Below are 57671 nucleotides of genomic sequence, written 5' to 3' on the forward strand. Positions count from 1 at the left end.
GCGGTACACCTTGATCTGTCCGCGCCAGTCGGCGGTCGACAGGTAGGTGGAGATGGCGAGCTGCGACGCGTTGGACGGGCAGAGGATCGCCGACTCCGAGGCGAGGACGAGCTTCTCCCGGACCGCGAGCGGCGCGACGCGATGGTGTCCGCACTCGCCGAGCACCTGCCCGAGGCGTCCTGGAACGTGCCCGACGGCGGCTTCTACACCTGGGTCCGCCTTCCCGAGGGCCTCGACGCGAAGGACATGCTGCCCCGCGCCGTGACCGCACGCGTCGCCTACGTCCCCGGGACCGCGTTCTACTTCGACGGATCCGGCGCCGACCACATGCGTCTGTCGTTCTGCTACCCGACGCCCGAGCGCATCCGCGAGGGCGTCCGACGGCTCGCGGGTGTCGTCGCCGGGGAGCGCGAGCTCGTCGAGCTGTTCGGCACCGGTGCGGGCAGTGCGGCCGACGCCGTCCAGGCGCCCGGTCCCGACGTCGCGTGACCCCCGCCTGACCGACGCCTTCGTCCGCGTGCCTCTCCACTGCCCGTCATCGACGGGTCGCTACCGCCGGCGGTCGGCATGGCGCGCGCCGGCACGGCTTGTCGGCGATGCCCACCTCTCCCTTCCCCCACGTCCGCGTCCTCGGAGGAGCCTCCCGTGACCATCCCGTCCGCCCCGCGCGTCGCCGTCCTCGCCGGCGGACTCTCCCACGAGCGCGACGTCTCGCTGCGCTCCGGGCGGCGCGTCGCCGAGGCGTTGCGGTCCGCGGGCATCGAGGTCTCGATCCACGACGTCGACTCCGACCTCGTCCCCGCGCTCACCGACCTGCGACCGGACCTCGTGTGGCCGCTGCTGCACGGTGCGTCGGGCGAGGACGGATCGGTCCGTGACGTCGTCCAGCTGCTGGGGCTGCGACTGCTCGGCACCGGTCCGCGCGCGAGCCGCGTCGCGTGGAGCAAGCCGATCGCGAAGACGATCGTCGCGGGAGCCGGTCTCGCCACCCCCGAGTTCGTCACGCTGCCGCAGTCGCTCTTCCGTGAGCTCGGTGCCGGTCGCGTCCTCGACACCGTGGTCTCGCGTCTCGGGCTGCCGCTCGTCGTGAAGCCGTCGCGCGGCGGGTCCGCACTCGGCGTCAACCTCGTGTCCGCGGGCGACGACCTCCCGCGCGCGATGGTCGACTGCTTCGCGTACAGCGACACGGCCCTGATCGAGCGTGCCGTCCTCGGGACGGAGGTCGCGGTGAGCGTGGTCGACACCGGCAGCGGTCCGGTAGCCCTGCCGCCGGTGGAGATCGTCACCGAGGGTCCGTACGACTACGACGCCCGGTACAACCCCGGGCGTGTCGAGTACTTCACCCCGGCGCGGCTCTCCCCCGACCTCGCCGCCGCGGTCGGCGAGGCCGCCGTGACCGCGCACCGGGCGCTCGGGCTCACGCGCCTGTCGCGGACCGACCTCATCGTCGACGACTCCGGCACCCCGTGGTTCCTCGAGGTCAACGTCGCGCCCGGCATGACCGAGACGTCACTCCTCCCGCAGGCAGCAGAGGGCGCAGGCCACAATCTCGGAGACTTGTACAGGTCGCTCGTGCTTGCTTCTCTGGAATGACGAGACGGGCGTCGACCCGCAGGTCAGCGCCCGTCTCATGGTGGTTCCGGCGGCTTGCGGCCGGCGTTCAGCTCTTGAGCAGCCCGGGGTCCTCCGGTGCGAGGCTCTCCAGGATGCGGTTGAGGTCCTGCACGGACGCGAACTCGACGGTCAGCCGCCCGCGCGTCTTGCCGAGCGACACCTTCACTCGGGTCTCGAACCGGTCCGAGAGCCGCGACGCGAGGTCGTCGAGCGCCGCGTTGCGGTCGCCCGCGCGCGGCGCGGCCCGGCGTGCAGGCTGCGCACCGTCGACGCCCAGCGACACGATCTCCTCCACGGCACGGACCGACAGCCCTTCGGCCACGATCCGCTGCGCAAGCCGCTCGATCGCCGCGCCGTCGCTCAGCCCGAGCAGCGCACGCGCGTGTCCCGCGGACAGGACACCGGCCGCGACACGGCGCTGCACGAGCGGCGGCAGCTTGAGGAGCCGGAGCGTGTTCGAGATCTGTGGCCGCGATCGGTGGATGCGCGTCGCCAGCTCCTCGTGCGTGCAACCGAAGTCGTCGAGCAGCTGCTGGTAGGCGGCCGCCTCCTCGAGCGGGTTCAGCTGGGCCCGGTGGAGGTTCTCGAGCAGTGCGTCACGCAGCAGGTCCGAGTCCTCGGTGTCGCGCACGATCGCCGGGATCGTGTCGAGGCCCGCGGCCTGGGTGGCACGCCAGCGACGTTCGCCCATGATGAGCTCGTAGCCGTCGCCGACCGCGCGGACCACGACCGGCTGCAGCACGCCGATCTCGCGGATCGAGCCGACGAGCTCCTCGAGCGCTTCCTCGTCGAACACGGTGCGCGGCTGTCGCGGGTTGGGTCGGATCGACGCCACCGCCAGCTCGGCGAACCGCGCGCCCGGGACGGGCAGCAGCCCGTCGGGGTCGGTGGACGCCCCCGCACCGGTCGCCTCCGACGACGCGCCGTCGAGCGCCGTGCCCACGGGGCCGTCCGTCGCCGAACCGTCGGTCACGGGCGCCTGCGTTCCCGTGGTCGCCTGCGGCCCGACGCCGTCGACGTGCGGCAGGGTCGTCGCGGCGCTAGGGGCAACGGACGAGCCGTTGGTGCCCGCGACGCCCGCCTCTGTGTCCGGCGTCTGCGTCGCGACGTCGCTCTCAGCGACCTGGGTGGCGACGGCGGACGCAGCGGCGTCGGTCGCAGCCAACTCCGTCGCGGCCGGGGAGGCGGCGGCCCCGTTCGAGGCACCCGACCCGTCAGTCCCGTTGTCGCGCTTGGCGTCCGGGAAGAACACGTCGACGGGACGCTCGCCCGAGGATCGCTGGCCGTCGAGGCCCGTCGGGATCAGGGCACCGAGGCCCCGGCCCAACCCGCGTCGCTTCTCGCTCACTGGTCCTCCTGGTGTGCGGCCATCACCGGCTCGCCGTAGGTCTGCTGGTGCACGGCGGAGTCTGCCTCCGCCGTGCTCTCGTGCTGGTCTGCGTGCGGTCGCGCCTCGGTGGCGTGCGACACCGCGTCCGCGGCCACCGCCGCCGACGCCACACCGTCCGTCCCGTCCGCGGTCCCGTCGGAGGTCGCTGCTCCTCGCTCGGCGATCTCACGCGCCGCCTCGAGATAGGCCAGCGCACCCGACGACCCGGCGTCGTACGTCATGACCGTCTGCCCGTAGCTCGGCGCCTCGGAGATCCGCACCGACCGCGGGACCGTCGTCCGCAACGTGCGGTCGGGGAAGTGCGTGCGCACCTCCTCGGCCACCTGCTGGGCGAGATTCGTCCGCGCGTCGTACATGGTCAGCAGGATCGTCGACACGTGGAGGTCCGGGTTGAGGTGCGCCTGGATCAGCTGGATCGACTTCAACAGCTGGCTCAGACCCTCGAGCGCGTAGTACTCGCACTGGATCGGGATGAGCACCTCGCGCGCGACGACGAACGCGTTGACGGTGAGAAGTCCCAGGCTCGGCGGGCAGTCGACGAACACGTAGTCGATCGGCTCCAAGCCCTGCGCCGCACGCCACTCGAGGTAGCGGTCGAGCGCGTTCCGCAGCCGGGTCTCGCGCGCGACCATCGACACGAGCTCGATCTCCGCGCCCGACAGGTCGATCGTCGCGGGCAGGCACCACAGGTTCGGGACGTCAGGGCTCTCCTGCACCGCCTCCTCGATCGGCGCACCGTCGACGAGGACCTCATAGATCGACGGAGTCCCCGCCCGGTGGTCGATGCCGAGCGCGGTCGAGGCGTTGCCCTGCGGGTCGTTGTCCAGCACGAGCACGTTGAGCCCGGCCTGTGCCAGCGCCGCCGCGAGATTCACGGTCGTCGTCGTCTTGCCGACGCCGCCCTTCTGGTTCGCCACGGTGATGACGCGCGTCGCGGCGGGCCGCGGGAAGCGGCGCCCACGCAGCTCGATCCTCCGGCGTGCGTCGAGCTGCAGCTCCGCCATGAGCGGCGTCTCCTCGTCCGCCTGAGGCAGGCTGTTCACGAGAGCGGCTCGGCGGTGCTCATCGGGGTCCGTGTGGAGAGGTCCGGCGTCGCCGCCGAACGGCTGCGGCGAGTGGTCTGGGTTCACGGGCAGTTCGTCGTCCTCATCGGGCGCCTCGGCGCGGTCGTCGAGACCGCGCGGAGCGCCGGTCTCGGCTGCCCCGTCGGCTCGATCGTCGCTCGCCGGTCCGGGCGCCACAACAGGCGAGGCAGGGGCGAGCCCGACGTCGGACGTCGCTGCGGACTCGGCCGCAGCGGGTTCTTCGGGACTGCTGACAGATTCTCCCTCATCCGTCAGGCCACCCGAGACCGCCGAGAGAGTGCCGTCGTCCGTCCGGGCCGTTGCGTCCGTGGTCGGCAGCTCCGGATCGGTGTCACGGAAGATCCGCACCTCCCCCGTCGCCGTTTCACGTGAAACGGCGACGTCTGCGTCCACGTCTACAGCGGGCCACACATCAGAGGCGTGCTGGGTCCCGCCGTCCTGCGACATCGATCCGCCAGCGTCCGGGCTGACCGGCCACGCACCGGCACCAGCCGGGACGACCTCCGCGTCATCCACGTCGGAGGGGGTGCTCGACGCGGTGGTCGAGCCGTCCGGGCCCTCTGTCGACGGCTTGCTCAGTGCGGCCCCTTCGACCGGACCGTCTCCGTCGGCGTGAACTACTGCCTCCGCCGTCAGCGCATCACCCGGCTCCGTTTCACGTGAAACGCGGCCATCGTCGTTCGCCATCTCCACCATGGGCGTGTGCGGCGCGTCCGTGACGTGCGAGGCCCCGTACGCGTCGTGCGGCGCGTCGTTGCCCTCGGAGTGCACCCCTGCGGCTGGCGAGGACCAGGCGGTGACGTCCTCCGCGCCCGATGCTTCACCCGCCCCAGGTGCGTGCGGCGGCACGAATCGCGAATCCTGAGTGCTGGCGGACGACGACGCAGCCATCTGATCGACGGCGGCGACCGACGTCGGCGCCGCTGGCGATACGACAGCCCCGTCAGGGGCGGCCGGTAGCCACGTGGGCGTGTCCTCCGTCGACGTTGGCGACGCAGCGGAGAGCGGTGCGCTCGGCGGCATCAGGCCTGGCTCTGCTGCGACAGGCTCCGCCTTGCGCTTCTTCCTACCGAACATTCGCCACCTCCCGTACGACGCGGACGACTCGCGTGGGCTCGACTCCGTCGATCGTCGACGCCACCACAACTTCGGCAACGCCGGCCCCCCACTTCTTCCCGACGTGCTTGGCGTCCTGCACTTCCTGCTCTGCCTTCTCTCCCTTGAGGGCGACCAGAACTCCGCCGGCGCGGAGCATCGGGAGCGCCATGCGGTAGAGCTTGTCCAGCGACGCCACCGCACGTGCCGTGACGGCGTCGGCCATCAGGTGGCCGTGCACGTCCTGCGCTCGGTTCCGCTCCACCACGACGTTGTCGAGGTGCAGCCGCTGGGCGACTTCCGCCAGCCAGTCCGTGCGGCGCTCCATCGGCTCGAGCAGGACGACCTCGCACTCCGGTCGCATCGCCGCCACGACGATGCCCGGGAGGCCCGCACCGCTCCCCAGGTCGACGATCCGGCCCGAGGTCGGGAGGAACGGCACGACGGCGGCCGAGTTCAGCAGGTGCCGCGACCACAGCCGCGACACCTCGCGGGGGCCGACAAGACCTCGCAGCACACCTTCGTCGACGAGCATCGAGTGGAAGCCGGCCACGGCGGGCCACGCCTCCCCGAAGAACCTGGCCACAGCGGGGTCACCCGTGAGCGGGTCTTCCACGCTCGTCACCTCGGGGACATCGCCCGTCACTACGTCCCCCGTTTCACGTGAAACCAAGCCTTGGCTCCATCTACAGCCGCCTCGTGCGCCCGCCCGGAAACTGCCTTCGCGTCGTCTAGGGGGCGGGCGACGCCCCACCGTATCGCGCGGCTCGCCGCCTCCCGAGGCCATCCACAGGCGGGTCGTCGGCGGTTCCCCGACATCCCGGCGACACGCCGACAGCCACCGCGACAAGAACGATGGCGCGCCGACCACCACCACCGCGAGCAGCCGCCGCCCAAAGGTCCCAGCCGACGACCTGACCACCTCCACTCTGCGCATCCCTCACGCGCCAGCTCCCCGCAACACGTCGACGCCCACCGCGAACGGCCCCTCACGCGGGACGTCACGCGACGACCCGACCATGTCCACCCGGCACAACCGGACCACCCGCAAGCTCCCCGCCAACACGTCAACGCCCACCACTCCGAGCTGCCGCTCACGCACGGCGTCACGCGACGACCCGACCATGACCACCCGGCACAACCGGACCACCCGCAAGCTCCCCGCCAACACGTCAACGCCCACCACTGCGAGCGGCGGCGTACCCGCGACGTCATGGCCGACGGCCAGACATCCACCGCTACTCACAGCTCGCGCGCGAGGTCCGGAGTCACGTCGACGGCCACCACTCGGGCGCGTGCTCGCACTCACCGAGACACCAGCCTTGGCTGGCACGACGGACCGGCCAGCGCGCTCGCGTCGCGGATAACGGCGCCCACGAGCGTGGAAGCCAGCCGATGTCGCGCCGTCTGTCCCTCGACCGCACCTCGCGGCGCCACCATCCGGAGACCCGCGCTACGGCACGAGCGGCGTCCACCGTTTGATCGGCCCGTGTGCGCGTGCCGCCCTCGCGGTCGGCACGCGATACGCAGCCTGACCGCCGTCCCCTGAGGTGACGTCGGAAGCAGGCCAAGGCACCGCGCTGAGGTGCGGCGGCCACGATCGACCCTTTCTCGTACAGACCGGAGGGCGCGGACGGAGGGCTCGCCCGACCTCTTCGCACCCGCCGGCCAAGCCCGGTCTGTTGTCAGGCTCGTGAACGACTCCCGGTGCCACCCCTTAGAACGCTCGCTCGTTCGCCGGACACCAGACGCGTCGCTCAAGGTCAGTGGCCTGCCTGTCGCTGTCGTCGAGAACAGACGCCGCCCGCGGCGACGCCTGCGGTCCGTCCCGGCAGCTCTACTTGTCCCACGTCGCGGACTCGACCGCCGAAGATCGAGCCGATCGTCGCGTCGCGAAGCGTCGCCCGCACCGGGACACGCGCCGCCCGTGCGCTCGTCCGCTCGGCCAAGATCCATCTCGCTCTACTGGAGAGTGCGACATGGGTCTACAAGCACCCGCACCCGAACCCGGACGGGCGGCAACTAGGTGGCCGCTCGGCACGTGCTCCACCTGGGAGCGAACGGCATCACCCTGGCGACACAGCCGAAGGCGGGCGATCGGTCAACGACTGGCCGAGCGAGCGCAGATTGCGCTGACCACGCGGAGGGCATGCCGTGACATCGCGCCGAACCGACACGCGTCCACGCCTAGCTGGGTCCCGCGCCCCCGGCTCCGGCGGTTTCGAGCATCGCCCGCTGGTTGTCTGGGACGCTACCTGGCGCGTCTCGGTTCGGTCGCTCCTCCTAGTGGCCGGCGAGCCCTGGTGATCCGGCCGGCCGAGGTCGCTGGTTGTTGGCGATCGCGACACCACGCCTACGCGCGTGCGCCATCCTCCACGCGCCTCGTCGTAGTGTCACCGCGAACGATGATTCGCTCGTCTGGCCATGACGGTGGTCGCCGCGTCCGGCGCGTTGACGCACACCCCCATCGCCGTATGGGTCCAGATTCTCGCTCTCCGGCCACAACGGTCCTCGCCGGGTTGTGTTTCACGTGGAACGACAGCATGAGGCACGGTCCACCAACCTCGTTGCGGACTCCGCGCCACGAGTCCGCGTTCGCGACCGGCCGAGCCCCATCTGCGAGGTGGGTCCCCCTCGCTCGCCTACGGCCCGACCCGACCGCCCTCCCTGTCTCACGCGCGAGGCTCATCTTTCCCCCGCCAGTGTGTTTCACGTGAAACAACGGTCCGCCGCACCCGCCGCGTGCGGGTGCGCGGCCGGGAGCGCACAGCGGATTCGCAGTTGCAGCACCATCCCGGAGGCTACGTGCGCGCCGAGGAACTGCCCCTGGTCTCCCCTTGGGGGCGCGGCTGGGCTCTCGCACCCCCGGTTCACGTGACAGTCAGGCGCGCCGCGCACCTTCTGCGACCACAAGTGAACGCCGCAGCGACGACACGCGCATGGGGAGCGGCTGAACTACACGTCTTGCAGGCAAGGTGCCGCTCGCCTTCTCTCGCCTCAGTGAGCCGCAGGCCCCCACGCAGGGCTCCGCTGTCTCGGCCCGCCGTTTCACGTGAAACGGCGCCTGGCGCCAACACTCTCGGCTTGCTGATGGTTCTTTGCGGCGGGGGCTCGCCAGTGCACGGTCGAGACGCCCGCACTCGACTGGTCCCAGCCACCCTCTCCAGTGCCAGCCGATCCACCAGGCTCCATCACGACAGGCCCGGGTACTGAGCCCAAGCCCACTCGGTCACACGAATCGCCTCGCACCGGAATCACTTCAAGACACACGGAGGGGAATGCACAGCAGGGCCGCGCTAGAGACCGCCGGTCCGGGCGGACAGATCCCGCCAGTCGCCGCTTGGCGACTCCCGGCCGCGACCCGCCGACCGGCCTCAGATCAGGCGTCGTGTGCCGGACGACTCCCCCGTGGCGTGACGAGATGGGGCGTGGCAGACAGCTGTCGTCACCCCCGGCTGCGAGAGCGGAGCGAGGCGGCGCCAGCGGCCAGTCAGCCGCACGAGGTCCGGCGGGTCTAGGCACCTTCCTGCCTCCCCGCCTCAGGCCCACCCACCGCCCCGCAACAATCCAAGCCCTTCCCCGGAGAAGGGCGATGACCTCCCGCGTGACGCGCCGCCGTCGCACGCGCACGCTCGTGGCATCGACCGCGCGCGCCCACCCCCGCCGTTTCACGTGAAACCACGGCGTCCGTGCCCTCTGCGTCACCACATCACCGGACCCGAAGCCAGGTCGCCGGCGAACGCCCCGCGAATCCGCCAGCGAGTGCAGGTATCGCCGCGGTCGCCATACGGCCTGCTGGAACGACGTTCGACGACCGCCCTTCCTCGCACCCTCCCGAGGCAGCGTCGAGCGTCGAAGTGTCCCTTCGCTATCGGCGAGAGCAGTGAGCGACCTTGCCAAGTCGCGAGCACAGCCGCGAAGGTCGCTTGATGGACCCTCTAGTGCTCCTGGCACACGGGTACGCGTGTGCACGTGGAGGGCGAGGGCACGGAGGGGGAAGGGCACGCTCCCTCCCACCCGACGCGGGCGCCCGGCCCTGTCGACTGGTAGCTCCTCCAGCTCACCCTCGCGACCTGAGAGGACCACGGTCAGCACATCGCCGCGGCCGCAGCGTGGATCTAGCCGTCCGGGCCGACCCTGCGTCGTCTTCCATCTACTCCGAGTTGCACGCGCGCGCGCCGCCGTGCCGGCAGGGCCCGCAGACGGACGCGTGCTGACGCTCGCACCCGCGCGACGCCTGGGTTGGCGAGACGCGAACTGGCCGACGGGTACGCCCCAGCGTCGTATGACCTAAGGGCGAACCCTCGGTGGCCTGGGACGACATGCCGCGCTGGTCGCGGCCGGCGCCGACGCGTGGGCGCTCGCCCCGACGCGCCCAGTAGGACTTCCGAGGGTCTGGGCGGGAGGCGCGGAGAGGTGCGTCGAAGCGCTGCCTCGACGCGACAGGGGAACCGCTCCTCGTCTGTAGATCACGACGTGTGGTACACCGAACCACATGTTGTTCTGGCCGTGCCGCCGCGGTGCAGGAGCAGTCGAGCAACCGCTGAGCGGATGGCGCGCCTGACGTGCTGGCTACGCCTGGCCGGTCCTCGTCCCGCCGAGTGCCCGACCTCGCACAACTCGCATGGTCGCCTCGCTACCCTCGCTCGCCCCGCATGCCACCTCTGCCCCGCATGCCTCGCCCCCCGCACGCCTGGACGCCTCGCACGCGCGGGCCGTCACAGAGAAGTGATCCGTCGAGATGACAGGAGCTTGGTCCGCGCCGGTCGCAAGTCCCGGAGGGTGAAGTCTCGATAGCGAGGCGACCCCTCCTGGCCGGGAGCCAGCTCGTCGGAGTCTGGACGCGACGCCGCCGCCTCGCGCCGTCGACGGGCGCAGCCGTGACGAGCAGAATCACGCCACCCGGTGGCCTGGTCCACATCACGTTCGATCCAGGGCTCCTCGCGACAGCACGTTCGCGGCGGTGGGGCCCGGCGCTGTGTGCCGAGCCAGTGGGTCTCTGAACCCACCCGCACCCGAACTGCGGGCGCGATTCCGGGCCGCTTCGCACATCGTCGAGCACAACCTTCGCGCCTTGTGCAGGTTCGCCGAGCAGCGATGAGAGCGATCCGCTCGAACGCCGCACGAGGGCGCTCTTCGGCCATCTGAGGCCCCGTATGCCCTGTTTTCACGGCACTGCCCTCGAGCGTCGCCCATCTCCGAGGGTGACGCCACGAGTACGCTCGACTTCGAACTCGACGCGCGGCGTTCCCTTCTGTTCGTCCAGACGACGTCCTCCCGAGGAAAGTGCGTCGATCGGCACGCGGTCTGACAAACCGAGGGCCGCCGACCTCTCCCGCATGGATGCACACTGCCGTCGAGTCCGACCGACCGGGTGCAAGTCCACGGTGGCTCACCCCAGCGCCGTTTCACGTGAAACGCCGCAGGGCCGCTGGAGTCGACCGGCACCACCAGGTCTACCCGCCCTCGTCCTTGACATCGGCTCGACCTCGGCCGTGAGGCGGCGCCGCCCCCCACGCAGGTCACGGGCGCGCCATGCACGGACGGTGCGCTCCAGCGGAACGCCACCACCACCTACGTCCGTATACCGCGCGACGCGGGTCCACCCTGCTGCTGGCGGACCACCGGAGTCCCATCGCGAAGAAGCGCGATGTTTCACGTGAAACTCATCCGACGAATAACAGCACTGGCGATGCACGTCGCTGCGTAGCGGGACTTGGCCGAAGGTGGGCACGTGGGATGCGAATACGCGCCACTGCGCGATCTCGACGGCTGACGCCCATGTTCGACATCGGGCTCTGAGGGTGCTGCGCGGGGGACGTCGGGTCGACGAATTGTGGACGCCGGACCCGTCGGGGGCCCAGACGCCGCGAGGTAGATGGCGCTACTCATCCGGGCAGAGCTCGGGGAGGGAGCCTCACTCGCGTGTACTTCCCGCCGCCCGGTTCGGCGTCTCCCTCCTCCGGACCACGCTGGGGCCTACCCGCTGATCTTCTCCGGTCCACGCCTCTACCGCGCCACTCGTCTGCTCGGGACCGCTTCACGACTCGGCGCCGCTCGCCGCGAGCACACATCGCCACCTCGGCGCCGCTACCCGCCGGCACACACCGTCACCTCGGCGCCGCTCCCGCCGGCACACACCGCGATCTCGGCGCTGCACTGCTCTGGTCAAGGTCGCCCGCGCGCCACTGCGCGGCGTCCATCGCATTCGGCAGGCTCGGCACTGCTGACACGGCTCGCATTCGTCCACGGCGTCGCCGGAACCCCTGCGCGGTTCAGGAAGCGCCGTGGACTCGCGCCTCAGACGACGAGAGGGCGGGACGACCGATGTCGTCCCGCCCTCTCATGGGCATCCGCTGGCTCAGGCCGGGCGGATCACCACGTGGCGATCGGGCTCCACGCCCTCCGAGTCGCTGGACAGACCCGCCGCGGCGACGGCGTCGTGGACGACCTTGCGTTCGAACGGGTTCATCGCCGTGAGCGACACCGGTGCGCCGGACTGCTTCACGCGTCCGATGGCGTCCTCGGCAACGGCGACGAGCTCGGCACGACGGGCCGCTCGGAAGCCGGCGACGTCGAGCATCAGGCGGCTCCGCTCGCCGGTCCGCGTCTGCACAGCCAGCCGCGTGAGCTCCTGCAGGGCGTCGAGCACCTCACCGTCGCGCCCGGCGAGCCGCCGCAGCGACCGGTCCTCGGGGTCCTCGGAGACGATCTCGACGGCCGCGCGGCCGTGGTCGATGTCGATGTCGATGTCGCCGTCGAGGTCGGCGATGTCGAGCAGCTCCTCGAGGTAGTCCGCGGCGATCTCGCCCTCTTCCTCGAGGCGCTTGGTGCTGGTGGACTCGACCGCTTCGTCGGGCGAGCTCGGGCTCATGAGGTCTCTCCGATCGTCGACAGGGATGTCGGCTGGGGTGGGTACGGGGTCTACGACCGCGTCGGGCTGTCGGGACCGGCACCGTCGCCGCCCGCACCGCCCTGCGCGTCGCGAGAGGACTGCGTGCGAGGAGCGCCACTGCCTCCGGCCTTGGCGCCGCCAGCCTTGGCCGGGCCGGTCTTGCCGGCGGCGGGCTTCGACCCACCAGCCTTGGCGGGGCCGGCCTTGGGGGAGCCGCCCTTCGGCGTGCCACCCTTCGGCGTCCCACCCTTCGGCGCCGCACCCTTGGTGCTCGGGCCGGCCGACGGCGCGGACGTGCCGCCACCCGGGGAGGAGGCCGGCGACGACGGAGACGTCGCCGGGTCCTCGGCCGCGGCCGCAGGGCCCTGGGCACCCGTGACGCCCTTGGCGCGGTCCTTGCGCTTGGGCTGCTGGCGCTGCCCGCGGGGTTTCTCCTCGATCACCGCGGTCGCCGACGTCGGCTCCTCGAGCGTGACGCCGCGGGCGGCGGCGCGCCGGGCCTTGCGCTCCTTCATGAGGCGCTCGGCCTCCGAGCCCGGGGCCGGCATGCGGCGGATCGTGTAGAACTGCTGGCCCATCGACCAGAGGTTCGTGGTGGTCCAGTAGATGAGGACACCGATCGGGAAGTTCACGCCGGAGAACGCGAAGATCAGCGGCAGGACGTAGAGGAGCACCTTCTGCTGCTGCGCCATGGGGCCCTGCAGGGCTGCGGGCGGCATGTTCTTCATGGTCAGCTGGCGCTGCGTGAGGAACGTGGTCGCGGACATCGCGATGATGAGGACGACCGTCACGACGCGGATGTGCCAGTTGTCGCCGGCGGTCATGAACGTGCCGGACAGGGGGGCGCCGAAGATGGTCGCGGCCTCGGCCTGGGCGGCGAGCGCGGGCGTCATCGGGCCGATGGGGTCGTAGGTGCCCTCGGCGATGCGCGGCAGCTCGATGAGCACCCGGAACAGGGCGAAGAAGATGGGCGACTGGAGCAGGATCGGCAGGCAGGACGCGAACGGGTTCGTGCCGTGCTTGCGGTAGAGCTCCATCGTCTCGCGGCTCATCGCCTCGCGGGACGCGGGGTCCGTCTTCCCCTTGTACTTCTTCTGGATCGCCTGCATCTCGGGTGCGAGCAGCTGCATGCCGCGCGACGCCTTGATCTGCTTGAAGAACAGCGGGATCAGCAGGATCCGGATCACGATCACGAGACCGACGATCGACAGGCCCCATGCAGCGCCGCTCTCGGGGTCGAGCCCGAGGGTCGTGAACAGGGCGTGGAACTGGACCATGATCCAGGCCACGACGGTCATGATCGGACTGAGCAGTCCGTCGAACCACGACATCCGGGGGCTCCTCGGAGGGGATCAGTGCGTGGACGGAGCCACGTCAGGGTGACGGTGAAGACGGTGGTGGTGGTGCGGAGGGCGCGCCGGTGGAACGTCGTCGACGCCGCCGGGGTTCCACGGGTGGCACCGCAGCAGCCGGCGCACGGCGAGCCACGAGCCGCGGAGCAGCCCGTGCCGCGTGACGGCGATGACGGCGTACTGCGAGCACGACGGGTAGAAGCGGCAGGTGGGCGGCGTCATCGGGGAGATGAACCGCTGGTAGCCGCGCAGCAGGAGCAGCACGAGCTGCGCCGGCAGACGCACGACACCACGCACCACGGATCGCGAGGTCATGGGGCGGTCACGCCTCGTTCGTGCGACGAGCGACCCGCCGCGTCGCGGTCGCGAGAGCGGAGTCGAGGTCCGCTCCCAGGCGCGCGTAGTCGGCGGTCGCCGCGGGAGGCAGGGCCCGGACGACGAGGCCCGCGTCGGCGGGCAACCCGTCGAGGCGTGCTCGGACGAGCTCACGGAGCCGGCGCTTGACGAGGTTGCGCCGCACGGCGGTGCCCACGGCCTTGGACACGACAAGACCGACCACGGGACCGTCGGGTCCTGGGTCGGTCTTGGTCGTCAGGTGCACCACGAGGGTGTCCCGGCCGCTGCGCGCACCACGGCGCACCGCCTGCTCGAAGTCGGCAGCGCGGCGCATCCGGTGCGCGGCGGGCAGCACCGGCGCTGGCGTCAGGCCGAGAGCTCCGCGCGACCCTTGCGGCGACGGGCCGCGAGGATCGCGCGACCCGCGCGGGTGCGCATGCGCAGACGGAAGCCATGCGTCTTGGCGCGGCGCCGGTTGTTCGGCTGGAACGTGCGCTTGCTCACGAGAGTCTCCACTACATCCGGGTTGGGCCCCGCGCGTGAGCGCGTGACCTGGGTCTGTCTGCCGAGCTCGACTGCTCCAAGGACACGCACGCGGCGTGTGGCGTCAGGGCGCGCCAGCAGGAGCCATCAGGAAGGCTGGACAACGGTACGCCGCGTCGTCGCGGCCGGTCAAATGGGCGGGAGCGCCACGTCTGCCTGCCGGAACCCTACCTGGACAGCCGGTGAGGTCACCCACCAGGACGCCTCCCCCGGCGCGTCGTCGGGGGCTAGCATCGTTCGTCGTCGCCGTGCCTGTGGACGCTGTGGACCCTCCCGTGTGGAGACGTCCGCCGCGACGGTCGCGGCCGGCGCACCACGGCCCGGCGTCGTGCCGTCAGGACGGGTGCGAGGCGACCGCGCACAGGTGTGGACAAGTATGTGGACAACGGGGGCCGTGCGAGACTCGACCACTCCACGATCGATCAGCTGAGGTAGGACGTTGTCACAGGACGAAGAGCTCGCCCGGGTCTGGGGCCACGTCGTCGCGACCCTCGAGGCGAGCCCCGACATCACGCCCCGGCAGATCGCGTTCGTCCGGCTCGCCCGGCCTCTGGGCCTGCTGGACGGCACGTTGCTGCTGGCCGTCGGCAACGACCTCACCAAGGACTACCTCGAGACGCGGGTGCGCTCGGAGGTCACCGACGCGCTGTCGGACGCGCTGGACCGCGAGGCCCGGTTCGCGATCACGGTCGACCCGGATCTCGCGAGCGACACGACCCCGGCGCTGCGCGTCGTCCCGCCCGCTCCCCCGGCGCCGCTCGACCGCGCGGACGGGGTCCCGCACCGCGAGGACGGCGACGGGGACGTCACCGACCGCAGCGAGCGTCCGGACCTGTCCGTCGTGCACGGTGCCGGCGACGACGGTGCCGCGCGCGCCGCCATCGACGACCGTCCGCTGCCGTCGGGGCGCAAGCAGGCGTCGGAGCCGGCGCGCCTCAACCCGAAGTACCAGTTCGAGACGTTCGTCATCGGCTCGTCCAACCGGTTCGCGCACGCCGCGGCGGTCGCGGTGGCCGAGGCGCCGGCCAAGGCGTACAACCCGCTGTTCATCTACGGCGACTCGGGTCTGGGCAAGACGCACCTGCTGCACGCGATCGGGCACTACGCGTACAACCTGTACCCGAGCGTCCGCGTGCGGTACGTGAACTCGGAGGAGTTCACGAACGACTTCATCAACTCGATCTCCGAGGGCAAGGCGGGCGCGTTCCAGCGCCGCTACCGCGAGGTCGACGTGCTCCTCATCGACGACATCCAGTTCCTGCAGGGCAAGGAACAGACGATGGAGGAGTTCTTCCACACGTTCAACACGCTGCACAACGCGAACAAGCAGGTCGTGATCACGTCCGACCTGCCGCCGAAGCAGCTGAACGGCTTCGAGGACCGCATGCGGTCGCGGTTCGAGTGGGGCCTCATCACCGACGTCCAGCCGCCGGACCTGGAGACGCGCATCGCGATCCTCCGCAAGAAGGCCGGCAGCGAGCGGCTGCAGGCGCCGCCGGACGTGCTCGAGTACATCGCGAGCAAGATCTCGACGAACATCCGCGAGCTCGAGGGTGCGCTGATCCGCGTGACCGCGTTCGCGAACCTCAACCGGCAGCAGGTCGACCTGTCGCTCGCGGAGATCGTGCTCAAGGACCTCATCACCGACGAGCAGACCGCGGAGATCACCGCGACGCAGGTCATCGGGCAGACGGCCGCGTACTTCGGGCTGTCGATCGACGACCTGTGCGGGTCGAGCCGGTCCCGCGTCCTGGTGACGGCCCGGCAGATCGCGATGTACCTCTGCCGCGAGCTGACCGACCTGTCGCTGCCGAAGATCGGTCAGGCGTTCGGCGGACGCGACCACACGACGGTCATGCACGCGAACCGCAAGATTCGCGAGCTCATGGCCGAGCGTCGGTCGATCTACAACCAGGTGACGGAGCTGACGAACCGCATCAAGCAGCAGAGCCGGGGCTGATCCGTCCCTCCTGCCCGGTTCGTGGGGAATCCGTCCTCACGGTTGTCCACAGTTTCCACAGGGGGCTGGGGATGTTTGTGACGCCGTTCACCCGATCGGCGCATCCACCCGAGTGTCGCGCCCATTCAGCGCGCTGACCTGCACAGACGCCCGCCCCGGCATGCCGTGCGCCCGTCCGATGGAGTCAGCGCGATGAGACAAGTCTCATCGTCGAATCGATGCGACCACCTTGACCGGAACCCTCACGTTCCGGATGAAACATGCATGGGACGAATGTTCACACCTGTGCACACACCTGTGGACGACGGTGGACGACACGCGTGATCGTTGTGGAAGACGAAGGCCCCGTCCGTGGACGCCGCAAGGGCGTCTCGGCGACGTCCACGGGTGTCCACCGACGCCCCGGTGCCGCGCCCACAGCACGTCCACACGGGTCCGACGGGGTGACCTGCGCAGACGCCGGAGATCCACACCATGCACATGACCGATGACGACGACGAGACTTCTCTCTGCTGATGATCCACACACCGCCGGAACGCGACGGCGGTGCCCTGCGGCCCGGCCGCGGCCACGGCCGCTCGGCCGACCACAGCCCAGGACGGCAGTCGGCCGTCCACACGCTCTCGGCACCTGTACCGAGCGTCCGACCTCTCGCGTAGTGTTCGCGTGATGCCACGGACGGGCGGTGTCGTGCGTGCGACCAGCGCGCACACGACGGCCCACCGGCGTCGACGCACGAGCGCCTCACGCCGGCACCCGCGCGCCGTCGCCCTGGGCAGCACTCGAACGACGAAGAGGTGACACATGAGGTTCCGGGTCGACCGTGACGTCCTCGCCGACGCGGTCACGTGGACGGCTCGCAGCCTGCCCACCCGGCCGCCGGTGCCCGTGCTCGCGGGCGTCCGCATCGAGGCCGACACGACGGGCACGATCCAGCTCTCGAGCTTCGACTACGAGGTCTCGGCCCGGTCCCAGATCCCGGCGGACGTCTCCGAGCCGGGCACGGTGCTCGTCTCCGGCCGGCTGCTGGCCGAGATCTCGCGTGCGCTGCCGGACAAGCCCGTGGACGTCGTGCTCGACGGCACGAAGGTCGTCGTCACCTGCGGCGCGAGCCGCTTCACGCTCCTGACGATGCCGGTCGAGGACTACCCCAGCCTGCCGTCGATGCCGGCGACCGCGGGGACCGTCGACGGCGACGAGCTCACGCACGCGGTCGCGCAGGTGTCGGTCGCCGCGAGCCGCGACGACACCCTCCCGCTCCTGACGGGCGTGCGCGTCGAGATCGAGGGCGAGAAGGTCACGCTGCTCGCGACGGACCGCTACCGCCTCGCGCTGCGCGAGCTCACCTGGAAGCCGTCCTCCCCCGACATCTCGACCGTCGCGCTCGTGCGGGCCCGCACGCTGTCCGACGCCGCGAAGTCGCTCGGCAGCGCCGGCTCCGTCACGGTCGCGCTCTCGACCGGTGCCGGCGTGGACCTCATCGGCTTCGAGGCCGGCGGCCGCCAGACGACGAGCCTGCTGGTCGACGGCGACTACCCGGCCGTCCGCCGACTGTTCCCCGACGAGACCCCGATCCACGCGATCGTCTCGACGCACGCGCTCGCCGAGGCCGCCAAGCGCGTGGCCCTGGTGGCCGAGCGCAACACCCCGATCCGGCTCGCGTTCTCGCAGGGTCAGGTCGTGCTCGACGCGGGCCAGGGCGACGACGCGCAGGCGTCCGAGGCCCTCGAGGCCACGCTCGTCGGTGACGACATCACGGTCGCGTTCAACCCGCAGTTCCTGCTCGACGGGCTCGGGGCGCTCGACACCACGTTCGTCCGGCTGTCGTTCACGCACCCGAACAAGCCCGTCGAGTTCACGGGTCAGGAGTCGCTCGACGGCGACGACCAGCAGGAGTACCGCTACCTGCTGGTCCCGATCCGGTTCGCGAGCTGACGCGTCGCGTCATCGTCTCCGGCTCCGCGTGCTCCGGTCGAGCGACGCGCGAGGGACGGCGACGTGAGCGCGCGGCGCGCGGGGTCGGGCAGCCGCCGCTGACTGCGGTGACCGCGGCAGTCTGCGGTGCAGGACAGGCGGGAGGAGCCGCGACCGTCGGCTGAGGAGTCGCGGCGGCCGCGGGAGCGCACGGCGTGGCGGTGCGGCAGAGTGACCGGTGGACGCCGGTCGGCGGGATCCGGGACACCGGGAGAGGCGAAGGTCATGCACATCGGTCTGGTCGGGCTGGGCAAGATGGGCGCGAACATGCGGGAACGCATCCGCGCCGCGGGCATCGAGGTCACGGGGTACGACCGCAACCCCGACGTGAGCGACGTGCCGTCGCTCGAGGCGCTCGCCGAGGCGCTGCCCGCGGGTGAGCGCGTCGTGTGGGTCATGGTCCCGTCGGGCGCCATCACCGACGCGGTGATCCGTGACCTGTCGGGGCTCCTGGGCAGCGGTGACGTCGTCATCGACGGCGGGAACTCGTACTACCAGGACGACCAGCCGCACGCGGACCTGCTCGCCGAGAAGGGCATCGGATTCCTAGACGTCGGCGTCTCGGGCGGCGTCTGGGGCCTGAAGAACGGGTACGGCCTCATGGTCGGCGGTGACGCGGACCTCGTCGCACGGGTGCTCCCGGTGTTCGACGCGCTGCGCCCCGAGGGCCCCCGCGAGGAGGGGTTCGTGCACGCGGGCGCCATCGGTGCGGGGCACTTCGCGAAGATGGTGCACAACGGCATCGAGTACGGGCTCATGCAGGCGTACGCCGAGGGGTACGAGCTGCTCGCCGCGAAGGACCTGGTCACGGACGTGCACGGCACGGTCAAGGCCTGGCGCCGCGGGACGGTCGTGCGGTCCTGGCTGCTCGACCTGCTCGTCGAGGCGCTCGAGGCCGACCCGTCGTTCGGCGAGATCGACGACTGGGTCGAGGACTCGGGCGAGGGCCGCTGGACGGTCGACGAGGCCATCGACCTGGCCGTCCCGGCTCCGGTGATCTCGGCGGCGCTCTTCGCGCGGTTCGCGTCCCGGCAGGAGGAGTCGCCGGCGATGAAGGCCGTCGCCGCGCTCCGGCAGCAGTTCGGCGGCCACGCGGTCAAGCCCGCGGGCACGACGGGTCCGATCAGCGACACGACGCCCGTCCCCGACGCCGCCGTCCCGCCCCAGGCCTGACGACGGTGCGGAGGCCGGGACGCGTCGGCCGACCGGCGCCGCAGCGCCCGACCGACGGATCCTGACCAGCCCCAGCACGAAGAGACCCGATGTACGTCGCCCACCTGTCGCTCACCGACTTCCGCTCCTACGCGCAGGTCGAGCTGCCCCTCGAGCCGGGGATCACCGCGCTCGTGGGGCCGAACGGACAGGGCAAGACGAACCTCGTCGAGGCGATCGGGTACGTCGCGACGCTCGGCAGCCACCGGGTGCCGTCCGACGCGGCTCTGGTCCGGGCGGGCGCGGGCCGCGCGGTGGTGCGCACGCGCGTCGTGCGTGAGCTCGAGCCGGGGCACCCGCGCGCGACGCTCGTCGAGGTCGAGGTCACGCCGGGCAAGGCGAACCGGGCTCGGGTCAACGGCGGGTCGCCGGGCCGGGCGCGCGACATCCTCGGGATCCTCCGCACGGTGCTGTTCGCGCCGGAGGACCTGTCGCTGGTGAAGGGCGACCCGGACGGGCGTCGCCGTTTCCTCGACGACCTGCTCGTGCAGCTCGTCCCCCGGTTCGCCGGCACGGTGCAGGACTACGAGCGGGTGCTGCGGCAGCGGTCGGCACTGCTCAAGACGGCGGGCGCCGCGATGCGGGGCGGCCGCGGCACGGCCGACCTGCGGACGCTCGACGTGTGGGACGCGAAGCTGGCGCAGACGGGTGCGGAGCTCGTGGTCGCTCGGCGCGCGCTCGTCGCGGCTCTCGCCCCGCACGTGGCGGCGTCGTACGCGCAGGTCAGTGCGGGTCAGGGTGAGGCGGTCATCACGTACCGCGCGAGCCTCGACGCGGCGCTCGCCGATGACGGACGGGGCCGGGGTGGCGACGACGGGGCGCCCGCGTCGGGCGGGAGCGCAGCGTCGACCTCGGACGTCCCGGCGACGGCGCGTCTGGTCGAGGCGCAGCTCCTCGAGGCGATGGGCCGGCTCCGCCCGAAGGAGGTCGAGCGGGGGGTGTGCCTGGTCGGGCCGCACCGCGACGACCTCGTCCTGACGCTCGGCGGCCTGCCCGCGAAGGGGTACGCGAGCCACGGGGAGTCGTGGTCGTACGCACTGGCGCTGCGGCTGGCGTCGTACGCGCTGCTCACCGACGGCGTCCCGGCCCCCGCGGCCGCACGCGTGGCGCCGGCGCACGAGGCCGGCAGCGCTGCCGCCCCGACGGGCGGCGCTGCGGCAGCGACCGGCAGCGGCCCGGTCGCGACCGGCAGCGGTTCCGCCGCGACGGGCAGCGGTGACGGCGTCGAGCGTCCGCGGATCGCGCAAGCATCGGAGGCCGACGGGGCGGCGGCGGGCGACACACCGGACGGCGGCGCACCGCCCCGCGCCGTGGCCGAGCCCGCGGCGACGGACTGGCTCGGCCGTGGCGCGGACTGGGGACCGGACGGCGAGCCCGTCCTCATCCTCGACGACGTGTTCGCGGAGCTCGACGCGCGCCGTCGCGACCGGCTCGCGGAGCTGGTCGCGACGGCCCGCCAGGTGCTGGTGACCGCGGCGGTCGCGGAGGACGTCCCCGAACCGCTCGCGGGAGCCCGCGTGGACGTGATGGGCGGGGAGGTCGCCCGTGTCCTCTGACCGCGAGCAGGACCCGGCCGGCGACGCCCTGCTGCCCCCGGTGCGGCGGCCTGCAGCGGACGGCGTCCCGCTGCGCCAGGTGGTGGACCTGGTCCCGGAGCGTCAGGTCGCGGCTGCGGCGCTGAACCGCGCGCGCGAGGCGGCGCGCGCGAAGGGCATCCGGCCGGGCGACGCACCGCGCCGCCGGCCGCTGGTCGACGTCAACCCGGGCACGGCGGGACCGGGCGCGCGGGACCCGCAGGCGGTGGGCGACACGCTCGGTGCGCTCGTGGGGCAGTTCGGCTGGGGATCGGGCCTGGTGTCGGGGACGGTGCAGCACCGGTGGGCGGAGCTCGTCGGCCCGCAGGTCGCGGAGCACTGCGCGTACGTGTCGCTGGAAGCGGGCGTGCTGACGGTGCAGGCGAGCTCGACGAGCTGGGCGACCAACCTGACGTGGGCGGTGCCGACGATGCTGCGGCGGTTCGCCGAGGAGCTCGGCGAGGGTGTGGTCGCGGAGATCACGGTGCTCGGCCCGTCGGGTCCGGGCTTCGGGCGCGGCAAGCGTCGGGTCGCGGGTCGGGGCCCGCGGGACACGTTCGGCTGACGTGGGAGCGGGCAGGCGCGTGGGCGCGAACCGACGGTGCGCGCGAACGGACGGTGGGCGTCACGACGGTCGGGCGCCCGGCCGACGTGCGTGACGGGAGGGCCGGCGCGGGCGTCGTCACGGAACCCGCCACAACTTCCCTCCTCCGCCGACGTCGACACGAGGGGTAACGGGCCGGGGTCCAGGTAGACTGTGAACGTCAATTCTGGCGCGCTTGCGCCGGTACCAGAGCCGAGAACTCCAGTCTCCTGGGGTGATCCGCCCTCCGAGGTCCGTGGCGGGGCGCTCTGTCGCGTGTGAGAGCTTGAGGAGTACACCCGCCCGTGGCCGACGAGAGCACGACCCCGCCGAACAACGCGTCCACCGCCGGCGGGTACGACGCCAGCGCGATCACGGTCCTCGAGGGACTCGAGGCGGTCCGCAAGCGGCCCGGCATGTACATCGGCTCGACGGGCGCGCGCGGCCTGCACCACCTGGTCTACGAGGTGGTCGACAACTCGGTCGACGAGGCGCTCGCGGGGTACTGCGACGCGATCGAGGTGACGCTGCTGGCGGACGGCGGCGTGCGCGTCGACGACAACGGCCGCGGCATCCCGGTCGAGCTGCACCCGACGGAGGGCAAGCCGACGCTCGAGGTCGTCATGACGATCCTGCACGCGGGCGGCAAGTTCGGCGGCAGCGGCTACGCGGTGTCGGGCGGTCTGCACGGCGTCGGCATCTCGGTCGTCAACGCGCTGAGCAGCCGGGTGCACTCGGTCGTGAAGCGCGACGGCTACGCGTGGGAGATGGACTTCGAGGACGGCGGCAGGCCGACGGGTCCGATCCGCCAGGGCGAGCCGACGACGGAGACGGGCACGAGCCAGACGTTCTGGGCCGACTCCACGATCTTCGAGACGGTCGACTACGACTTCGAGACGCTGCGCTCGCGCTTCCAGCAGACGGCATTCCTCAACAAGGGCCTGAAGATCACGCTCACCGACGAGCGGCCGCAGCACACGGGCACCGAGGACGAGGTCACGGACGCGGAGCCGGTGCAGGACGAGGACCAGCCCGTCGACACGCCGCAGCACCGGACCGTCACGTACAAGTACGACGGCGGCCTGGTCGACTACGTGGCGCACCTCAACGCGGCGAAGAAGGTCGAGCTCGTCCACCCGGACGTCATCGAGATCACGTCGGAGGACACCGAGCGGCGCATCTCGGTCGACATCGCGCTGCAGTGGACGAGCGCGTACTCGGAGTCGGTGCACACGTTCGCGAACACGATCTCGACGACCGAGGGCGGCACGCACGAGGAGGGCTTCCGGGCGGCGATGACGTCGCTGATCAACCGGTACGCCCGCGAGAAGAACATCATCAAGGAGAAGGACGAGAACCTCACGGGTGACGACATCCGCGAGGGCCTGACGGCCGTCATCTCCGTCAAGCTCGGCGAGCCGCAGTTCGAGGGCCAGACGAAGACGAAGCTCGGCAACACCGAGGCGAAGACGTTCGTGCAGAAGGTGGTGAACGAGCGGCTGGGCGACTGGTTGGACTCGCACCCGACCGAGGCGCGCGACGTCATCCGCAAGTCGATCCAGGCGGCCGCGGCGCGCATGGCGGCCCGCAAGGCGCGCGAGGCGACGCGACGCAAGGGCCTGCTGGAGTCGGGCGGCATGCCGGGCAAGCTCAAGGACTGCCAGAGCAACCGGCCGGAGGAGTGCGAGGTCTTCATCGTCGAGGGCGACAGCGCCGGCGGCTCGGCCGTGCGCGGTCGCAACCCGCGGACGCAGGCGATCCTCCCGATCCGCGGCAAGATCCTCAACGTCGAGCGCGCGCGCCTCGACCGGGCGCTGGGCAACCAGGAGGTCCAGGCGCTCATCACGGCGTTCGGGACGGGCATCGGCGAGGACTTCGACCTGGCCAAGCTGCGGTACCACAAGATCGTCCTGATGGCCGACGCGGACGTCGACGGGCAGCACATCCGGACCCTGCTGCTGACGCTGCTGTTCCGCTACATGCCGGAGCTCATCACGCAGGGTCACGTGTACCTCGCGCAGCCGCCGCTGTACCGGATCAAGTGGTCGAACGCGGACCACGACTACGTGTACTCGGACCGTGAGCGCGACGCGTTCATCAAGGACGGCCAGGCCGCCGGCAAGCGGCTGCCGAAGGAGAACGCGGTCCAGCGGTACAAGGGTCTGGGTGAGATGGACTACCAGGAGCTCTGGGAGACCACGATGTCGCCCGAGCACCGCACGCTGCTGCAGGTCTCGCTCGACGAGGCCGCGGCGGCGGACGAGATCTTCTCGGTCCTCATGGGTGAGGACGTCGAGTCCCGCCGCTCGTTCATCCAGCGGAACGCGAAGGACGTGCGCTTCCTCGACATCTGACGGAGCCGGGCGCGCCGGCCGCCACCCGGCGTCGCGCGCCCGCCCCCACGTCCTCCCCCGCCGCACGACAGAAGGAACCCCGTGACCGAGACCCCGGACCAGATCGAGCACGGCCGCATCGAGCAGGTCGACCTGCAGCTCGAGATGCAGCGGTCGTACCTCGACTACGCGATGTCCGTCATCGTGGGCCGCGCGCTGCCCGACGTGCGCGACGGCCTCAAGCCGGTCCACCGTCGCGTGCTGTACGCGATGTACGACGGCGGCTACCGCCCGGACCGGCAGTTCTCGAAGTGCAGCCGCGTCGTCGGCGACGTCATGGGCAAGTACCACCCGCACGGCGACTCGGCGATCTACGACGCGCTGGTCCGTCTGGTGCAGGACTGGTCGCTGCGGTACCCGCTGGTCGCGGGCCAGGGAAACTTCGGCTCCCCGGGTGACGACCCGGCCGCGGCCCCGCGGTACACCGAGTGCAAGATGGCCCCCCTCTCGATGGAGATGGTGCGGGACATCGACGAGGACACCGTCGACTTCGGCGACAACTACGACGGCCGCACCCAGGAGCCGCTGGTCCTGCCCAGCCGCTTCCCGAACCTGCTGGTCAACGGCTCGGCGGGCATCGCGGTCGGCATGGCGACGAACATCCCGCCGCACAACCTGCGCGAGGTCGCCGACGGCGTCCAGTGGTACCTCGACCACCCGGACGCGTCGAAGGAGGAGCTGCTCGCGGCGCTCCTGCAGCGGATCAAGGGCCCGGACTTCCCGACGGGCGCGACGATCCTCGGCCACCGCGGCATCGACGAGGCGTACCGGACGGGCCGCGGCTCGATCACGATGCGCGCGGTCGTGAACGTCGAGGAGATCCAGGGCCGCATCTGCCTGGTCGTGACCGAGCTGCCGTACCAGGTGAACCCCGACACGCTCGCGAAGAAGATCGCGGACCTCGTCAAGGAGAACCGGGTCTCGGGGATCGCGGACATCCGCGACGAGACGTCGGGCCGCACCGGCCAACGCCTGGTGATCGTGCTCAAGCGCGACGCGGTCGCCAAGGTCGTGCTCAACAACCTCTACAAGCACACGCAGCTGCAGGACACGTTCGGCGCCAACATGCTCGCGCTCGTCGACGGCGTCCCGCGCACGCTCAGCATCGACGCGTTCGTGCGGCACTGGACGACGCACCAGCTCGAGGTCATCCAGCGGCGCACCCGGTACCGGCTGCGGAAGGCCGAGGAGGCCATCCACCTCTACCGCGGCTACCTCAAGGCGCTCGACGCGCTCGACGAGGTCATCGCGCTCATCCGCCGCTCCCCCGACGCCGACCAGGCACGTGCCGGCCTGATCGAGCTGCTCGACATCGACGAGCAGCAGGCGCAGGCCATCCTCAACCTCCAGCTGCGCCGCCTCGCCGCGCTGCAGCGCCAGGAGATCATGGACGAGCACGCCAAGCTCGAGGCGCAGATCGTCGAGTACAACGCGATCCTCGACTCCGAGCAGCGTCAGCGCGACATCGTGAGCACCGAGCTCCAGGCGATCGTCGACAAGTACGGCGACGAGCGGCGCACGACGATCCTCCCGTTCGACGGCGAGGTGTCCGTCGAGGACCTCATCGCCGAGGAGGAGATGGTCGTCACCATCACCCGCGGCGGCTACGCCAAGCGCACGCGCTCGGACAGCTACCGGGCGCAGCGTCGTGGCGGCAAGGGCGTGCGCGGTGCGCAGCTGCGCGAGGACGACATCGTCGACCACTTCTTCGTCACGACGACGCACCACTGGCTGCTGTTCTTCACGAACCTCGGCCGCGTCTACCGCGCGAAGGCGTACGAGCTGCCCGAGGGCGGCCGCGACGCGAAGGGCCAGCACGTCGCGAACCTGCTGGCGTTCCAGCCGGGCGAGACGATCGCGCAGGTCCTGGACGTGCGGAACTACGAGCAGGCGGAGCACCTCGTGCTCGCGACGCAGCGCGGCCTCGTGAAGAAGACGCGTCTGACGGAGTACGACTCGAACCGCTCGGGCGGTGTCATCGCCATCAACCTGCGCGAGGACGAGGAGGGCCGGCCCGACGAGCTCGTCGCCGCGCGCCTCGTCAACTCCGACCAGGACCTCATCCTCGTGTCCCGCAAGGGGCAGTCGGTGCGCTTCACCGCGTCGGACGAGGCGCTGCGACCGATGGGCCGCGCGACGTCCGGCGTCACCGGCATGAAGTTCCGCGGCGACGACGAGCTGCTCGCGATGGACGTCGTCCGCGAGGACGCGTTCCTGTTCACGGTCACCGAGGGCGGCATCGCGAAGCGCACCGCGCTCACCGTCGAGAACTACCGGCAGCAGGGCCGCGGTGGCCTCGGCATCAAGGTCGCGAACCTGCCCGAGGCGAACGGCGACCTGGTCGGCGCGCTCGTGACCGACACGGACGACGAGGTGCTCGTCATCATGGAGCGCGGCAAGATCGTCCGCTCCGCGACGGCCGAGGTGAACGCGACCGGTCGCACGACCCAGGGCGTCATCTTCGCGAAGCCGGACCCGGGCGACCGGATCATCGCCGTCGCCCGCAACACTGAGCGACACCTCGGTGAGGATGCCGGTACCGTGGGCGGCGAGAACGGCCAGGGATCCGACGAACCGGACGCCTCGGGGGCCCCCGGTGCGGACGACGCGACCGGTGAGCAGGCCGTCGCCGACCAGTCCTCGGAGGACGCATGACCGACTCGACTCCGCCCTCGATCCCGCCGCGCCTGCGGCCGACGACCCCGACCACGGCACGTCCGGGGTCGTCGACGGGTGCGAAGTCGACCGCGAAGTCGCCGACGGCGGCACGCAACGGCAACGGCCGCGCCGAGTCGGCGTCGTCGGCGTCGAAGCCCGCCCGGCCCGCACCGGCCGACGAGAAGCCGAGCAGCGAGCCCGACGGCGTGTCGATCCCCAAGCGTGACGAGCCGCCGTACCGTGCGTCGACAGGGGTCCCTCCCCGCACGTCCGCGTCGACGGCCGCCTCCACGTCCGCGTCCGACGAGGGCGAGCAGCCCTCGCCCCTCATGGTGGCGGTCGACACCGCGACCGTGTGGTTCAAGAAGGCGGCCGGCGCGACCAGCGCCGCGTTCGCCTCGGTCACCCGACCCCGTACCGAGGACCCGACCATGAGCAGCTCGGCACCGGCTCCCGCCGCCGCCACGTCACCGACGGCGGCCCGCACGTCGACCCGCCCCTCCGCGACCGGTGCGACCTCCCAGGTCCGCCCGGCGACCGGGCGCATCCCGACGGTCGGCGGCCCGCGGCGCGTGCGCCTCGCGGTCTCGCGGATCGACCCGTGGTCGGTCATGAAGCTGTCGTTCCTGCTGTCCGTCGCGATCGGCATCATGATCGTCGTCGCGGCGGCCGTGATCTGGCTGACGCTGGACGGTCTGCACGTCTTCACCGAGGCGAACAACCTCGTCAAGCAGATCACCGGCGAGGAGAGCTCGATCAACATCCTCCAGTACGTCGAGTTCCGGCGGGTGGTCTCGGGTGCGACGCTCATCGCCGTCATCGACGTCTTCCTGCTGACCGCGCTCTCGACGATCGGGGCGTTCCTCTACAACATCGTGGCGGCGCTCGTCGGCGGCGTGCACGTGACCATGACCGACGAGTGACCTCGATCGGCCGGCCTGCCGCCCGCGCGGGGGCCGGTTTGGGCGGGACACCTCGGCTGGGGTAGTCTCGTCCGGCGCGCAGCGCACGTGTTCGCACGTGCGGAAGCGACACGGGCCTATAGCTCAGACGGTTAGAGCGCTTCCCTGATAAGGAAGAGGTCACAGGTTCAAGTCCTGTTAGGCCCACTCCCGACCCGTGGGGGATCCGATGAAGAAGCTCCTGCTCGTGGTGGCGGTCGCCGCCGTCGGTTACGTCCTCTGGCAGAAGTACCAGCAGGACCAGGACGAGCGGGACCTCTGGTCCGAGGTCACCGACACCTTCGAGTGACGGCCTCCCCCCACGTGATCGCCGCCCTCCGGGCGGCACCGGGGGCCATGGCGCAATTGGTAGCGCACCTGCTTTGCAAGCAGGGGGTTAGGGGTTCGAGTCCCCTTGGCTCCACCACGAACGAAGGGCCGCTGGCGCGCGTCTGCGGTCTTCGTCTGTCCGACCACAGGCCGGCCGATCGAGCCAGTCTGATGCCCATCCATTCTGCTGAGCCACGCGGAGCAGACCCGGACTGGCTCAGTCGTGCGGCCAGTCGTGACGAGCGACCGAAAGCCCAGCGGCTCGCGCCTTGCGTGCGTTCAGCTCGTACTTCAACTTGCGAGTGGCGCCCCGCGACTGTCGACCTTGGGAGAAGTCCTTGATGAGACCGCTCGCGTATGCAGCGTCCAGCGCCTCGATGTTGGCGAACCAGAACGCCTCGACGTGGAGAGGTTCGAACGCCGCCTTGCGCATGGTCGACCGCCCGGTGTTGCTCGGCGCTGGCTCCCTACCCTTGAACGTGCGGTGCCACTGGTAGAACGCACGGTCCTCGTCCATGACCGCGCGTCCACCCAGCATCAGGAAGCCCAAGCCCTGGTCCTCGATGCATGCTCGCATCGCCAGCTGGTCGTTCAGCGGAGCGCCCGGCAGACCTGGCTTGGACTTGCCGCTGACGGGCAGGATCTGCGACTCAGTGTGGGCCTTCAGGTCCCACACGTATCGGAGCGAGTAGTCGAATGATGTGTTCTCGTAGCGGCTCCGCGGCGGGTTCGTGATCGGGGTGAACGCGGCGTTGAGGATCTCAACACCACGGTGCTCGAAGTAGAAGCCCTGCCACTCGTTCTCGTTGGGGCCCTTGGTGATGCCCTGGCGCTTCATCCATTGGACGCACTGTCTCGCGTCCCACACCACACGACTGGATCCGTCTGCCTGGCGCGTCGGCCGCCAGCCGGTGAGCAGGGCGGCAGCGAGCGCTGCGCCTTCTTGTTCCGGAGTTCCGAACAGCGCCGCGCGGGCGACGCCCAGCTTCCCCAACCGGCGTTCCGCACCGGCGAGCAGCACGTTGAGCCCACTGAGCGTGATCGTGCCCTGCGTCGAGACGCAAGAGTCGGCCCACGGAGCGCCGAACTCGCGCGCGAGCGCCGCCGCCGTACCGTGCTTCGTCGTGATCGGGATGTGGAGTCCCATTCCGTTCACGAGGTTGATGAGCACACGCTTGTGCTCCTTGCCGCCCGGGCCGAGGTACTCGGGGCCGGAATCCGTCAGCAGAGAGATCCGGTTGACGGCCTCGATCTTCGAGCGCGCTGGATTGAACGCTGCCCACTCAGGACCACTGAGCAGGTCTGGGCGCATGGCCTCTAGCTGCCGCAGGGAGCCGTCGTGGTAGGCGTCCGTGGCACCCTCGAGGAGCGCATTGAGTCCGCCGAGCGTGAGCTTGTGCTTCTCGAGATAGAGGGCGGGTACCCACGGCACCCCCAGCACCTCAGCGATGGCAGCGCCCATGACGTCGCTCGTGGCACCGGTGTCGACGTCGACACCCAGCGCGTCCCTCAGCGCCACCACCGCTCGCTTCTCACCGCGCGTGCCCGCGTCGGCGGCACCGGTCAGCGAGTAGATCCGTGTGATCGCCTCACCCGCCGTCTCAGCCGGAAGGAAGAAGGGCCGGTCGACGGGCCCTCGTGACGGACGCTCTGCCATGGGCAGGCACCCTAGCGACCCGACGTACCGGCCAGCCGTCGACCCACCGACGGCTCGCCTCCTGACCTGCGGAACGACGGTGTGCTCGCCGGTTGACGACAGACGAGAGCCGTGGCTGGTGGGGCGGTCCTCGGCCTGGCGGCGCACTGGCCGCGCGATGTCAGACGGGCAAGCTAAGCTGTCCGAGTTTGGGCCGCGCGCCGGGTTGCGCGCCGGGTGCCTGAGCTGTCAAGCTTCGAGGATGGAGATCGGATGAGCACGGCGAGCGCGGCGTTCAGGTACATCGACCTGTTCGCCGGCATCGGGGGCTTCGCTGCGGCGCTGGAGGCCTTCGGGGGCGAGTGCGTCTACTCCGTCGAGATCGACGCCGCCGCCTCTAGGGTCTACCAGCGCAACTGGGGCCACTCTCCGCTCGGAGACATCACGAAAGACGCGAATGACGTCACGATGAACGTCCCTCCGCACGACGTCCTGGCCGCAGGCTTCCCCTGCCAGCCGTTCTCGAAGTCGGGTGCGCAGCGTGGCATGGAGGAGACGCGGGGCACGCTCTACTGGAACATCCTCAAGATCGTCCAGGCGCACCACCCGACGATCGTCATGCTGGAGAACGTCCGGAACCTGGCCGGCCCACGGCACAAGCACGAGTGGGACGTGATCATCGAGACGCTCCGTGCTGAGGGCTATCGCGTGTCGGAGACGCCCGCAGTCTTCTCGCCGCACCTTCTGCCGTTGGAGCGGGGCGGACGTCCTCAGGTTCGTGAGCGCGTGTTCATCACGGCGACCTACGACCCGGACGGCCTACTCGACGGCGTGGTCGCGAGGCCGCCGCTGGAGCATGTCTCTCTGCGCGGAGGCGAGGAGTGGGATCTGGCTGCGGACCTGCCGCTCGACGGCGGCGTCGTGCCGGGCACAGCCCTCACGCCCGACGAGGTGGAGTGGATCGACGCCTGGGACGACTTCGTGACGACCATGTGGCCCGTCGTCCGTGCCGCGCACACCGACACGCAACGGGAGGCGGCCCTGCCCGGGTTCCCGATCTGGGTCGACCGCTGGGTGAAGTCCGAGGACCTCGAGGCGTGGGCGGCGGGTGCAGCACGCGTGCCCTACCGACACCAGGGCGACCTCCCCGACCGGTGGGAGGACGTCCCGGCCTGGAAGCAGGCCTTCCTGGTCAAGAACGCCTGGTTCTACACGCGCTACAAGGCGCAGCTCGACCGGTGGCTCGAGCGCCACGACGTCGCATCGTTCCCCGCGTCACGGCGGAAGCTCGAGTGGCAGGCTCAGCAGACAGAGACGCTGTGGGACTGCGTGCTGCAGCTCCGACCGTCTGGCATCCGCGCGAAGCGCCCGACGCATCTTCCGGCTCTCGTGGCGATCACCCAGACCTCGATCATCGGCCGTCTCCGACGCCGACTGTCGACGAAGGAGGCCGCGCGGCTCCAGGGGTTCCCGGACAACTTCGACTTCGGGGCCCAGACGGACGCGGCGACCTACAAGCAGTTGGGCAACGGCGTGAACATCGGGGCGGTGTGGAACATGCTGCGGGCGCACGTCGAGCGCGACCGCGCGATTCTTCAGACGACCCGGCAGGGCCGCGAGCTGCTCAGGGCCATCGCCGAGGAGGCCCCGTCGAGCCCCGACGAGCGTCTCGAGCGCGTCGTCGCGGCGGGTCAGCGACGCTACGCCGACTCGATGCTCGAGGCAGTCGCCGTCTGACGGCAGCCCAGGTGGAGCGCTCGCCCGCGGTTCCGCAGCATGTGCCCGCACACCCGGGCGCATCGTCGCCTGACGTGTCACGGCGGATGAGCACCGCCAAGCGGCGTGACACCGCGGCTGAGCTCGCGTTGAGGCGCGAGCTGCACCGGCGCGGGCTGCGGTACCGGGTCGCGTACCCGGTACCGGGCCAGCGACGGCGGACGATCGACGTGGCGTTCACACGGGCGAGGGTCGCGGTCCTGGTCGACGGCTGCTTCTGGCACGGTTGCCCGGAGCATGGGACGAAGCCGCGGGCGAACAGCCAGTGGTGGACCGCCAAGCTCGCCGCCAACTATGCCCGCGACAGGGACACCGATCGCCTTCTGGAGGAGCACGGCTGGACGGTCGTGCGGGTCTGGGAGCACGAGGTTTCCTGCTCCGCGGCCGATCGTGTCGAGGCAGCGGTTCGACGGGCCGCCTCTTCCTCGTCTCTGGTGAACGAGGACTGACGGCGCCGATCGCATCCGGCTTTCAGGGTGTGGCCGGCTACCGACCCTCGAGGAGGGACTTGAGGAGGGCGAGGTCGGTGCGGACCAGGGACTCGTCGCGGTCGAGCTCGGCGTCGGTCATGCCGGGGGTCGGACGGAGGGTGAAGACCACGTCGCACGCGTCGTCGCCGTCGGGGATGGCGCGCAGCGGGACGTGGACGGTGTCGCCCGACGGTGTCAGGACCTCGTGGTCGAGCACCCCGAACGGGTTCGCCGGCGCGAACCGCACCCGGACGCGGCCCTCGGCGGTCTCGACGTACCACTCGCCGTCCTCGTGCACGACGTCGGAGCCGAGGCCCGGCGCCCAGCGCGGCAGGTTGGCGGGGTCGGAGGCGAACGCGTAGACCGCGGGCATCGGGCGGTCGATGTGCACGCTGAGGTGGCGCGTCCTCGTCGTCATGCGGCGATGGTGCCACGAGGCGGTGACACCGGCCGGTGGGCGGAATGGCGAGCCGTGAGAGGACGGGCACAGCCGCGCTCGGGGAGCGGACCGGCGCCGTGACGCAGGCGCGGGTCAGGTGCTGAACGGCTCGGCGTAGCGGGCGACCTCCTGGTGCCAGGCGTCGCCGTCGGGGCCGTCGAACGTCCGGTCGACGACGCGCGCGACCTGCACACGGACGCGGACGGCCACGTCGTCGCCGTAGCGGCCGCGATGGGCGTCGAACCAGCCGAGGTAGGCGACGAGCGCCTCGGGGTCGTGCGTGTCGGCGAGGGCGCCGAGCAGGCGGGTCGCGACGTCGACGGTCTCCGCGTCGGTGAGCGGGCGCGCGTGCAGGAGCGCGACGATGCCCCGGACGGCGCCGCCTGGGAGACCCGGCAGTCGGAGGAATCGCTCGATGAGGCCCGCGACGTCGTCGGTCGTGCGCAGGAGCAGCTCGAAGCCCGCGACGACGGCGACGGGCGAGGTCGCCGTGACGAGGTCGCGGAGCACGGTGGCCTCGTCGGCGCGCGCGTCGACCCACCCGCGGATCGTGGCGATCGCGGCAGGCAGGTCGTCGTCGGGGAGCAGCAGCCCGCGCACCACGACCGGGTCGGTGGCGACGACGAGCACCGCGTCGTCGGCGCCGGGGAGCGCCTGGTCGGCGTAGGGGATCTCACGCAGCGAGTCGGGGGGGAACCGCGGGGCGCCGGGCGGCTCGCGGCGGTCGGGCGGTCGGGCGGTGACGAGCCCGACGGTGAGCGGGCCGTCGGGGGCCGTGCCGAACACCGGCTGGTCGGGGACGACCTCGACGTCCAGCGCGAAGCCGTCGCCGCGGAAGGGCGTCGCGCCGGCGGGCACGGGTCGCTCGTCGGTCAGACGGGCCGTGCCGGTGAAGGCCGCGGACGCCGACTCGACGGCGTCGAGCCAGGAACGCGCGGCCGGGGTGCGTCGTGGTCCCGCGGACCGCCTGCTCATGCGTCCACCTCCCGGTCGCGCGACCTCACCAGTTCGACTGGACGTTGGTCGCGACGTCGTTGGCGACGGGGTCGTTGTGCAGCGGCCACTGCCCGCCGGTGCTGTCGCCCGTCCCGGTCACCCTCGCACCGGACGTGGCGGACGGCGTGACGACACTCGCGGCGGGCGACGCGGAGTTGAACGCGACGGTCGTGCCGTAGTCCACGAGCCAGTCGGCGTAGTTGAGCATGATCGCGGTCGTCGACGACGTGTCCTTGACGGCGAGCCAGCTGCGGAACCGGTCGCGACCGTCGGTCCGCACCAGGTGCTGCGTGGCCGTGCCGGACCCGACGGTCCACGGCTGGTTGGTGGAGGGAGTGTCCTGCATCGACGTGTTCTGGGTGCTGGGGTCGGTCGCGCTGAAGGAGAACACCGTCTCCGGTCCGTACCAGGGACGGAAGCCCGCGTCGCCGTCGCGCACGGGCAGCGTGCTGCACGTGTCGGACACCTTGGTGCGCTCGCCGAAGATCGTCGGGGCGATGCGCGCGAGCAGACCCGGGGTGTGGCCGGTGGGCTCGTAGTAGAAGTTCCGCGACGACTCGTACACCGTCTGCAGGAAGCCGATCTCGTACCGCCCGACGCGCGCGGCCGGGCCGGACGCCCGTACCGTGCCGCTCGCCGTGTAGGTCGCGGAGGAGAGGTCGAGGTCGGTGCCGGTCTTGGTGACCGCCAGGGGCCGGGCGACGGCGGCGCTGAACGCGCTCGAGTCGAACGTCACGGCGCCCATCACGGACGCGGCGCCGCCGCGCGCGGTGGCGCCGAACACCGACGCGACGTTCGCGACGGCGCTGTCGGTCGTGCTGAACCGCTGCGGTGCGGCCGCACGAGCGCCGCCGCGTCGGTCGGTCCGGCGCTCGTCCTGACCGCGGCCGGCACGGTGGTCGTCGTCGCGCTGCGGGTCGCCGGTGCGCTCGAGCGGCGGCCGGGACCGGTCGAGCAGCCCGGCAACCGCGCGGTTGCCTGCGGTGCGCTGCAGGACCGTCACGGTGCGACGCGTGGGGCGGTGCCCCGCTGTGACGACCGCGGCGGTCGTGGTGTCGGGGACCGCCGCGGGCCGGGGCGGGGTGCGGGCGGCGAGGCCGTGGGCGGGCGCGTCGCCGCGGTCGTGGTCGAGCGGGCCGCCTTGCGGGCGGTGGGCGCGGCTCTGCGTCATGACCGGCCTCCCCTGGTCGCTCCGCGCGTCGACGCCCGGAGGATGCGTCCAGCGTGCCGACGGCGCCGCTGCCCTCGCAACGGGGTGTCGGCCGCCGATTCGGGCACCCGTCGCTGCCCGAAAGGGCAGGGTCAGTCGTCAGCGGCGGTCGCGGGAAGGAGCTCGGCGCGCAGGGCCTCGACGCCGGTGAGCGTGACGGGCGGCCGCATCGCCTCGGGTCGGGCCTCCCACTGCTCACGCGTCATGACGAACCGACGGTTCAGCGCGGCCTCGCCGTCGCGCACCATCGGGTCCGCACCGTTGTCGGCGTAGCCGAGGCGACGGGTCACACCGAGCGACCGGACGTTGTCGGCGAACGCGCCGGTCGTCGCCCGCTCGGCGCCGAGCCCGTCGAACAGCAGGTGCAGGATCATGAGCCGCATGCGGGTGCCGACGCCGGCGCCCTGGTGTCGCAGGCCCAGCCACGAGCCCGTCTCGGCCGTGCGGAGCAGCGGGAAGTGCTTGGCGTACGCGCCCTGGATGCCGAGGACCTCGCCGTCGCGGACGACGCCGAGCTCGACGCGCCAGTCGTCGACCGAGAACGAGGCGCGGTTGCCCCACTGGTACGTGAGGACGCTGCGGGCGACCTCCGCGGGGGTGCCGCGTGTCCATGGCACGGAGAACGGCATGAGGTCGGGACCGTGGACGCCGTCGGCCGCGAGGCGCGCCAGGTCGGCGAGCAGGTCGTCGTCGAGGTAGCGGAGCTCGAGGTCACCGCTCGTGACGCGGACGCCGGCGAGGGGCCACAGGTCGACGAAGGGGGTCGTCATGCCGGTCAGCGTGTCGACCGGCGAGCCGCCGGGCAACCCGATTGCCGTCGTCACCAGGCGTCGCCGCCACGTGCCCGGTCGGTGATGGCGGTCAGCACGTCGCCGTCGTAGACGGCCTCGGGCTCGGGCGTGACGGCGCCGTCCTCGAGGGTCGTCCACTGCCAGTGCGGTGCGACGCGGGCCGTGGTGCCCTGCTCGGCGAGCCTCAGGTCGAGCAGCACGCCGTACCGGTAGCCGAAGCGCCGCTGGAGCGCCTGCGCGGTCGCGAGGTCGAGCGAGCCGGGGGCGTCCGCGGCGTCGGCGCTCAGCTCGACGAGCAGCAGGTTGTGCTCGGGGCCGAGGCGACCGCGGCGGTGGACGATCAGGTGCGGGGCGCGTGCCGTCCCCTCGTCGAGCCGCACGGACGACTCGAGGACCATGCCCGACCGGTCGTACTCCGCGTCGACGTCCCACGTGCGCTCGACCGTGCCGCGCAACGCCCACCCGAGGTGGAACGAGATGGTGCGCGGGCTGGGCCGGCTGGTGCCCGACGACGGCGCGAAGAGCGTCCACTGGTCGACGAGCGTGTTCGTCAACGCGATCCGGAGACGGGCCTGCAGGTCGGCGAGCAGCATGCGCGGACCGTACTCCCCCGACGTGCCCGCGCTGCGGGACCACCGGCCCGCGACAGCGCGGCCCCGCCTGCGACAGGCATCTGTCGCGCACCTCGCGCGACCCGGTTACCGACCGGTCGGGTTTGCCGTCGACTGTGTGGGTCCCGGCGTCTAGGTTGGTCCGCTGTGACACCTGTCATCACCGCCCGTGGCCTCACCAAGTCCTTCGGCGACCTCGTCGCCGTCGCCGGCGTCGACTTCGAGGTCGCGTCGGGCGAGTCCTTCGGCCTGCTCGGGCCGAACGGTGCGGGCAAGTCGACGACGATGCGCATGGTCGGCGCCGTCTCGACGCGGTCCGGTGGCGACCTGCGCGTGCTCGACCTCGACCCGGACACGCACGGCCCGGAGATCCGCTCGCAGCTCGGCGTCGTGCCGCAGGAGGACAACCTCGACACCGAGCTCACCGTCCGGGACAACCTGCTCGTCTACGGCCGCTACTTCGGCCTCCCCCGCCGCGTCTGCGCCGAGCGCGCCGACGAGCTGCTCGAGTTCGCGCAGCTGACCGAGAAGGCGAAGGTCAAGACCGACAACCTGTCGGGCGGCATGAAGCGTCGCCTCACGATCGCGCGGGCGCTCATCAACGAGCCCCGCATCCTCATGCTCGACGAGCCGACGACAGGCCTCGACCCGCAGGCGCGGCACGTGCTGTGGGACCGGCTGTTCCGGCTCAAGGAGCGCGGCACGACGCTCGTCGTCACGACGCACTACATGGACGAGGCCGAGCAGCTGTGCGACCGGCTGGTCGTCGTCGACCACGGCCGGATCATGGCCGAGGGCAGCCCGGCGGAGCTGATCCGGCAGTACTCGACGCGCGAGGTCGTCGAGCTGCGGTTCGGGTCGAGCCGCAACGCCGAGGCCGCCGAGCGCATGGACGGCGTCACCGAGCGCATCGAGGTGCTGCCCGACCGTGTGCTGCTCTACGCCGACGACGGCGAGGCGGTCGTCGAGAAGGTGCTCGCGCTGGGCCTCGAGCCGACGACCAGCCTGGTCCGCCGGTCCAGCCTGGAGGACGTGTTCCTCCGCCTCACGGGGCGGAGCCTCATCGAATGACGACGACGAGCACCCCGACGCCGACGCCGGCCGCGCAGCGCGCGCTCGACGCCGGCGTCCTGCCCCGCCGCTTCGGCTGGTGGTACGTCGCCGAGGCGCAGCTGCGCAGCATGAAGGCGTACGGCTGGACGATCGTCGCGAGCGGCGTCGGGCAGCCGCTGCTGTACCTGCTGGGCATCGGGCTCGGCCTGGCCGCGTTCCTCGACGTGTCCGTCGCGGAGGGTCCCGACGGCCCGGTCGACTACGTGACGTTCGTGGCGCCCGCGCTGCTGGTCACCGCCGCGGTCGGTGTCGCGATGGACGAGTTCACGTACGCGGTGATGTCGGGGTTCAAGTGGCGGCGGCTGTACTACGCGCCCAACGCGTCGCCGGTGTCGCCGCCGCAGATCGCGACGGGCGTCGTGGTGGCGTGCGTCGGACGGATGCTGTTCACGGTGGTCGTCTACTACGCGCTCATGGTCGCGTTCGGCGCCGTCGGCGACCCGGTGTCCGGCCTGCTGATCCCGCTGGTCGGGATCCTCGGCGGCCTCGCGTTCGGCCTGCCCGTCATGGCGTACTCGGCGTCGATCGAGGACGACCGCGGCCAGTTCGCGCTGATCCAGCGATTCGTGTTCACGCCGATGTTCCTGTTCTCCGGCACGTTCTACCCGCTCGACTCGGTGCCGCTCGCGTTCCAGTGGATCGGCTGGATCTCGCCCGTGTGGCACGCCTCGGAGATCGGGCGGTCGCTCAGCTACGGCTCCGCGCCGGGCGCGTGGCCCATCGGCGTCCACCTCGCGATCCTGCTGCTCATGGCGGGTGTCGGCGGTCTCGTCGCGGGCCGGATCTTCACGCGGAGGCTGCGCGGATGACGACGACGACCGCCACCACCCGCCCTGCACCGCGCAGACGGGCCCGCGGCGGCGTGCGCGCGCTCTACGCGGGCAACGCGGGCGCCGTCGTCGAGCGCGGGCTGCGCGCGACCCGGTCCGGCAACTGGGTCATCGTGCTGTCCGGCTTCTTCGAGCCCGTGTTCTACCTGCTCGCGATGGGCTACGGCCTCGGCACGTTCGTCGGCGACGTCACGATGGCGTCGGGCGAGACGATCTCGTACGCCGCGTTCGTCGCACCCGCGCTGCTCGCGGTGTCGGCGATGAACGGCGCCGTGTACGACTCGACGTGGAACGTCTTCTTCAAGATGCACTTCGGCAAGATCTACGACGCGATGCTCGCGACGTCGATCGGTCCGCTCGACGTGGCGCTCGGCGAGATCTCGTACGCGCTGCTCCGGGGCGGGGTCTACGCGCTCGGGTTCCTCACGGTCATGCAGGTCATGGGGCTCAACCTGGCCTGGACGGCGTTCCTGTCGCTGCCCGCGCTGCTGCTCATCGCCTTCGGGTTCGCGTCCGTCGGGATGGCCGTCACGAGCTACATGAAGACCTTCCAGCAGATGGACTGGATCAACTTCGTCATGCTCCCGATGTTCCTGTTCTCGGCCACGTTCTACCCGCTGACCGTCTACCCCGAGGCCGTGCAGTGGTTCATCAAGGCGCTGCCCCTGTGGCACGGCGTCGAGCTGGTCCGCGGCCTGACGACCGGCGAGCTGTCCCCCGTCATGTGGGGGCACGTCGCGTACTTCATCGGCATGGTCGTCCTGGGCGTCGCGTTCACCACGACGCGCCTGCGCGCCCTCTTCCTCGACTGACCCCCCCGCGCGGACGACGAGATCGCGACGTCGGCGGGGAGCGAGACATCCGCGCGAGAGGGACACATCGATGTCGCACTCTCGCGTCGACGTCGCACCCGCTCGACGGCGGCAGCCCGTCCGGCATGACGAACGGGCCCGGCACACCCCGAGGTGCGCCGGGCCCGTCGACCGTGGCGGTCGCCCTGAGGTCAGCGGGTCAGCCGCAGACCTCACCGTTCACGGTGAACGACGTCGGGTTGGTGTTGGTCCCGGGGTGGGAGCCGTTGAACCCGATGTCGGTGCTCTGGCCCGGCTGGATCGTGGCGTTCCACGACGCGCCGGTCGCGGTGACCGTCGTCCCGGTCTGCGACCAGGTGGCGCTCCAGCCCTGCGTGACCTGCTGGCCAGAGGAGAAGGTGAACCCGAGGGTCCAGGTGAGCGGCCTCGTGCCGGTGTTGGTGATCTTCACCGCGCCGGTGAAGCCGGTGTTCCACGAGTTCGCCGTGTAGGTGACCTTGCACGACGCCGTGGTGGTCGTCGGCAGCGTCGTGAACGTGACCGCAGCCGAGGCCGCCGAGGTGTTGCCCGCGGCGTCCTTGGCCCGGACTACGTACGTGTACGCCGTGTCGGGCGTCAGGCCGGTGAGGACCGCCGACGCGGTCGTCGGCGACGCGACGAGCGTCTGCGTCGTCCCGTTGACCCGCAGCACCTCGTAGCCGGACAGGCCGCTGCCGCCCGTGTCGGTCGACGCGGTCCACGTGAGGGTGGCACCGCTCGTGCTGACGTTCGACGCGACGGGCGTGCCCGGGACGGTCGGCGCGGTGGTGTCGACCGGCGGTGCGGTCGTGGTGAACGTCACCGAGGCGGAGACCGCGGAGACGTCACCGGCCGTGTTCTTCGCCCGCACGCCGTACGTGTACGCGGTGCTTGGCGTGAGGCCGGTCAGCGTGTACGTCGTGCCGGTCGTCGTGGCGACGACGGTCGTCGTCGTGCCCTGCACCCGCAGCACGTCGTAGCCGCTGACGGCCGGGGTGCCCGTCGACGCGGCCCACGTGAGGGTCGCACCGGTCGACGTGACCGCGGACGCGACAGGCGTGCCCGGCGTCGTCGGCGGCTCGGTCGTGCCCTGCGTCTCGGTCGTGAACGTGACCGCGGCGGACGCGGCGGACACGTTGCCGGCGACGTCCTTGGCCTTCACCACGTACGAGTACGACGTGCCGGGCGTCAGGTCGCGCAGGATGTAGGCCGCCGCGGTCGTGGTGCCGACGAGCGTCTGCGTCGACCCCTGGACCCGGTACAGCTCGTACCCGGCGACACCCGAGCCGGCGTCGGTGGACGCCGCCCAGGTCAGCGACGCGCCGACGGTCGTGATGCCCGACGCGACGGGCGTGCCCGGGACGGTCGGGGCGGTCGTGTCGGTCGTGGTGCCGGTCGGCTCCTTGCCCCAGATCAGCGTGCTGCCGTCGTAGAGCGTGATCGCCGCCGTCTTGGCCAGCGCGGTCGAGCCGAGGCCCGCGAAGGACGGGTCGTTCGCGGCGTTCCACCCGGTCGGGCCGGTGAGCCGGAACTGGATCTCCCGCCGGTGCTGCGACTGGCCGCCCGGGTGGATGTTCTGGCCGACGCACGAGAGCTCGACGTAGCCGAGGTTGCCGCCCGCGCTGACGCCCTTGCCGGACTGCGCGCCGCACTCCGAGTAGTTCGACGACAGCGTGACGTCGGACGCCGAGAAGCCGTCCGTGGTGAACCAGTAGCGCAGCTTGCCGTTCTTCAGCGCACGCGCCGGGAACGCCGACTGGTTGCGGATCATCCCCTTGATCTCGGTGTACGTGGTCCCCGGCGGCTGGTTGAGCATGGCCTCGACGAAGATCTCGTCGCCGTCGGGCGCCTCGCGCGTCGGGAACGACGCCAGCGCCGTGCCGCCGTACTCGTCGACGAGCCGCGCGAGCGCGCTCGTGAACCCGGCGTTGTAGTCGGTCGCGACCTCGTTGGCGACGTAGTCCTGGCGGCTGTCGGTGTAGGCGTCGTTGGGCGAGCCGGGGCCGCCGACGAGCGCGCCGTACAGCACGTGCCGCGACGCGGCGGGCGTGGTGATCGAGTCGAGCCACGACCCGTGCGCGGTGCGGTGGTGCGGCATGGTCGGCGGGTTGGTGCCGAAGCCGACGACGTACGACGACTTGCGGGGGTTGTCGCCGAGCGCGTAGTTGATCTGGCGCACGCCGAAGTCGTGGTACCGGGCCTTGCGGGTCGCGTCGGTGAGCCAGTCGGAGTAGACGAGCGCCACGAACGACGTGTTCGCGGCGTAGCGCAGCGCGCCCCACGAGTCGAGGACGGCCATGCCACCCGGCGAGTACGGCACCTTCTGGCCGTTGACGCCGACCGTCCAGTAGTCGAGCCAGCGGTTCGCGTCGTCGACGTACTTCTGCTTGCCCGTCTCCATCGCGAGCAGCGCGTACGCGCCGAACGTCTTGTCGTCCCACGCGACGGTCCACTTGTACTTCTTGGTGGTCGTCTGGTTCTCGGTGCCGAGCTTGTCGTACTCGGTCTCCGCCTTGCTCAGGTACGACGCGTCACCCGTCGCCTTGTAGAGCCAGTACGCGCCCCAGACGAGCTCGTCCTGGTAGCCGGACCACGACTTGTAGTACGCGGAGGCGGCGGTGACGCAGTCGGAGTAGTTGCCGCGGTACTGGTCGGCGAACGCGTAGAGCTGCTTCGCGTGCGTGACGAGCGACGCGGCGTACGTCGGGTCGTCGCCCTTGAACAGGATCGACGCGGACGCGAGCGACGCCGCGGTCTCGGCGGCGACGTCGGACCCGGGGCAGGAGGCGGTGATCTTGTGCGACGGCCGCGCCATCGTCATGACCTCCGCGGGACCCCACCACTTGTGGTCCGCCTCGCCGTCGCCGACCTGCACGTACAGCTCGTTGGGTGCGGTGTGCGCCTTGACGAAGTAGTCGTTGACGAAGCGCAGGTTGTCCTTGAGCTCGTCGAGCTGGCCGGCCTTCGTGTACCCGCCGGGGCTGTCGATCGCGCCCCACGCGAGCATCGTCGCGCTGAACGCCATCGGCAGGCCGAACTTCACGTGGTCGCCCGCGTCGTACCAGCCGCCCGTGAGGTCCTTGCCCACGTCGGCGCCGTCGGTCAGGCCGGAGTCGCCGCGCCACGAGACGGGGAAGTTGTCGGGCAGGTCGCCGGAGCGCTGCGCCTGGTAGAAGAACATCGACTTCTGGAGCGCCTCGGCGTAGTTGTACGCGGGGGCGGCGCTCGCGGACGTCGCGAGCGGGGCGACGAGCAGCCCGGCGGCGACGGCGAGGGCGGAGGCTCCCGCCGTCGCGGTGCGTCCGCGGGATCGGGGCGCGCGTGGCGCCGTGGCATGGCCGAGCATGAGGGTCCTCTTCCGGGCACGGGAGTGGTGGACGGCGTCCCGTGCTGACCGCTGTCGCTCCGGCACGACGCGCCTGGCGCATCGTCCGCAGGCCACGCTGTACCGGTCAACGGCCTAAACGATTCAGGGCCGCCCACCTGCCATGACGCCCGGATCCGGACAGCACCACGCCCCCCGGGCTCGAGGCCGGCGGAGGGCGTGGGAACCTGCAGCCCGGCACGTGGCCGGGGATTCGGGTCAGGCCGAGGGCGTGCCCTTCTCGTCGTCCGTCGTCGGGTTGACGACCGGGTCCGGAGTCGGCTCGGCGGAACCGGCGTCGACCGTCTTCGGCGCGGTGCGGCGCACGCGCTTCGCGGCCTCCGAGGCGCCGTCCTTGGCCTCGGCGACCTTCTCCGTGAGGTCCTCGCGGGCCTCCGCGACCTTCTCCGCCGCCTTGCGGGTCGCGTCCCGACCCTTGGCGACGGCGGCTCCTGCGGCCTCCCCCACGGCGTCCGCCGCGTCCCCGACCTTGTCCGTCAGGTCGTGGCGGGCCTCCTGCGCGCGCGACTTGAAGTCGTGCGTCGAGGACCCGAGCGAGTCGGACGGCTCCCACGGCTCGGCCCACGGGTCGACCTGCGACCGCGACCGGCTCCACGCGACGGCCGCGGCACCGACCGCCGCGACGCCCGCGACGACCCAGAACACCTTCGCGCCCGTGTGCTTGCGCTCGCGCTCGGCAGCCGCAGCCGCGGCAGCAGCAGCGGCCGCGGCCTTGGCGGCGCGCTTCGCGGCCTTCTTGCTCGTGTCGGACGAGACGTCCGCGGCCTTCTCGACAGCGGCCCCGGCCTTGACGGCGGCCTCGTTCATCGCGGCCACCAGGCGCGGCAGCAGGTCGTCCACGAGCTTGTCGTGCGCGGTGTCGATCGCGGGCGACGCCTTCGCGGCGGCCTGCTCGACCTTGGGCGCCGCGGCGATGACGCTCTCCTTGTACGCGTGCTCGACGCGCGGGAGCAGCCACTCGACGAACGCCTCGACGCGTGGCGTCGTCCACTCCTTCGCGTGCACGGCGGCGTCGGACGCCTTCGAGGCGGCTTCCTTCGCGCCGATCGCGGCCGCGACCTTGGCCTGCGCCGCCTTGTCGGCGAGCGTGGCGGCCAGCTCGGCGGCCTGCTCCTTCACCTGCTCGGTGTCCACGTCGATCGTCGTGCGGCTCTTGCTGAAGCCCATCGTCTCTCCCGGCTGCTGTGCGGGCGGGTGGGGCATGACCCATCCGCGCTGGTCGGCGGCACTGGTGTCCCACTCTGCCACCGGACCTGCTGGGATGCAGTCCGGCGGCGCGACGGAGCACCCGTCCGCCTCTCGCACCGTCGGCGCTGCGTGCGAGACTGTCGGCATGTTCGCGACCCTGCACACGTCCGCCGGTGACATCCGGATCGAGCTGTTCCCGAACCACGCGCCGCGCACCGTCGAGAACTTCGTCGGCCTGGCGACCGGCTCCAAGCCGTGGACCGACCCCGCGACCGGTGAGCAGCGCACCGACGCGCTCTACTCGAACCTCGTCTTCCACCGCGTGATCGACGGCTTCATGATCCAGGGTGGTGACCCGCTCGGCACGGGCCGCGGCGGCCCGGGCTACACCTTCGACGACGAGATCCACCCCGAGCTCGCGTTCTCCGAGCCCTACCTGCTCGCGATGGCGAACGCCGGCAAGCGCATGGACCCGACGACGGGCAAGGTCGGCGGCACCAACGGCTCGCAGTTCTTCATCTCCGTCGCGCCGACGACGTGGCTCAACGGCAAGCACACGATCTTCGGCAAGGTCGCCGACGACGAGAGCCGCGCCGTGGTCGACGCGATCGCCACCGCGCCGACGCGTCCCGGTGACCGTCCCGTCCAGGACATCGTCCTGCAGTCGGTCTCGATCGAGGACTGAGCGGGTCCCCATCACCGAGAACCCCACGCCCGACGCGGCCGCACCGCCGGTCTGCCCGCGGCACCCCGACCGGGTGTCGTACGTGCGCTGCCAGCGGTGCGGCCGTCCCGTGTGCCCGGACTGCCAGCGCCAGGCCGCGGTCGGCGTGCAGTGCGTGGACTGCGTGGCGGAGGCGTCGCGCGGCGCGCGTCCCGTGCGGACGGTGCTCGGCGGGCGCCGGCGCGAGGGCCGGCCCGTCGTCACGCTGACGATCATCGGCCTGTGCGTCGTGAGCTTCGTGCTGCAGCAGGTCGTGCCCGGCTGGACGATCCGTTGGCTGTTCAGCCCGCTCGCCGGGCTGGTCGAGCCCTGGCGGTTCGTCACCGCGGCGTTCCTGCACTCCCCCGGCGGCGTCGTGCACCTCGCCGTCAACATGCTCGCGCTGTGGATGATCGGCCCGTACCTCGAGCAGGCGCTCGGTCGGGCCCGGTTCGTCACGCTCTACCTGATGAGCGCCCTGGGCGGGTCCGTCGCCGTCGTCCTGCTCGCCGACGCGCTCGACGCCTGGAACGTCGGCGTGCTCGGGGCGTCGGGGGCGATCTTCGGCCTGTTCGGCGCGGTCCTCGTCGTGATGCGCCGGCTCGGCGGCGACGTGCGCGGGATCCTCGTCGTCATCGGGCTCAACGTCGTCGTCGGGTTCGTCGTCTCCGGCATCTCCTGGCCCGCGCACCTGGGCGGGCTGTTCACGGGCCTGGCGCTGGGTGCGGCGTACGCCTACGCACCTGCGGAGCGGCGCCGGCAGGTCGCCGTCGTCGCGCCGCTCGTGGTGGCGGGGGTGCTGGTCACGGCCGCATGGCTCGCGTACTCGGCGGTCGGACTCGCCTGACTCCCGTCGGGCTCGTCTGACTCGTCCCCAGGTGGCGCGCGTCACGCGTGGACGACGCACGGTCTGTCCACAGCCTGTTGACCTGCACGAACGCACTCTCTGTCCCCAGCGGTGCACAACCATGTGGATAACTACACGGCTGTAGTTCCACAGCTGTGAGCAACCTTGGGGACGGGGAGACGACGCCGAATTCCTTCGTCAGTACGGCCTGTGAGGACCCTACGAGCAGGGTCTGACATCGGCGGGAACGACGACGGCGGGGCCGGTCGTCGTCGACCAGCCCCGCCGTCCCGTCCTGCGCGCGGCGTCAGCGCCAGCGTGTCGTCATGCCGAAGCCCGCGATGATGAGCGTGAAGCCCACCGCGAGGTTCCACTGGCCGATGCCCGGGATCGGGTAGTCCGAGCCCGTGAGGTACGTGACCACGATCCACACGAGGCCGACGAGCATCAGCCCCAGCATCACGGGGACGAACCACGGCGGGTTCGGCTTGGGGCCGGCCGACTTCTCGGGCGGCGGGATGTACGCGGCCTTCTTGCGCGACCTCGACTCAGGCACGTCCGGGCTCCTGTCCAGCGGCGGTGCGCGACGCGTGGACGTCGCGCGAACGGACGGTGACGGGGTGTCACCGTGCGACAACGATGTGACGTGGACGCCGCGCACCGTCACGGGCGCCACGCAACGTGACCTAGCGTAGTGGGCAGCAGCCCTCCGCCCGACCCCCTCGAGAGGACGACAGTGACCGAGCACTCCCACCGTGCGCGGCGTCTCCTCGCGCGCGGGACGCTCTCGGTCGCCGTCGTGCTCGCCCTCTCGGGTGCGCTGTTCGCCGCCAACGCACGGTTCGCGCAGGCCAACGAGGGGGAGCGGCACCCGCAGGACCTCGCCGGCCTCGCCAGCGTCCAGAACGACCGCGTCGCGCGCCTGTCGACCGAGGTCGACGCCCTGCGGACCGAGGTGGACGCGCTCGCCGAGGACGGCAGCGCCGACGCGAGCACCCAGCCCGGGCAGCCCGGCGCGGGCTACCTCGTGGAAGGCGGCGCGACGCCCGTCACGGGTCCCGGGCTCACGGTCCAGCTCGAGGACGCGCCCGCCCGCGAGGGCGTCGACCAGGACGTGCTGCTCGTGCACCAGCAGGACATCCAGAACGTCATGAACGCGCTCTGGGCGGGCGGCGCCGAGGCGATGACGCTCCAGGGGCAGCGGGTGATCTCGACGAGCGCCTTCTGGTGCGTCGGCAACGTCCTGAAGCTGCACGGGCGCGTCTACTCGCCGCCCTACGTCATCGAGGCCATCGGCGACCCGTCCGACCTGCGCGACGGGCTCGCCGCGTCGCCCGCCGTCGGGCTCTACCTGCGCGACGTCAAGGCCGTCGGCCTCGGCTGGTCCGTCGACCAGTCCGACGCGATGCAGATGCCGGCCTACTCCGGAGCCACCGAGCTCGAGTACGCGCGCGTCCCGGACGGTGTCGAGATCCTGCCCGGCCTCGAGGCCGCCGAGGAGGCCGCGAAGGACGAGGCACGCGCGACCGCGCAGACGCGCAGCACCGGCCCGGCCGGCCCAGGGAGCGACGATGACTGACCCGGCCGCCACGGCGACCGCCACGCCCGACGGTCCGCCTCCCGCCGACCAGCCCGTCCGCACCCGACGCGGCACCCGGCCCCGGCGCGGGGCGAGCCCGGCGCGGCAGCGCGCCTACACCGCCGTCGGTGTCGTCGGCGAGGTCCTCATCACCCTGGGCGTCCTGCTGTTCGCGTTCCTCGCCTGGCAGCTGTGGTGGACCGACGTCGAGGGCAACCGCGCGCAGGCCGAGATCGTCCGCGACCTCGACTGGGAGGTCGCACCGACGCCCGAGCCGACCGCGACGCAGACCGGCCCGCTCGTCGCCGAGCCGCGGCGCGAGGACCCGCCCGTGCTGGAGGAGCCGCCGCACGCGACGACCTTCGCGACGATCCAGGTGCCGCGGTGGGCGGGCGAGCCCGAACGACCCGTGAGCCAGGGCACCGACCGCGCGACGGTGCTCGACGTGCTGGGCGTCGGCCACTACGAGGGCACCGCGATGCCGGGCGGCGTCGGCAACTTCGCGCTCGCCGGCCACCGCACGACGTACGCCAAGCCGTTCAACCGGGTCGCGGAGCTGCAGGTGGGGGACCCGATCGTGGTCCGTACGTCCGACACCTGGTACGTCTACCGGGTGTCGTCGACCGAGATCGTCATGCCCACCGACGTCGACGTCATCGCACCCGTGCCCGGCGACCCGGGCGCGACCCCCACCGAGCGGTTCATCACCCTCACGACGTGCCACCCGATGTTCTCCGCACGGGAACGGTTCATCGTGCACGGCACGTTCGACTACTGGGCGCCCGTGACGGACGGGACTCCCGCCGAGCTGCTGCCGGGCGCATGATGTGCGCCCGTCGAATCCACGTGACAGGAGACCGATGATGTACGGGTGGCTGTGGCGTCACCTGCCGGGACCGTCCGTGGTCCGGGCGCTGATCCTGGCGGTCGCCGCGTTCCTCGTGCTCGCCGCGTGCTTCCTGTGGGTGTTCCCGGCGGTCGCGCCGTTCATGCCGTTCAACGAGACCACCGTGGGGGAGTGACGTGACCCGGATCCTGGTGATCGACAACTACGACTCGTTCGTCTACACGATCGTCGGCTACCTCAACCAGCTGGGTGCCGAGACGGTCGTCGTCCGCAACGACGCCGTCCCGCCGCTGTCCGAGCGCGGCGACTTCGACGGGGTGCTCGTGTCCCCCGGCCCGGGCACGCCCGCCGAGGCCGGTCAGAGCATGCAGGTGATCCGCGACTGCGCCGAGAGCGCGACGCCCATGCTCGGCGTGTGCCTCGGCCACCAGGCGCTCGGCGAGGTCTACGGCGGGACCGTGACCCACGCGCCCGAGCTCATGCACGGCAAGACGAGCGAGGTCGAGCACGACGGCGAGGGCGTCCTCGCGGGCCTGCCGACGCCGTTCACCGCGACCCGCTACCACTCGCTCGCCGTCGTCGACGGGACCGTGTCCGACGAGCTCGAGGTCACCGCGACCACGCACGGCATCATCATGGGCCTGCAGCACCGGACCCTCCCGCTGCACGGCGTGCAGTTCCACCCCGAGTCGGTGCTCACCGAGGGCGGCCACCGGCTGCTCGCGAACTGGCTGACCGTGTGCGGCGACGAGGAGGCCGTCGCGCGGTCGGAGGGCCTGCACCCGCTCGTCCGCCTCTGACGGCGGCACACGCACCACAGCGAAGGCCCCGCCCGTCCGGAGACGAGCGGGGCCTTCCGCATGCCGTGGCGCGCTACGGCTTGGGGGTCTGGGTCGGCTGGCCGTTGTTGTTGCCGCCGCCACCCGGGCCCTTCGAGACGTGCAGGTCGATCTGCTGACCCGGCTCGACCTCGGACCCGCCGTCGGGCTCGACGCGGATCACCTGGTTGACGGGCGACTCGGACTGCTCGTCGACGCGCCGCACGTTGGTCAGGCCCGCCTGGGCCAGCGCCTGCACGGCCTGGTCGTACGACATCCCGACCAGGTTCTCCGGCACGACCGGGTTCTCGGGTGCGATGGCGATCTCGATGTTGATCGTCGTGTCCTGCGGCACGAGCGAGCCTGCGGGCTTGTCCTGCGAGATGACCGTGTCCGGCGGCTGCTCGTTGGTCTCCCGCTCGCGCGAGTTGGCGTTGAGCGACGCGTCGTTGAGCAGCTGCTCGGCCTCGGCCCGCGTCTTGCCGGCCAGGTCGGGCACCTGCACGTTGCCGGACGACACGAACAGCTTCACCGGGCTGCCGGACGACGCCGACTCGCCCTCGGCGGGCTCGGTGCGCGTGACGCGGCCCTTGGGCTGCTTGGGGTCGTCCTCGGAGGTCCGGTTCGGGTCGACCGTGAGACCGGCGGCCTCGATCGCCGCGACGGCCTCCTGCTCGGTCATCCCGGCCAGGCCCGTCGGGACGGTCGTGGTCGCGGGGCCGGTCGAGAACGTGACGGTGACGTTGTCGAGCTTCTCGACGGGCGTGCCGGCGGCGGGGTCGGACTTGATCGCCTCGCCCTCGGGGACCGTGTCGGACGGTTCCTCCGCGGGCGTGAACTGCAGCTCCGCGTCCTCGATCTTCTTCTCGGCCTCCTCGCGCGTGAGCCCCACGACGTCGGGGACGGTGAGCTCCTCGGGGGCGTTGCTGCGCGAGTTCGCGACCAGCAGCGCGATGATGCCCGCGACCGCGAGGACCGCGATGCCGATGAGGACCCACATGAGCCACGGCTTGCGACCCTCGTCCTCGGGCTCCTCGGGGAGGCCCGCAGGCGTCGTCGGCTGCAGACCCGTCTGGGCCCACGGCGACGTCGGCGCCATGGCCTGCGTCGCCGCGACGGCCGGGGGCGCCATGACCTGCGTGGCCTCCGCCGCGGCGAGCGCGGCACCGGCCGCGACGGCACCGACGGCGGGCGCGCTGACCACGCCGCCGCGCAGGACGGCCTCGAGGTCGGCGCGGAACTCCGCGGCCGTCGAGTACCGCGCGTCGCGCTCCTTGGCGAGCGCCTTGGCCGTGATCCGGTCGAGCGCCTCGGGCACGTCGGACGCGAACTGCGACGGCGTGGGCGCGGTCTCGCGGACGTGCTGGTAGGCGACGGCGACGGGGGAGTCGCCGGTGAACGGCGGACGGCCCGTGAGCAGCTCGAACAGCAGGCAGCCCGTCGAGTAGAGGTCGGAGCGCGCGTCGACCTGCTCGCCGCGGGCCTGCTCGGGCGACAGGTACTGCGCGGTGCCGATGACGGCCTGCGTCTGCGTCATGGTCGCGGCGGAGTCGGCGACCGCGCGGGCGATGCCGAAGTCCATGACCTTGACCGCACCCGTCGGCGTGAGCATGACGTTCGCGGGCTTGATGTCCCGGTGCACGATGCCCGCGTGGTGCGAGTACTCGAGCGCGGACAGCACGCCCGCGGTGATCTCGACCGCCTCCTCGATGGGCACCGCGTGCCCGTCGCGCAGGATGCCGCGGACCGTGTGACCCTCGACGTACTCCATGACGATGAACGGCACGTGCGCGACGACGCCCGTCGGCTCGGTGAAGACGTCCTCGCCCGTGTCGTAGACCGCGACGATCGCCGGGTGGTTCAGGGCCGCGGCGGCCTGCGCCTCGCGCCGGAACCGGTTCTGGAAGGAGGGGTCGCGCGCGAGGTCCGAGCGCAGGATCTTGATCGCGACCGTGCGGCCGAGCCGGGTGTCGTGGCCGATGTGCACCTCGGCCATGCCACCGCGCCCGATGAGCTCGCCGACCTCGTACCGTCCGGCGAGGATCCGGGATCCGTCGTCCACCACTAGGCGTCCTTCACTTCCGTCGTCAGCGGGCGCGCGGGACCGTCACCGCGCCCGTCCACCGAGATCATCCCATCGGGACTGCCGCGACGAGGGTACTGACTGCCGTCGTCGCGTGGGGGCGTGCTGAGCGCGACGACGGCCCCGGGCGGTCCGTCGAGGGGTGCGGCCCTGGTCAGGCCGTTGGCGAGGGCCGCGCCGAGCAGCGCGACCAGGAGCAGCACGAGCGCGAGCAGCGGCCAGCGGAACCGCGAGAAGCGGCCGAGCCGCGGTCCGCTGGTCCGCAGCGAGGCGACGTTCACGTGCCGCGGCGTGCTCGACGCACGCGCGCGCGGCTCGTCGCGGCGGGTGCGACGCGGCGGGTACGTCGGCGGCGGCTCGTCCGACGCGGCACGTGCGGTGGTCACCGCCGTCGCGAACGTGTCGACCGGGCGCGAGATCTTCGAGACCAGGACCGGGACGCCGCTGGGCGGGGTGCGCGGCACGAGCTTGTCGAACAGCCCGGCGAGCTCCTCGCCCGACTGCGGACGCTGCGCGGGGTCCTTCGACAGCAGGCGCATGACGAGCGCGGCGAGGTGCTTGTCGACGCTCGACGGCAGCGGCGGCACCGCGTTGTTGACGTGCGCGACCGCGATGTCGACCGCCGTCGGCCCCGTGAAGGGGCGGTGCCCGACGAGCGCCTCGTACGCGACCACGCCGAGCGAGTACAGGTCGGACAGCGGCGTCGCGGCCTTGCCGACGGCCTGCTCGGGCGACAGGTACTGCGCGGTGCCCATGACCATGCCGGTCGCGGTCATGGTGATCTGGTTCTGCGCGAGCGAGACGCCGAAGTCGGTGATCTTCACGCGGCCGCCGCGGCCGAGCAGGATGTTGCCGGGCTTGACGTCGCGGTGCACGACGCCCGCCAGGTGCGCCGCGTGCAGGGCGCGTGCCGTCTGCGCGAGGATCGGCAGCAGCCGGCGCGGCGTGAGGACCGGCTCGCGCTCGAGCAGGTCGGACAGGGGCTCGCCGACGACGAGCTCCATCACGAGGAACGCGGACCCGTCCTGCTCGCCGTAGTCGAACAGCTGCGCGATCGACGGGTGGTGCAGCGACGCCGAGTTGCGCGCCTCGGTGCGGAAGCGCTCGAGGAAGCCGGGGTCGCCCGCGAACTCCTCCTTGAGCACCTTGACCGCGACGGGACGCGCGAGCGCGTCGTCGTGCGCCGCCCACACCTCGCCCATGCCGCCGGTCGCGATCGGCTTGATGAGCCGGTACCGGCCGTCGAGGGCCACGCCTGCCGCCGTCCTCACGATCCCAGCACCGCCTGGATGACGGCCTTCGCGATGGGCGCGGCCACGCGACCGCCCGTCGCCTCGTTGCCGGCGCTGCCGCCGTGCTCGACGATCACCGCGACCGCGACCCGAGGTGCGTCGGCGGGGGCGAACGCGGTGAACCACGCGTGGGGCGCCTGGTCGTCGCCGGTCTGGGCCGTGCCCGTCTTCCCGGCGACCTGCACCCCCGGGATCTGCGCGGCGGTGCCCGACCCGTCGGCGACCACGCCGACCATCATGTCGCGCAGCGCGGCGGCGGTCCCGGGCGACACGGCGGTCGACAGCAGCTCCGGCTCGGTCTCGTCGACGGTGTGCAGGTCGGCGGAGCGGACCGTCTGGACCAGGTACGGCGTCATGAGCCGGCCCTCGTTCGCGATCGCGGCCGACACCATCGCCATCTGGATGGGCGTCGCCCGGACGTCGCGCTGGCCGATCGCCGAGCCGGCCGTCTCGGGGGCGTCGAGGTCGTCGGGGAAGACCGAGGGCACGACGACGGTGGGGATGGTGAGCCCTTCGTTGAAGCCGAACCGCTCGGCCTGCGTGCGCAGCGCGTCGTCCCCGAGGTCGAGGCCGAGCTGCGCGAACGACGTGTTGCACGAGACGCGCAGCGCGTCCGCGAGCGTGATCGGGTCGGCGCCGCACCCGCCGCCGCCGAAGTTGCCGACCGTGGCCGTGGTCTGCGGCAGGTCGAGCACGACCGGCGCGGGCAGCGGCGACTGCGGCGTGTACGAGCCGCTCTCGAGGGCCGCCGCGGCCGTGACCAGCTTGAACGTCGACCCGGGCGGGTAGACCTCCTTGGTCGCGTTCGAGCGCAGCGGGTTGCCGTCGGCCGTCGACAGCGCCGAGAACGCCTCGCCGGCCGCCTTCGTGTCGTGCGTCGCCAGCAGGTTCGGGTCGAAGCCCGGCGTCGAGACGAGCGCGAGGATCTTGCCGGTCGCCGGCTCGATCGCGACGACGGCGCCCTGCTGGTCGCCGAGCCCGTCGCGCGCGGCCTGCTGCGCCGCCGGGAGCAGGGTCGTCTCGACCGCGGCGCCCTCGGGGCGGCGGCCCGTGAGCATGTCGCGCACGCGCGTGAAGAACAGCTGGTCACCGCGGCCCGTGAGCGCGTCGTTCGCGGCGAGCTCGAGCTCGGTGCGCCCGTTGACCACCGAGTAGAACCCGGTGACCGACGACCACAGGTCGCCGCCCGTGTACGAGCGCTGGTAGCCGAACGCGTCGTCCACGGGCGCCGACGACGCGACCGCCTCGCCCGCGACGACGATCGGGCCGCGCGCGTTGCCGAACTCGCGGTACAGCGTGCGGACGTTGCGCGGGTCGTTGTTGAGGGTGTCCGCCTGGACGTACTGGACCCACGTCGTGCCGCCCATGAGCACGACGAACATCACGAGGACCACCGTCGCGAGGCGGCGCAGGGGAGTGTTCACGACAGCCCCTCGATCCGCTCGGTGGGCTGGTCGCCGCCGGTCGGGCCGGCGCTGCCGCTGCCGTTCGCGCGGGCCCCCGACGCGACCGGCGTGCCGACCTCGGGCGTGAGGACCGCGCGCACGACGGGCGCGGGACGACGGGCCTCGTCGGAGATGCGCAGCAGCAGCGCCACGATCACCCAGTTCGCGACGAGCGACGAGCCGCCGTACGCGAGGAGCGGCGTCGTGAGGCCCGTCAGGGGGATCAGGCGGGTCACGCCGCCGACGACGACGAACGTCTGGAAGGCGACGACGAACGCGAGGCCGCCCGCGAGGAGCTTGCCGAACCCGTCGCGCACGCCGATCGCGGTCCGCAGGCCGCGCTCGGTGAGGATCGTGTAGCAGAGCAGCAGCGCGAGCAGGCCCGTGAGGCCGAGCTCCTCGCCGAGCGACGCGATGACGAAGTCCGACTCCGCGTACGGCACGAGGTCGGGCCGGCCCGCACCCCAGCCGGTCCCGAACAGGCCGCCGCTCGCGAGGCCGAACAGGCCGCGCACGAGCTGCCCCGAGCCGCCCGGGAAGCGGTCGAAGACCTCCTGGTCGAACGGGTGCAGCCACGCGTCGAAACGGGCCCCGACGTGCGGGAACGCGGTCGCGGCGACGACCGCGCCACCGACGAACAGCAGCAGGCCGATGACGACCCAGCTGAGCCGCTCGGTCGCGATGTAGAGCATCGCGACGAACAGGCCGAACAGCAGCAGGGACGTGCCGAGGTCGCGCTCGAGGACGAGCACCGCGAGCGAGGCGCCCCACACGATGAGGATCGGGCCGAGGTCGCGCGGACGCGGCAGCTGCAGGCCCAGCACCTTCGGGCCCGCCAGCGCGAGCGTGTCGCGGTGGGTCACCAGGTACCCCGCGAAGAAGACCGCCAGCGCGATCTTGGCGAACTCCGCGGGCTGCATGCCGACGCCGCCGAGCCGCACCCAGATCTGCGCGCCGTTGATCGACTGGCCGATGCCGGGTACCAGCGGGAGGACCACGAGCCCGAGCGCGACGATCATCGCGGTGTACGTGTAGCGGCGCAGCGTCCGGTGGTCGCGCAGCAGCACCAGCACGAGCGCCGCGAGGACCACCGAGATCGCCGTCCAGCCGAGCTGCCGCTCCGCGAACCCGGCCGCCTTGTCCCGCGCCTCGTACGCGATGTCGATGCGGTAGATCATCGCCAGGCCCACACCGTTGAGCGCGACCGCGACGGGCAGGATCACCGGGTCCGCGTACGGCGCACGCCAGCGCAGGACCAGGTGCAGCGCGACCGCGAGACCCGTCAGGCCCGCCGCGTAGCCGATGACGTCCGCCGGCACGCTGCCGTCGATGCCCAGGCCCACGAGGGCGTAGCCCGCCACCGCGATCGCGAGCGCCAGCACGAGCAGGCCGAGCTCGACGCCGCGCCCCGCCCGCACCTGGTGCGGCTGCACGGTCGCCATCACGTCCACCTCACGGGCTGGTCACCCCGGCAGCCGGGTCGACCGCGGGCGGCGTCGTCGGCTCGACGGCCGGCAGGAGGGGCGTCGCCGTGGCCGACGGGGTCGGCGTCGCCTTGTCGGCGTCGTCCTCCGCGTCCGCCTCGAGCATCCGCACGAGGTCGCGGGCGTCCTCGAGCGACGTCGCGTGGATCGTCTGCTCGACGCGTTCGCGCAGGTAGGCGGAGCCGAGGTCCTCCATCGACGTCCCCGACCGCTCGACCACGGTCGACAGCGCGACCGGGCCGAGCGTCTGCGGCAGGCCGCGCAGGATCACGACCTCCCCGTCGGAGTCCGCCACGTAGTACTGCGTCTGCGTCCACAGGTAGCCGAGCGCGAGCACCGCGACCGTCAGCACGCCCGCGATGGTCCAGACGACGCCCGCGCGCACCCGGCGGCCCCGCGCCGGTGCGTCGTCCTCGTCCTCGTCGTCGTCACCGACCGCGCCGACGGTCACGGGCAGCGACGGCGTGTCCGCCGGGTCGTCGTCCGTGTCGTCGGCGGGCTCCTGCGCCTTCTGCTTCCGTGCCGCCGACTGCGCGAGCGACGCCGCGCGCGCCGCCGGACCGTCCGCCGCCGACGTCGGCTCGTTGCGCGTCGTCGCCGCCGCACCCACGACCGTCGCGGCCGTCGTCGGACCCGCGCCGTCCGCCACGTCGTCGAGCTCGATGACGTCCGCCAGCACCACGGTCACGTTGTCGCCGCCGCCCGCTCGCAGGGCCAGCTGCACGAGCCGGTCCGCGCACGCGTCGACGTCCGCGATCGTGCGCAGCGTCTCCTCGATCGTGTCCGCGCTGACGAAGCCCGACAGGCCGTCGGAGCACAGCAGCCACCGGTCGCCCGGACGCGCCTCCCGGACCGACAGGTCCGGCGTGACCTCGGCGTCGAAGTCGCCCAGCACGCGCATGACGACCGAGCGCTGCGGGTGGTGCTCGGCCTCCTCGGGCGTGATCCGGCCGATGTCCACGAGGTGCTGCACGAACGTGTGGTCCGTCGTCACCTGCGTCAGCACGCCGTCGCGGAACAGGTACCCGCGCGAGTCGCCCAGGTGCACCATCGCGAGCTTGTTCCCCGCGCGGAGGATCGCGATGACCGTCGTCCCCATGCCCGCGAGGTCCGGGTCCGCGTCGACGCGCGCCAGCAGGTCGTCGCGCGCCGACTCCAGCGCCGCCTCGAGCTGGTCCAGCGCGTCGTCCGGGCCGTGCGACTCCCCGTCGAGCGGGGCGAACGCCGCGACCGCGACCGACGACGCCACGTCGCCCCCCGCGTGCCCGCCCATGCCGTCCGCGACCATGAGCAGGTGCGGACCCGCGTAGGCGGAGTCCTGGTTGTTCGTGCGCACGAGCCCGACGTCCGAGCGCGCCGCATACCTGAGGGCGACGGTCACCGGGTTACCTCTGCAGCTCGAGCACGCTCTGTCCCACGCGGACCGGTGTACCGGTCGGCAGGGGGATCGGTCCGTCGACGCGCTGGTCGGCCAGGAACGTCCCGTTCGTCGAGCCGAGGTCCTCCACGAACCACTGCCCGTCCTGCGGGAAGACGCGCGCGTGCCGGGAGGAGGAGTAGTCGTCGTCGAGGACCAGCGTGCACGACGGCGCGCGGCCGATGAGCACGGGCGCCGTGCCGAGCGGGACGATCGTGCCGCGCAGCGGGCCCTCCGTCACGACCAGCTTGCGCGGGCCCGAGCCGCTGCGCGCCGAGCGCGGGGTGCGCACGGGTGCCGGGGCCGGTGCGGCCGGTGCGGGAGCAGCCACGGCCTCGGCCGGCTGCGGGCGCGCGGGCGGAGCGGCCGCCGCACGGTTCGCCCGACGGCGGTCCGTGATGCGCGTGCCGTACAGGTCGCGGCGCAGCACGCTGATCGCCGACAGCACCAGCACCCACAGCAACGCGAGGTACCCCAGCCGCAGCAGGGTGATCGTCAGCTCACTCATGCGCCGGCGTCACTCGTCCAGGTCCGGCTCGCCGCCCGTCCAGAACAGGATCCGGGTGCGGCCGATCATGAGGGTGTTGCCGTCCACCAGCGTCGCCGCCGGGACGTGGTGCCCCTCCACGTACAGACCGTTCGTCGAGCCCATGTCGGACGCGATCACGCCGTCCGGCGTCACCCGGATCTCCAGGTGGCGGCGCGAGACGCCCGGGTCGTCCACGATGATGTCGGCCTCCGAGCCGCGGCCGATCACCGTCACCGGGCCCGTGAGGATGTAGCGCTGGTCGTCCACGATCAGCAGCGGGTGGCGCGACGTCGGCGCCGTCGCCGCAGCCGGCGCGACCGCGCCGCGCACCGTCGCGCTGTGCACCCGGAACCGACCCGTCTCGAGGTCCGCGTCCTCGCCGAACGACACCGTCACCGGCCCGACGAACGCGTACCGCTGGCTCGCGGCGTGCTCGGTGACGGTCGCGGCGAACTCGTCCGCCATCGCCTCCGCGCCCCACTCCTCCACGTGGTCGTAGTCGGCAGACGCGAGCTCGATCGTGAACTCGTTCGGCACCACCGTGCGGTCGCGTCCCACGACCGCCGCACGGTCGTCGAGCTCCCGGCGCAGCGCGCTCGCGAGCTCCACCGGCTTCAGCTCGCTGCGGAAGGCCTTGGCGAAAGCGTTGTTCACGACGCGCTCGACGCCGTTCTCGAACTTGTCGAGGAAGCCCACGCCCACCTCCCTTACCCGTGCTGTGCCGTGGCCGCGCCGATCGTCGGCGGCCGTCCTGGACGTTGATGGTATCCGTGCCGCGGCTGTCACGACCGGGTGAGGCGGGTGTTGTCGTGGGAGGACTCGGGGGAGGTCCCGTGCGGTGGTGCGTCGCGGGGTGCGTCGGCGGTGTTCCGCGGGGGTCGTACGGCCGTCGTCGCAGGTCATCCGGCCGAGTCGGGAACCAGGTCGACGCCGTGCTAATGTTCTCCGGCGCGCGCGAGTGGCGGAACGGCAGACGCGCTGGCTTCAGGTGCCAGTGTCCGAAAGGGCGTGGGGGTTCAAATCCCCCCTCGCGCACAGAGGGGTGGTTCCCGAAGGAGCCGCCCGAGCAGTACCGAAGCTCCCGGTCAGGGTTCCCTGGCCGGGAGCTTCGTCGTTCATCGGGTGCCTGCGGCGGGCCGGGGCTCGGTCTGCGGGCAGCGAGGAGCCCCGCCGAGCGGCTCGACGGGGCTCCTCGGCGGGTTTCCCGCTGCCCTCAGGGGTCGTCCGTGTGCGGCGTGGTGACGCCGGTCGGGCGGCTCGTCGCAGGGCTCCTTGCCGAGATCGACCTGCCAGGGGCCGGGTAGACGGTGGACGAGGTGCCGGCTGCCGCGGCGCGGAGCACCGGGATGACCCTCACGCGTCGTCCTGCTCAGGGAGAGATGCCCCTCGGCGGCGCAGCACGACGAGCGCCCCACCG

Annotated in this window: 46 protein-coding genes, 3 tRNA genes and 1 pseudogene (1 of these 50 running past the window's edge); 25 read left to right on the forward strand and 25 right to left on the reverse strand. The window is 71.9% G+C overall.

The annotated features are described in order from the left end of the window. Positions 1–123: 123 nt before the first annotated feature. Positions 124–489 (forward strand): annotated as a pseudogene (locus OMK64_RS09840) (PLP-dependent aminotransferase family protein); the annotation flags it as partial. 156 nt (positions 490–645) lie between these two features. Then, entirely contained in the window at positions 646–1593 is a 948-nt protein-coding gene (locus OMK64_RS09845) for a D-alanine--D-alanine ligase family protein (RefSeq protein ID WP_272727905.1), read from the forward strand. Between the two features lie 67 nt (positions 1594–1660). On the opposite strand, the gene OMK64_RS09850 is transcribed toward OMK64_RS09845, so the two are convergent. From OMK64_RS09850 to rpmH, 8 genes are all read right to left on the reverse strand, one after another. Then, entirely contained in the window at positions 1661–2962 is a 1302-nt protein-coding gene (locus OMK64_RS09850; RefSeq protein WP_272727906.1) for a ParB/RepB/Spo0J family partition protein, read from the reverse strand. Continuing rightward, a complete protein-coding gene (locus tag OMK64_RS21215; protein ID WP_374694081.1) occupies positions 2959–4980 on the reverse strand; it encodes a ParA family protein in 2022 nt (673 codons plus the stop codon). Before OMK64_RS21215 ends, OMK64_RS09850 begins: the two co-directional genes overlap by 4 nt. A 175-nt stretch (positions 4981–5155) precedes the next feature. Beyond that, positions 5156–5857, reverse strand: coding sequence for a 16S rRNA (guanine(527)-N(7))-methyltransferase RsmG (gene rsmG / locus OMK64_RS09860; RefSeq protein ID WP_272727907.1), 702 nt, complete (start codon positions 5855–5857; stop codon positions 5156–5158). 5688 nt (positions 5858–11545) lie between these two features. After that, positions 11546–12058: a Jag family protein gene (locus OMK64_RS09865; RefSeq protein ID WP_272727908.1), complete on the reverse strand. Its 513-nt coding sequence runs from the start codon at positions 12056–12058 to the stop codon at positions 11546–11548. Positions 12059–12108: 50 nt separating this feature from the next. Continuing rightward, positions 12109–13410, reverse strand: coding sequence for a membrane protein insertase YidC (yidC, locus tag OMK64_RS09870; RefSeq protein WP_272727909.1), 1302 nt, complete (start codon positions 13408–13410; stop codon positions 12109–12111). Positions 13411–13431: 21 nt separating this feature from the next. Further along, a complete protein-coding gene (gene yidD, locus OMK64_RS09875) occupies positions 13432–13746 on the reverse strand; it encodes a membrane protein insertion efficiency factor YidD (protein WP_272727910.1) in 315 nt (104 codons plus the stop codon). A 7-nt stretch (positions 13747–13753) separates the two neighbouring features. Then, positions 13754–14122 (reverse strand): ribonuclease P protein component, encoded by a 369-nt coding sequence (gene rnpA / locus OMK64_RS09880; protein WP_272727911.1) that lies wholly within the window; start codon positions 14120–14122, stop codon positions 13754–13756. Between the two features lie 11 nt (positions 14123–14133). Further along, positions 14134–14271 carry a 50S ribosomal protein L34 gene (gene rpmH, locus OMK64_RS09885; protein WP_010849920.1) on the reverse strand — a complete coding sequence of 46 codons (138 nt, stop codon included), beginning with the start codon at positions 14269–14271 and terminating at the stop codon, positions 14134–14136. A 478-nt stretch (positions 14272–14749) separates the two neighbouring features. On the opposite strand from rpmH, the gene dnaA reads away from it, so the two are divergent. The 11 genes from dnaA (at position 14750) to OMK64_RS09940 (ending at position 28032) form a co-directional block, all read left to right on the forward strand. After that, positions 14750–16270, forward strand: a complete 1521-nt coding sequence (dnaA, locus tag OMK64_RS09890; RefSeq protein ID WP_272727912.1) for a chromosomal replication initiator protein DnaA — start codon at positions 14750–14752, stop codon at positions 16268–16270. Between the two features lie 804 nt (positions 16271–17074). Then, entirely contained in the window at positions 17075–18205 is a 1131-nt protein-coding gene (gene dnaN / locus OMK64_RS09895) for a DNA polymerase III subunit beta (RefSeq protein ID WP_272727913.1), read from the forward strand. A gap of 264 nt (positions 18206–18469) precedes the next feature. Continuing rightward, on the forward strand, positions 18470–19417 hold the full coding sequence (gnd, locus tag OMK64_RS09900) for a phosphogluconate dehydrogenase (NAD(+)-dependent, decarboxylating) (protein ID WP_272727914.1): 948 nt from the start codon (positions 18470–18472) through the stop codon (positions 19415–19417). An 89-nt stretch (positions 19418–19506) separates the two neighbouring features. After that, positions 19507–21012 carry a DNA replication/repair protein RecF gene (gene recF / locus OMK64_RS09905; RefSeq protein WP_272727915.1) on the forward strand — a complete coding sequence of 502 codons (1506 nt, stop codon included), beginning with the start codon at positions 19507–19509 and terminating at the stop codon, positions 21010–21012. Continuing rightward, positions 21002–21595 (forward strand): DciA family protein, encoded by a 594-nt coding sequence (locus OMK64_RS09910; RefSeq protein WP_272727916.1) that lies wholly within the window; start codon positions 21002–21004, stop codon positions 21593–21595. Before recF ends, OMK64_RS09910 begins: the two co-directional genes overlap by 11 nt. 323 nt (positions 21596–21918) lie before the next feature. Next, a complete protein-coding gene (gyrB, locus tag OMK64_RS09915; RefSeq protein WP_272727917.1) occupies positions 21919–23967 on the forward strand; it encodes a DNA topoisomerase (ATP-hydrolyzing) subunit B in 2049 nt (682 codons plus the stop codon). An 81-nt stretch (positions 23968–24048) separates the two neighbouring features. Then, positions 24049–26661, forward strand: coding sequence for a DNA gyrase subunit A (gene gyrA, locus OMK64_RS09920; RefSeq protein ID WP_272727918.1), 2613 nt, complete (start codon positions 24049–24051; stop codon positions 26659–26661). Further along, the gene (locus OMK64_RS09925; RefSeq protein WP_272727919.1) at positions 26658–27587 is read left to right on the forward strand and encodes a DUF3566 domain-containing protein; all 930 of its coding nucleotides are present in this window, start codon (positions 26658–26660) and stop codon (positions 27585–27587) included. Before gyrA ends, OMK64_RS09925 begins: the two co-directional genes overlap by 4 nt. 112 nt (positions 27588–27699) lie before the next feature. Next, positions 27700–27773 (forward strand) — tRNA-Ile (locus tag OMK64_RS09930). Between the two features lie 22 nt (positions 27774–27795). Next, a complete protein-coding gene (locus tag OMK64_RS09935; RefSeq protein ID WP_210728157.1) occupies positions 27796–27915 on the forward strand; it encodes a DLW-39 family protein in 120 nt (39 codons plus the stop codon). 41 nt (positions 27916–27956) lie between these two features. Then, positions 27957–28032: transfer RNA gene (locus OMK64_RS09940), tRNA-Ala, on the forward strand. A gap of 120 nt (positions 28033–28152) precedes the next feature. Here the strand turns inward: OMK64_RS09940 and OMK64_RS09945 are convergent. Beyond that, on the reverse strand, positions 28153–29592 hold the full coding sequence (locus tag OMK64_RS09945; RefSeq protein WP_272727921.1) for a hypothetical protein: 1440 nt from the start codon (positions 29590–29592) through the stop codon (positions 28153–28155). Between the two features lie 252 nt (positions 29593–29844). Between OMK64_RS09945 and OMK64_RS09950 the strand changes: the two genes are divergently transcribed. Both OMK64_RS09950 and OMK64_RS09955 read left to right on the forward strand, forming a co-directional pair. Next, a complete protein-coding gene (locus OMK64_RS09950; protein WP_272727922.1) occupies positions 29845–31308 on the forward strand; it encodes a DNA (cytosine-5-)-methyltransferase in 1464 nt (487 codons plus the stop codon). Between the two features lie 86 nt (positions 31309–31394). Next, the gene (locus OMK64_RS09955) at positions 31395–31796 is read left to right on the forward strand and encodes a very short patch repair endonuclease (RefSeq protein ID WP_272727925.1); all 402 of its coding nucleotides are present in this window, start codon (positions 31395–31397) and stop codon (positions 31794–31796) included. Positions 31797–31833: 37 nt separating this feature from the next. On the opposite strand, the gene OMK64_RS09960 is transcribed toward OMK64_RS09955, so the two are convergent. The 5 genes from OMK64_RS09960 to OMK64_RS09980 all read right to left on the reverse strand — a co-directional run bounded on the left by OMK64_RS09960 (position 31834) and on the right by OMK64_RS09980 (position 35846). Beyond that, on the reverse strand, positions 31834–32235 hold the full coding sequence (locus OMK64_RS09960; RefSeq protein ID WP_272727927.1) for an SRPBCC family protein: 402 nt from the start codon (positions 32233–32235) through the stop codon (positions 31834–31836). Positions 32236–32349: 114 nt separating this feature from the next. Further along, the gene (locus OMK64_RS09965; protein ID WP_272727929.1) at positions 32350–33231 is read right to left on the reverse strand and encodes a hypothetical protein; all 882 of its coding nucleotides are present in this window, start codon (positions 33229–33231) and stop codon (positions 32350–32352) included. Between the two features lie 25 nt (positions 33232–33256). Next, positions 33257–34423, reverse strand: coding sequence for a hypothetical protein (locus tag OMK64_RS09970; RefSeq protein WP_272727931.1), 1167 nt, complete (start codon positions 34421–34423; stop codon positions 33257–33259). Positions 34424–34554: 131 nt separating this feature from the next. Beyond that, entirely contained in the window at positions 34555–35232 is a 678-nt protein-coding gene (locus OMK64_RS09975) for a GNAT family N-acetyltransferase (RefSeq protein WP_272727933.1), read from the reverse strand. Positions 35233–35282: 50 nt separating this feature from the next. Then, positions 35283–35846 carry a hypothetical protein gene (locus tag OMK64_RS09980; RefSeq protein ID WP_272727937.1) on the reverse strand — a complete coding sequence of 188 codons (564 nt, stop codon included), beginning with the start codon at positions 35844–35846 and terminating at the stop codon, positions 35283–35285. A gap of 165 nt (positions 35847–36011) precedes the next feature. On the opposite strand from OMK64_RS09980, the gene OMK64_RS09985 reads away from it, so the two are divergent. The 3 genes from OMK64_RS09985 to OMK64_RS09995 are packed head-to-tail and all read left to right on the forward strand — an operon-like array spanning position 36012 to position 38619. Next, entirely contained in the window at positions 36012–36935 is a 924-nt protein-coding gene (locus OMK64_RS09985; RefSeq protein ID WP_272727940.1) for an ABC transporter ATP-binding protein, read from the forward strand. Continuing rightward, positions 36932–37786: an ABC transporter permease gene (locus OMK64_RS09990; protein ID WP_272727943.1), complete on the forward strand. Its 855-nt coding sequence runs from the start codon at positions 36932–36934 to the stop codon at positions 37784–37786. The genes OMK64_RS09985 and OMK64_RS09990 overlap by 4 nt, the downstream gene beginning before the upstream one ends. Further along, complete coding sequence (locus OMK64_RS09995; protein WP_272727946.1) at positions 37783–38619, forward strand: ABC transporter permease; 837 nt, start codon at positions 37783–37785, stop codon at positions 38617–38619. The genes OMK64_RS09990 and OMK64_RS09995 overlap by 4 nt, the downstream gene beginning before the upstream one ends. Positions 38620–38818: 199 nt before the next feature. Here OMK64_RS09995 and OMK64_RS10000 read toward each other — a convergent pair whose 3' ends face one another. After that, positions 38819–41983, reverse strand: coding sequence for a glycoside hydrolase family 9 protein (locus tag OMK64_RS10000; RefSeq protein WP_272727949.1), 3165 nt, complete (start codon positions 41981–41983; stop codon positions 38819–38821). 237 nt (positions 41984–42220) lie between these two features. Next, entirely contained in the window at positions 42221–43225 is a 1005-nt protein-coding gene (locus OMK64_RS10005; RefSeq protein ID WP_272727952.1) for a hypothetical protein, read from the reverse strand. Between the two features lie 130 nt (positions 43226–43355). Between OMK64_RS10005 and OMK64_RS10010 the strand changes: the two genes are divergently transcribed. Next, complete coding sequence (locus OMK64_RS10010; RefSeq protein WP_272727954.1) at positions 43356–43895, forward strand: peptidylprolyl isomerase; 540 nt, start codon at positions 43356–43358, stop codon at positions 43893–43895. Positions 43896–43968: 73 nt separating this feature from the next. Next, the gene (locus OMK64_RS20885; protein WP_308201781.1) at positions 43969–44760 is read left to right on the forward strand and encodes a rhomboid family intramembrane serine protease; all 792 of its coding nucleotides are present in this window, start codon (positions 43969–43971) and stop codon (positions 44758–44760) included. A gap of 307 nt (positions 44761–45067) precedes the next feature. Here OMK64_RS20885 and OMK64_RS10020 read toward each other — a convergent pair whose 3' ends face one another. Beyond that, the gene (locus OMK64_RS10020; RefSeq protein WP_272727957.1) at positions 45068–45316 is read right to left on the reverse strand and encodes a cell division protein CrgA; all 249 of its coding nucleotides are present in this window, start codon (positions 45314–45316) and stop codon (positions 45068–45070) included. 180 nt (positions 45317–45496) lie between these two features. Here OMK64_RS10020 and OMK64_RS10025 point away from each other — a divergent pair, with 180 nt between their 5' ends. The 4 genes from OMK64_RS10025 to OMK64_RS10040 are packed head-to-tail and all read left to right on the forward strand — an operon-like array spanning position 45497 to position 47986. Then, positions 45497–46339: a DUF881 domain-containing protein gene (locus OMK64_RS10025; protein ID WP_272727960.1), complete on the forward strand. Its 843-nt coding sequence runs from the start codon at positions 45497–45499 to the stop codon at positions 46337–46339. Further along, positions 46332–47165 (forward strand): class E sortase, encoded by an 834-nt coding sequence (locus OMK64_RS10030; RefSeq protein WP_272727962.1) that lies wholly within the window; start codon positions 46332–46334, stop codon positions 47163–47165. Before OMK64_RS10025 ends, OMK64_RS10030 begins: the two co-directional genes overlap by 8 nt. A gap of 37 nt (positions 47166–47202) precedes the next feature. After that, positions 47203–47361, forward strand: a complete 159-nt coding sequence (locus OMK64_RS10035) for a hypothetical protein (protein ID WP_168676678.1) — start codon at positions 47203–47205, stop codon at positions 47359–47361. A 1-nt stretch (position 47362) separates the two neighbouring features. Next, entirely contained in the window at positions 47363–47986 is a 624-nt protein-coding gene (locus OMK64_RS10040; protein WP_272727968.1) for an aminodeoxychorismate/anthranilate synthase component II, read from the forward strand. Between the two features lie 73 nt (positions 47987–48059). Here OMK64_RS10040 and pknB read toward each other — a convergent pair whose 3' ends face one another. The 7 genes from pknB to OMK64_RS10075 are packed head-to-tail and all read right to left on the reverse strand — an operon-like array spanning position 48060 to position 56950. Then, positions 48060–50069: a Stk1 family PASTA domain-containing Ser/Thr kinase gene (gene pknB, locus OMK64_RS10045; protein ID WP_272727970.1), complete on the reverse strand. Its 2010-nt coding sequence runs from the start codon at positions 50067–50069 to the stop codon at positions 48060–48062. Next, positions 50069–51358, reverse strand: coding sequence for a serine/threonine-protein kinase (locus OMK64_RS10050; RefSeq protein WP_272727973.1), 1290 nt, complete (start codon positions 51356–51358; stop codon positions 50069–50071). Before OMK64_RS10050 ends, pknB begins: the two co-directional genes overlap by 1 nt. Continuing rightward, a complete protein-coding gene (locus tag OMK64_RS10055; protein WP_272727976.1) occupies positions 51355–52803 on the reverse strand; it encodes a peptidoglycan D,D-transpeptidase FtsI family protein in 1449 nt (482 codons plus the stop codon). Before OMK64_RS10055 ends, OMK64_RS10050 begins: the two co-directional genes overlap by 4 nt. Next, a complete protein-coding gene (locus OMK64_RS10060) occupies positions 52800–54266 on the reverse strand; it encodes an FtsW/RodA/SpoVE family cell cycle protein (protein WP_272727978.1) in 1467 nt (488 codons plus the stop codon). The genes OMK64_RS10055 and OMK64_RS10060 overlap by 4 nt, the downstream gene beginning before the upstream one ends. A gap of 10 nt (positions 54267–54276) precedes the next feature. Continuing rightward, positions 54277–55689, reverse strand: a complete 1413-nt coding sequence (locus OMK64_RS10065) for a PP2C family protein-serine/threonine phosphatase (RefSeq protein WP_272727980.1) — start codon at positions 55687–55689, stop codon at positions 54277–54279. Between the two features lie 4 nt (positions 55690–55693). Beyond that, positions 55694–56233, reverse strand: coding sequence for an FHA domain-containing protein FhaB/FipA (locus tag OMK64_RS10070; RefSeq protein WP_272727982.1), 540 nt, complete (start codon positions 56231–56233; stop codon positions 55694–55696). 9 nt (positions 56234–56242) lie between these two features. After that, complete coding sequence (locus OMK64_RS10075; RefSeq protein WP_162353513.1) at positions 56243–56950, reverse strand: FHA domain-containing protein; 708 nt, start codon at positions 56948–56950, stop codon at positions 56243–56245. 256 nt (positions 56951–57206) lie between these two features. Between OMK64_RS10075 and OMK64_RS10080 the strand changes: the two genes are divergently transcribed. Further along, a tRNA-Leu gene (locus tag OMK64_RS10080) sits at positions 57207–57289 on the forward strand. A gap of 318 nt (positions 57290–57607) precedes the next feature. On the opposite strand, the gene OMK64_RS10085 is transcribed toward OMK64_RS10080, so the two are convergent. Next, positions 57608–57671 carry the end of an LPXTG cell wall anchor domain-containing protein gene (locus tag OMK64_RS10085; RefSeq protein ID WP_272727986.1) on the reverse strand. 2300 nt of this gene lie beyond the right edge of the window, so only the last 64 of its 2364 coding nucleotides appear in the window; the start codon falls outside the window, past its right edge; its stop codon occupies positions 57608–57610.

Source organism: Cellulomonas fimi (assembly GCF_028527925.1).
Lineage (GTDB): Bacteria > Actinomycetota > Actinomycetes > Actinomycetales > Cellulomonadaceae > Cellulomonas > Cellulomonas fimi_C.

What these genes read in the sequence shown, in the direction of transcription:
- OMK64_RS09970 (WP_272727931.1), bottom strand. Translation starts at nt 34,423, where the DNA reads ATGACGCAGAGCCGCGCCCACCGCCCGCAAGGCGGCCCGCTCGACCAC.
- OMK64_RS09980 (WP_272727937.1), bottom strand. Translation starts at nt 35,846, where the DNA reads ATGCTGCTCGCCGACCTGCAGGCCCGTCTCCGGATCGCGTTGACGAAC.
- OMK64_RS10035 (WP_168676678.1), top strand. Translation starts at nt 47,203, where the DNA reads ATGTACGGGTGGCTGTGGCGTCACCTGCCGGGACCGTCCGTGGTCCGG.
- OMK64_RS10070 (WP_272727982.1), bottom strand. Translation starts at nt 56,233, where the DNA reads ATGAGTGAGCTGACGATCACCCTGCTGCGGCTGGGGTACCTCGCGTTG.
- OMK64_RS09975 (WP_272727933.1), bottom strand. Translation starts at nt 35,232, where the DNA reads ATGACGACCCCCTTCGTCGACCTGTGGCCCCTCGCCGGCGTCCGCGTC.
- OMK64_RS09965 (WP_272727929.1), bottom strand. Translation starts at nt 33,231, where the DNA reads ATGAGCAGGCGGTCCGCGGGACCACGACGCACCCCGGCCGCGCGTTCC.
- yidD (WP_272727910.1), bottom strand. Translation starts at nt 13,746, where the DNA reads ATGACCTCGCGATCCGTGGTGCGTGGTGTCGTGCGTCTGCCGGCGCAG.
- dnaN (WP_272727913.1), top strand. Translation starts at nt 17,075, where the DNA reads ATGAGGTTCCGGGTCGACCGTGACGTCCTCGCCGACGCGGTCACGTGG.
- gnd (WP_272727914.1), top strand. Translation starts at nt 18,470, where the DNA reads ATGCACATCGGTCTGGTCGGGCTGGGCAAGATGGGCGCGAACATGCGG.
- OMK64_RS09995 (WP_272727946.1), top strand. Translation starts at nt 37,783, where the DNA reads ATGACGACGACGACCGCCACCACCCGCCCTGCACCGCGCAGACGGGCC.
- OMK64_RS21215 (WP_374694081.1), bottom strand. Translation starts at nt 4,980, where the DNA reads ATGGCTGCGTCGTCGTCCGCCAGCACTCAGGATTCGCGATTCGTGCCG.
- OMK64_RS09945 (WP_272727921.1), bottom strand. Translation starts at nt 29,592, where the DNA reads ATGGCAGAGCGTCCGTCACGAGGGCCCGTCGACCGGCCCTTCTTCCTT.
- OMK64_RS10030 (WP_272727962.1), top strand. Translation starts at nt 46,332, where the DNA reads ATGACTGACCCGGCCGCCACGGCGACCGCCACGCCCGACGGTCCGCCT.
- OMK64_RS09935 (WP_210728157.1), top strand. Translation starts at nt 27,796, where the DNA reads ATGAAGAAGCTCCTGCTCGTGGTGGCGGTCGCCGCCGTCGGTTACGTC.
- OMK64_RS09865 (WP_272727908.1), bottom strand. Translation starts at nt 12,058, where the DNA reads ATGAGCCCGAGCTCGCCCGACGAAGCGGTCGAGTCCACCAGCACCAAG.
- OMK64_RS09990 (WP_272727943.1), top strand. Translation starts at nt 36,932, where the DNA reads ATGACGACGACGAGCACCCCGACGCCGACGCCGGCCGCGCAGCGCGCG.
- recF (WP_272727915.1), top strand. Translation starts at nt 19,507, where the DNA reads ATGTACGTCGCCCACCTGTCGCTCACCGACTTCCGCTCCTACGCGCAG.
- OMK64_RS10010 (WP_272727954.1), top strand. Translation starts at nt 43,356, where the DNA reads ATGTTCGCGACCCTGCACACGTCCGCCGGTGACATCCGGATCGAGCTG.
- OMK64_RS09925 (WP_272727919.1), top strand. Translation starts at nt 26,658, where the DNA reads ATGACCGACTCGACTCCGCCCTCGATCCCGCCGCGCCTGCGGCCGACG.
- OMK64_RS09960 (WP_272727927.1), bottom strand. Translation starts at nt 32,235, where the DNA reads ATGACGACGAGGACGCGCCACCTCAGCGTGCACATCGACCGCCCGATG.
- OMK64_RS10005 (WP_272727952.1), bottom strand. Translation starts at nt 43,225, where the DNA reads ATGCCCCACCCGCCCGCACAGCAGCCGGGAGAGACGATGGGCTTCAGC.
- OMK64_RS10060 (WP_272727978.1), bottom strand. Translation starts at nt 54,266, where the DNA reads ATGGCGACCGTGCAGCCGCACCAGGTGCGGGCGGGGCGCGGCGTCGAG.
- OMK64_RS09955 (WP_272727925.1), top strand. Translation starts at nt 31,395, where the DNA reads ATGAGCACCGCCAAGCGGCGTGACACCGCGGCTGAGCTCGCGTTGAGG.
- yidC (WP_272727909.1), bottom strand. Translation starts at nt 13,410, where the DNA reads ATGTCGTGGTTCGACGGACTGCTCAGTCCGATCATGACCGTCGTGGCC.
- OMK64_RS09950 (WP_272727922.1), top strand. Translation starts at nt 29,845, where the DNA reads ATGAGCACGGCGAGCGCGGCGTTCAGGTACATCGACCTGTTCGCCGGC.
- OMK64_RS10000 (WP_272727949.1), bottom strand. Translation starts at nt 41,983, where the DNA reads ATGCTCGGCCATGCCACGGCGCCACGCGCGCCCCGATCCCGCGGACGC.